The sequence below is a fragment of the Gimesia maris genome, assembly GCF_008298035.1.
Taxonomy (GTDB): Bacteria; Planctomycetota; Planctomycetia; order Planctomycetales; family Planctomycetaceae; genus Gimesia; species Gimesia maris.
In genome coordinates this window covers 4,318,841-4,376,511 of record NZ_CP042910.1, presented here as the reverse complement: position 1 = coordinate 4,376,511, position 57,671 = coordinate 4,318,841, and the positions used below count along the sequence as shown (strand labels likewise).

At 48.3% G+C, this 57,671-nt stretch carries 41 protein-coding genes (1 of these 41 cut by a window edge); 20 read left to right on the top strand and 21 right to left on the bottom strand.

The annotated features are described in order from the left end of the window. The 6 genes in view from GmarT_RS16020 to GmarT_RS15995 are tightly spaced (at most 36 nt apart) and all read right to left on the bottom strand, a layout consistent with a single transcriptional unit that may run on beyond the window. Window positions 1-573 carry the 5' end (the start) of a glycosyltransferase gene (locus GmarT_RS16020; RefSeq protein WP_002648012.1) on the bottom strand. Its footprint begins 729 nt before the window's first position, so 573 of the gene's 1,302 nt are visible here — the first part of the coding sequence; its start codon is at window positions 571-573; its stop codon lies off the left edge, out of view. Continuing rightward, window positions 573-1,832: a GNAT family N-acetyltransferase gene (locus tag GmarT_RS16015; protein WP_002648013.1), complete on the bottom strand. Its 1,260-nt coding sequence runs from the start codon at window positions 1,830-1,832 to the stop codon at window positions 573-575. Before GmarT_RS16015 ends, GmarT_RS16020 begins: the two co-directional genes overlap by 1 nt. Window positions 1,833-1,837: 5 nt before the next feature. Further along, on the bottom strand, window positions 1,838-2,986 hold the full coding sequence (locus tag GmarT_RS16010) for a glycosyltransferase (protein WP_002648014.1): 1,149 nt from the start codon (window positions 2,984-2,986) through the stop codon (window positions 1,838-1,840). A gap of 26 nt (window positions 2,987-3,012) precedes the next feature. Next, window positions 3,013-4,185, bottom strand: coding sequence for a GNAT family N-acetyltransferase (locus GmarT_RS16005; protein ID WP_002648015.1), 1,173 nt, complete (start codon window positions 4,183-4,185; stop codon window positions 3,013-3,015). 34 nt (window positions 4,186-4,219) lie between these two features. Further along, entirely contained in the window at window positions 4,220-5,728 is a 1,509-nt protein-coding gene (locus GmarT_RS16000) for an oligosaccharide flippase family protein (protein WP_002648016.1), read from the bottom strand. Between the two features lie 36 nt (window positions 5,729-5,764). Beyond that, window positions 5,765-7,243: an O-antigen ligase family protein gene (locus GmarT_RS15995; RefSeq protein ID WP_002648017.1), complete on the bottom strand. Its 1,479-nt coding sequence runs from the start codon at window positions 7,241-7,243 to the stop codon at window positions 5,765-5,767. 332 nt (window positions 7,244-7,575) lie between these two features. On the opposite strand from GmarT_RS15995, the gene GmarT_RS15990 reads away from it, so the two are divergent. Further along, window positions 7,576-9,354, top strand: a complete 1,779-nt coding sequence (locus GmarT_RS15990) for an ABC-F family ATP-binding cassette domain-containing protein (RefSeq protein WP_002648018.1) — start codon at window positions 7,576-7,578, stop codon at window positions 9,352-9,354. Between the two features lie 12 nt (window positions 9,355-9,366). Here the strand turns inward: GmarT_RS15990 and GmarT_RS15985 are convergent, their stop codons facing one another. Genes GmarT_RS15985 through GmarT_RS15975 form a run of 3 tightly spaced genes read right to left on the bottom strand, consistent with a single transcriptional unit; the run spans window position 9,367 to window position 14,107 of the window. Beyond that, complete coding sequence (locus GmarT_RS15985; protein ID WP_002648019.1) at window positions 9,367-10,845, bottom strand: Gfo/Idh/MocA family protein; 1,479 nt, start codon at window positions 10,843-10,845, stop codon at window positions 9,367-9,369. Window positions 10,846-10,882: 37 nt separating this feature from the next. Further along, window positions 10,883-12,877 (bottom strand): sulfatase-like hydrolase/transferase, encoded by a 1,995-nt coding sequence (locus GmarT_RS15980; protein ID WP_002648020.1) that lies wholly within the window; start codon window positions 12,875-12,877, stop codon window positions 10,883-10,885. 48 nt (window positions 12,878-12,925) lie between these two features. Then, entirely contained in the window at window positions 12,926-14,107 is a 1,182-nt protein-coding gene (locus GmarT_RS15975; protein WP_002648021.1) for a sialidase family protein, read from the bottom strand. A 286-nt stretch (window positions 14,108-14,393) separates the two neighbouring features. Between GmarT_RS15975 and GmarT_RS15970 the strand changes: the two genes are divergently transcribed. From GmarT_RS15970 to GmarT_RS15960, 3 genes are all read left to right on the top strand, one after another. After that, window positions 14,394-14,672 (top strand): GlsB/YeaQ/YmgE family stress response membrane protein, encoded by a 279-nt coding sequence (locus GmarT_RS15970; protein ID WP_002648022.1) that lies wholly within the window; start codon window positions 14,394-14,396, stop codon window positions 14,670-14,672. A gap of 139 nt (window positions 14,673-14,811) precedes the next feature. Further along, window positions 14,812-16,602, top strand: coding sequence for an ATP-binding cassette domain-containing protein (locus GmarT_RS15965; RefSeq protein WP_002648023.1), 1,791 nt, complete (start codon window positions 14,812-14,814; stop codon window positions 16,600-16,602). A gap of 25 nt (window positions 16,603-16,627) precedes the next feature. Further along, complete coding sequence (locus tag GmarT_RS15960) at window positions 16,628-16,969, top strand: translation initiation factor (RefSeq protein WP_002648024.1); 342 nt, start codon at window positions 16,628-16,630, stop codon at window positions 16,967-16,969. Between the two features lie 13 nt (window positions 16,970-16,982). Here the strand turns inward: GmarT_RS15960 and GmarT_RS15955 are convergent, their stop codons facing one another. Then, window positions 16,983-18,485 (bottom strand): M81 family metallopeptidase, encoded by a 1,503-nt coding sequence (locus tag GmarT_RS15955; protein WP_002648025.1) that lies wholly within the window; start codon window positions 18,483-18,485, stop codon window positions 16,983-16,985. A gap of 189 nt (window positions 18,486-18,674) precedes the next feature. Here GmarT_RS15955 and GmarT_RS15950 point away from each other — a divergent pair, with 189 nt between their 5' ends. Further along, complete coding sequence (locus tag GmarT_RS15950; RefSeq protein ID WP_063825446.1) at window positions 18,675-19,847, top strand: FAD-dependent oxidoreductase; 1,173 nt, start codon at window positions 18,675-18,677, stop codon at window positions 19,845-19,847. Window positions 19,848-19,868: 21 nt separating this feature from the next. Here GmarT_RS15950 and GmarT_RS15945 read toward each other — a convergent pair whose 3' ends face one another. Then, window positions 19,869-20,606, bottom strand: coding sequence for a magnesium transporter CorA family protein (locus GmarT_RS15945; protein ID WP_044239276.1), 738 nt, complete (start codon window positions 20,604-20,606; stop codon window positions 19,869-19,871). Window positions 20,607-20,813: 207 nt separating this feature from the next. Between GmarT_RS15945 and GmarT_RS15940 the strand changes: the two genes are divergently transcribed. Further along, window positions 20,814-22,091 (top strand): efflux RND transporter periplasmic adaptor subunit, encoded by a 1,278-nt coding sequence (locus GmarT_RS15940; protein ID WP_149302963.1) that lies wholly within the window; start codon window positions 20,814-20,816, stop codon window positions 22,089-22,091. 73 nt (window positions 22,092-22,164) lie between these two features. Further along, the gene (locus GmarT_RS15935; RefSeq protein WP_002648029.1) at window positions 22,165-25,320 is read left to right on the top strand and encodes an efflux RND transporter permease subunit; all 3,156 of its coding nucleotides are present in this window, start codon (window positions 22,165-22,167) and stop codon (window positions 25,318-25,320) included. A gap of 14 nt (window positions 25,321-25,334) precedes the next feature. On the opposite strand, the gene rlmB is transcribed toward GmarT_RS15935, so the two are convergent. Continuing rightward, window positions 25,335-26,120, bottom strand: a complete 786-nt coding sequence (rlmB, locus tag GmarT_RS15930; protein ID WP_002648030.1) for a 23S rRNA (guanosine(2251)-2'-O)-methyltransferase RlmB — start codon at window positions 26,118-26,120, stop codon at window positions 25,335-25,337. Window positions 26,121-26,330: 210 nt separating this feature from the next. Between rlmB and map the strand changes: the two genes are divergently transcribed. The 4 genes from map (at window position 26,331) to GmarT_RS15910 (ending at window position 32,152) form a co-directional block, all read left to right on the top strand. Further along, a complete protein-coding gene (gene map, locus GmarT_RS15925; protein WP_002648031.1) occupies window positions 26,331-27,122 on the top strand; it encodes a type I methionyl aminopeptidase in 792 nt (263 codons plus the stop codon). A gap of 224 nt (window positions 27,123-27,346) precedes the next feature. After that, a complete protein-coding gene (locus GmarT_RS15920; RefSeq protein ID WP_002648032.1) occupies window positions 27,347-29,533 on the top strand; it encodes a Kelch repeat-containing protein in 2,187 nt (728 codons plus the stop codon). A gap of 42 nt (window positions 29,534-29,575) precedes the next feature. Then, entirely contained in the window at window positions 29,576-30,466 is an 891-nt protein-coding gene (locus tag GmarT_RS15915; RefSeq protein ID WP_002648033.1) for an acetamidase/formamidase family protein, read from the top strand. A 72-nt stretch (window positions 30,467-30,538) separates the two neighbouring features. Continuing rightward, window positions 30,539-32,152: a N,N-dimethylformamidase beta subunit family domain-containing protein gene (locus GmarT_RS15910; protein ID WP_002648034.1), complete on the top strand. Its 1,614-nt coding sequence runs from the start codon at window positions 30,539-30,541 to the stop codon at window positions 32,150-32,152. Between the two features lie 11 nt (window positions 32,153-32,163). On the opposite strand, the gene GmarT_RS15905 is transcribed toward GmarT_RS15910, so the two are convergent. Both GmarT_RS15905 and GmarT_RS15900 read right to left on the bottom strand, forming a co-directional pair. Next, window positions 32,164-33,633, bottom strand: a complete 1,470-nt coding sequence (locus GmarT_RS15905) for a DUF1501 domain-containing protein (RefSeq protein ID WP_002648035.1) — start codon at window positions 33,631-33,633, stop codon at window positions 32,164-32,166. 42 nt (window positions 33,634-33,675) lie between these two features. After that, the gene (locus GmarT_RS15900; RefSeq protein WP_002648036.1) at window positions 33,676-37,194 is read right to left on the bottom strand and encodes a PSD1 and planctomycete cytochrome C domain-containing protein; all 3,519 of its coding nucleotides are present in this window, start codon (window positions 37,192-37,194) and stop codon (window positions 33,676-33,678) included. 222 nt (window positions 37,195-37,416) lie between these two features. Between GmarT_RS15900 and GmarT_RS15895 the strand changes: the two genes are divergently transcribed. The 4 genes from GmarT_RS15895 to GmarT_RS15880 all read left to right on the top strand — a co-directional run bounded on the left by GmarT_RS15895 (window position 37,417) and on the right by GmarT_RS15880 (window position 41,841). Beyond that, window positions 37,417-38,823, top strand: coding sequence for an SBBP repeat-containing protein (locus GmarT_RS15895; protein WP_002648037.1), 1,407 nt, complete (start codon window positions 37,417-37,419; stop codon window positions 38,821-38,823). 1 nt (window position 38,824) lies between these two features. Beyond that, window positions 38,825-39,886: a hypothetical protein gene (locus GmarT_RS15890; RefSeq protein ID WP_044239282.1), complete on the top strand. Its 1,062-nt coding sequence runs from the start codon at window positions 38,825-38,827 to the stop codon at window positions 39,884-39,886. 471 nt (window positions 39,887-40,357) lie between these two features. Next, window positions 40,358-41,302 carry a DUF1559 domain-containing protein gene (locus GmarT_RS15885; RefSeq protein ID WP_002648039.1) on the top strand — a complete coding sequence of 315 codons (945 nt, stop codon included), beginning with the start codon at window positions 40,358-40,360 and terminating at the stop codon, window positions 41,300-41,302. Between the two features lie 98 nt (window positions 41,303-41,400). Further along, window positions 41,401-41,841, top strand: a complete 441-nt coding sequence (locus GmarT_RS15880; RefSeq protein ID WP_002648040.1) for a hypothetical protein — start codon at window positions 41,401-41,403, stop codon at window positions 41,839-41,841. 86 nt (window positions 41,842-41,927) lie between these two features. Here GmarT_RS15880 and GmarT_RS15875 read toward each other — a convergent pair whose 3' ends face one another. From GmarT_RS15875 to rffA, 7 genes are all read right to left on the bottom strand, one after another. After that, entirely contained in the window at window positions 41,928-42,290 is a 363-nt protein-coding gene (locus GmarT_RS15875) for an EamA family transporter (RefSeq protein WP_002648041.1), read from the bottom strand. A 105-nt stretch (window positions 42,291-42,395) separates the two neighbouring features. Further along, window positions 42,396-43,304 carry a glycoside hydrolase family protein gene (locus tag GmarT_RS15870; protein WP_002648042.1) on the bottom strand — a complete coding sequence of 303 codons (909 nt, stop codon included), beginning with the start codon at window positions 43,302-43,304 and terminating at the stop codon, window positions 42,396-42,398. A 7-nt stretch (window positions 43,305-43,311) separates the two neighbouring features. Continuing rightward, window positions 43,312-43,974, bottom strand: coding sequence for an acetyltransferase (locus GmarT_RS15865; RefSeq protein WP_002648043.1), 663 nt, complete (start codon window positions 43,972-43,974; stop codon window positions 43,312-43,314). A gap of 34 nt (window positions 43,975-44,008) precedes the next feature. Further along, window positions 44,009-44,635, bottom strand: a complete 627-nt coding sequence (locus GmarT_RS15860) for a class I SAM-dependent methyltransferase (protein WP_002648044.1) — start codon at window positions 44,633-44,635, stop codon at window positions 44,009-44,011. Beyond that, complete coding sequence (locus GmarT_RS15855) at window positions 44,632-45,582, bottom strand: glycosyltransferase family 2 protein (protein ID WP_044239325.1); 951 nt, start codon at window positions 45,580-45,582, stop codon at window positions 44,632-44,634. The genes GmarT_RS15860 and GmarT_RS15855 overlap by 4 nt, the downstream gene beginning before the upstream one ends. Further along, window positions 45,582-46,277 (bottom strand): WbqC family protein, encoded by a 696-nt coding sequence (locus GmarT_RS15850; RefSeq protein ID WP_002648046.1) that lies wholly within the window; start codon window positions 46,275-46,277, stop codon window positions 45,582-45,584. Before GmarT_RS15850 ends, GmarT_RS15855 begins: the two co-directional genes overlap by 1 nt. Window positions 46,278-46,316: 39 nt before the next feature. After that, window positions 46,317-47,519, bottom strand: a complete 1,203-nt coding sequence (gene rffA / locus GmarT_RS15845) for a dTDP-4-amino-4,6-dideoxygalactose transaminase (protein ID WP_002648047.1) — start codon at window positions 47,517-47,519, stop codon at window positions 46,317-46,319. 1,036 nt (window positions 47,520-48,555) lie between these two features. On the opposite strand from rffA, the gene GmarT_RS15840 reads away from it, so the two are divergent. The 5 genes from GmarT_RS15840 (at window position 48,556) to GmarT_RS15820 (ending at window position 57,601) form a co-directional block, all read left to right on the top strand. After that, window positions 48,556-50,205, top strand: coding sequence for a glycosyltransferase family 39 protein (locus GmarT_RS15840; protein ID WP_002648048.1), 1,650 nt, complete (start codon window positions 48,556-48,558; stop codon window positions 50,203-50,205). 93 nt (window positions 50,206-50,298) lie between these two features. Further along, the gene (locus tag GmarT_RS15835; RefSeq protein ID WP_149302959.1) at window positions 50,299-51,948 is read left to right on the top strand and encodes a glycosyltransferase; all 1,650 of its coding nucleotides are present in this window, start codon (window positions 50,299-50,301) and stop codon (window positions 51,946-51,948) included. Window positions 51,949-52,159: 211 nt separating this feature from the next. Then, window positions 52,160-54,640: a tetratricopeptide repeat protein gene (locus tag GmarT_RS15830; protein ID WP_044235884.1), complete on the top strand. Its 2,481-nt coding sequence runs from the start codon at window positions 52,160-52,162 to the stop codon at window positions 54,638-54,640. A 554-nt stretch (window positions 54,641-55,194) separates the two neighbouring features. Then, entirely contained in the window at window positions 55,195-56,100 is a 906-nt protein-coding gene (locus GmarT_RS15825) for a YybH family protein (RefSeq protein WP_157158881.1), read from the top strand. Between the two features lie 67 nt (window positions 56,101-56,167). Then, window positions 56,168-57,601 carry a hypothetical protein gene (locus GmarT_RS15820; RefSeq protein ID WP_187782295.1) on the top strand — a complete coding sequence of 478 codons (1,434 nt, stop codon included), beginning with the start codon at window positions 56,168-56,170 and terminating at the stop codon, window positions 57,599-57,601. Window positions 57,602-57,671 lie beyond the last annotated feature (70 nt).

Here is a 57,671-nt window from a genome sequence, read left to right as displayed (position 1 = left end):
GATATCATTGCTGACAGTAATTACGCCATCTGCCTGCTGGAGCACGTTTTGAATGACACGTTTTCGATTCCGATTTTGTGTGAGCAGCAGCACATCACTGCCTCCGGTCATAACGACGACGGGAATTCCATGTTCTTGAGCCGCTTTGACGGCAACTTCTCCATCAGGGTGTAACCAGTAGGACAGGATGATGTCAGGCTGGAAACGGGAGATGGTTCGCTGCAGGCACTGGTGGAGAGACCATGACAGAAACTGTCCATAATGCTGGTGAAGTATCTTCGGAGGGTAGTAGAATCGCGGATATTCCACGCTGAGCTGGCTCAAGTATTCAACGGGCATCCAGTTCCGATCCATCCGTGATTTGTTTTTGAGTCTATGCGAAATCTCATCAATCCAGGAGACCGGTGTGATGACATGTACGCGGTGTGTCTGCGACAGGGATTCAATCATCGATTTGTTGAACGTACCTTTCCCGGGATGCAACGGGTTAGGAAACACGTTTGAAAGAAACAGGATTTTCATGGCAGGCCTGACCTCAGTAGTTAATTCTTCGTGGTGTTTTCGCTTTTTCATCAGCGGCTGCCCAGCTTTCGATACCGTACCAGATGACGCAACGCGGTATACAAGCCGGTCCTTTTCAGGACCTTTCTGGACAACTGGTCAATCCAGCAGGATGCTTTCAGATAACTGAGTAGACTTTTATTTCTTAAAGATGATGGAAACAGCAATACGGAGCGACTCTGCGTTATTTCAGAGCTGTAGCGTTGCTTGTATTCCGCATCACCGATTCCAAAATCGAAAGTGCGAGGAGTGTCATACGTAATCAGGTCCTCAAGGATCAGCAGCAGTAAGGTTTCCCCGGGGGAGATACTGGCATAGTCCAGATCAAATCCAAATTCCCGATCATGGTAAATTCCTTGGTGTTGAATACCGATTTTGAATGCGACTGGCTGGTCCTGATCCATCAGAAGATAGGAACGTAATGAGTCGTTGATCGCAAAAAACAGCAGTTCTTCGATTTCTTTTGCACTGTTTTTTACTCGCAGCCCCAGACGCTGAGTCTGCCAGGTATTCTTTGATATTTGGTGTGCTGCATCAAGGAAATCAGCGACCTGGTCCGGACGCGTAATACGGACCAGTTTCAAATGAGAATTATCTCGTATTAATTTGCGATGTTTTCGTCGCGATTTGGAACGAAACTGGTTCCAGTAATCCAGTGGGATTTCCGGAAACTGAATCAGACAGCGTGATTGAAAACCTGTATGGGAATAGGTTAAGCAATGAGAAGACAGTTGAATCAGTGATTGATTGAGTGGTTCATCAATCAGAATATCTTCTAACAGCAGATATCTGCCTGCAGTTTGACCACAGAATGATAGAGTCGCTTCCAGGATGAAATTCTGAAAGCCGTGATCGTACTGATAGTCTTTCGCAATCAGAAATCGTTTGCCAGACAGGAAGTAGCCGTGTAATTGTCTGGCAGGACCGAGCCCCCGCAGTTTTTTAGTACTGATTGATTTCGGGAGAAGAATTCCTGCTGCCACAGGTTTGTTTCCCTGTCGACACAAAATCAGGTGGCCGTTTACTGCAGACTGATTCTTCTGCAGCAGGGAAGAAATGCTTAGAATGTGATCGGGGTGCTGTTCGAGATCGGAATGGGGATCGTTCTGAAACAATTCCCTCCAGTTCTGATACGGTTCAGATACGGTTGTGAACTGTTCGGGATTCAGAGGATAGCTGCGAATCTGCAGTGATTCAAATCCATTCTGATCCTGTTCTGGCTGAATGGTCCAGCAGGCAGTATCTTTTTTCGGAATAAAGTTTGTCTGCATAACAATTAACTTTTAAAGGAAGGTTTTAAAATATCGAGATACAGGTTTTCATAATCTTTGATCATGGTCCGGATATTAAAGTGCTGTTCCACTCGCGCACGAGCGCGTAAACCGATTTCAGCCCACTGACACTGATTCTGGCACATTTGAATCATCGCCGAAGCCAGAAAACCGGGGTTTGCGGAAGGGACCAGTAATCCTGTTGCCGGTTGTTGTACGATTTCAGGATTTCCACCCACCTGTGTCGCAACGATAGGCAAACCGACGGACATGGCTTCCAGGAGGGTGAGAGAAATTCCTTCTGTCAGTGATGAGGAGACATAGAAACCCGCTTGTGTGAGTAATTGAGGGACATCACTGCGTTCTCCCAGAAATTCAACGTGCGAATTTAGATGCAACTCTGTAGTGAGATATTCGAGTCTGGTTCGTTCGGGGCCGTCCCCCACGATGAGGAGTCGAAATTCCGGAATCTCCTGCACGACCTGCTGAACAGCATGCAGCATGGTCACAATATCTTTTTCGGGTGAGAGACGTGAAACGGTAATCGCGGTCAGTTTCTGTGCAGAGCCGGTAAAAACAAACCGGTCGACATCGATACCGTTCCAGATACGGGTTACTTTAGTGTCGTCCAGCCAGCCGATTTTCTTACAACGTTGCCCGGTATCATCCGAAACAGGAACAACGCGGTCAGCAAATCGACTGGCCATGGCAAATTGCATGCGCTCACTGAACGTCTCTCCAAACCGTCTGCCGTGCCGGGTTTGAATTGTCACCGGGATCCGGGAACGATAAGCAGCCAGGCTGCCATAAAAGTGCGGGTAGGCATTGTGAGTATGCAACAGGTCATAGTTCCTCTGGTTCAGGAAGTCAGATAACTGCCTGATCTTTGCAAGTTTTCCGCGCGCCGTCAGCGGGAACTGGAAGACCGGACAGCCGATCTGTTGAATTTCTTCGGCAGGGGCACCGGTTTCACCCAGCGCAACGAATTCCAGTTCAAACTGTTCCCTGTTGTGGTAACGGGCAAAATCAACCAGCAGACGTTCCAGGCCCCCCGTGCAGAGCGTCAGACTCAAGTGGCAGACGCGCAGCCGTTTTCCTGCAGACGAATTCTGATTCGCGACGTTCTCTGCGTTAATTGCTTCGATTGTACTCATCGTGCTTTATCCATTGAGTCAAATTATTACTGATCTGATTTGCGAATCAGGTTCATGGTCTGTTTGATTTTTCGTAATGCATTGAGTGCGGTAAACTTCCAGCGGGGACGCTGAATCTGAGCCCAGGTCAGGTAGCTGTGGTGTGTACTCATTTTCTGTTTGTGGTGACTGTTGCCTGCGAGAAAGTCGTATGCGTCGAACCCGCGCTGGAAACATTCTTCGATACACAGGTAATCAGTGATCACTCCCGGGCTGAGTTTGCCCTGATATTCCGCAGAGCCTCCCTGGTAGCAGAGCACACGATTGCGATCGATCAGAACCTGGACACATCCAATGACTGCGTCGTCAATCTTGACGCGAAAAAGTCCCATTTGTCCGGTGGGAATCAGTTTCTGGATTAATGCCTCATGAAATCGGGTAAATCGTTCGCTGGCATACGAGCCGGGCTGACCTTCTTTCTGCCAGCGGGTCTGATGCAGCGTGACTAAATCAGAGAAGATGGATTCCGCCTGTTCAATCGTTTCTGCCCATTCGGTCGTCAGATTTCCATAGGTCTTCATATTCTTGCGCAGGTTTTTGCGGGTGGAATAGCCGAAACCGGAAATCACTTCCCGTTCTTCATCGCGAATCAATTGCAGGTCGAAATAACGGCTTTCAATTTTGCGAACCGAGATCTCTGGAAATGAGAGATCCCAGTTTTCGAGCTCGATACTGTCAAAACCGTCAAAATTAAGGGAATCCCAGGTCGGGTGATCGGACAGTAATTCAAGCAGCGCCTTCATGAACGCGGACTGGTCGGCGGGTTGAATCAACAGTGAATTGTATTCCACACAGACACTGTCAGCCGCCGGTTCACCAGCGGTTCCCAGGTGCAGGGTTTTGATGGGAAGCGGGCCGTCAAACTGTTCTACACCTTCTGTTAAGAGGCAGATACCACAGGGGATCTGATCCCGAGAGGCAACCACAAAAGAATACGGCACTAAATCGCCATATTGCTCAATCCAGGTTGAAGTCCAGACTGAGGAACACATCAGAGGAACATCTTCAAATTGTGCTTCCAGCGTTTGCCAGATCTGCAGACAGTCCTGTGTCTGGTCTCTTTCACGCAAATGCAACGACAGGATACCGGAAGAAACAGAACCGGTACGGTTATCAGAATTCTGATTGATCTCTTGATTCGAACAGTGAAGGGTAGTCATTATATTATTCATCATTTTGTAGATAGTAAAAGAGTCAGGATTTGATCGATTCAGGAACAGACCGATGCAACAATACGGTTCCTTTTTCAAAAACCAGCCAGGTGCCCAGCAGAAAGACACCGCCTCCGGCGGCAACTCCTACGAGAATGGCCCAGGAATTACGGATTTCAAAAAAGTGAGGCAAGAAGTATGAGTAGCCTAACAGCGCCAGTAAGGGGGCCAGGGTCGGCGCAATGGCCGTTCGCAGCAGCTGGCTGGTCGTGATATTCAGTTTCTTCATCGCGTAAGGCAGGATGATCCCCAGCTCTGCAACAAAAATGGGAATTGCCGTTCCTAACGCGACGCCGATAAGCCCCAGAGACTGAATCAGGACCAGTGACAGGATCAGGTTGGCAATGGCTTCACTGATATAAATCAGCGATGGGATTTTGACATGTCCCATTCCGTACAGAACTGAGCGAAACGTTGAGACTGGTAAGGCAATGATGCGGGCTCCCAACAAAATCATCAGAATGTTATGGCTTTCCGGGTAACCCGTTCCGATCCAGGTATTGATCAGGGTCGTACCAAAGAAGCAGACGCCGATAAAAAATCCGGTGACAAGCAGAAAGGAAAGTGAGACACCATTCAGAACCAGCTTCTGCAATGCATGATGATCCTCGTTAGCATGCAGTTCTCCCGCGCGGGGCATAAAGACTTTACCGATTTGTGCAATCGGCATATTAATAAATTGTGTGAGTCGCAGAGCGATATAATAGGGGACGATCATGGCCGGGCTGAAAAAGATCCCGATCAGAATCGAATCAGTTGCTTCGATCAGGGTCCAGGCAATGGCATCGATAAATGCGTATCCGCTGAATGAACCGCATTCTTTGAGGATGCTCCAGTCCAGGTACCTGCGTCCAATTCGAAAGGTTTTAACCTGGCGAAACGCAAAATAGCATTGGCCTGCATTTTCAACGACAGTGACCGTAAAGAAAATCAGGGCAATGGTCAGCAGCCCCCATTCTGCTTTGAGGAACATCAAGGTCAGCGCCAGTCGCAGAAGCGCACCGGTCAAGTTGACTCCTCGTTCAATGTCGAACCGCTGGATGCCCATCAAAATACCACCAAACACACTGCCTGCCAGACCAACAAAGACATTCAGCCCCAGAATCAGAATGACCATTCTGATTTCGTATAGGGAGATTGTGCCCCAGTCACTTAAGTGGGGGGCCAGCCATGCGATGATGCCTGCCGTTAATAAAGCCAGGCTGCCCATGCAAAGATAAATTACAAAAATGACATTGGAAACGTGATTCAGACGGTTCCAATCCTGTTTGGCATGATAGTGTGCCACATAGCGACTGATGGTCTGACCAAATCCCAGGTAGAGGAGACCGGAATACCCGGCGATGGCATTAATGAAGATCCAGCTACCGTATTGCGCGTCCCCCAGGATGTGCAGGACATAGGGCATCAGGAATACGCCGATCATCAGGCTCACTCCATGATTGAGCCATGTCGCACATAAATTCGTTTTGATTGATCGACGCTGAGTCATCGTTTTACTTTCAGTGTGTTACCACTGCATTAAGTATTAATTGGCAAAAATACGTACAAAAATGAGGAACGCAATGAACAATCCCATGCTCACTCCGATCAGATAAATCACATGTTGCTTATTCCAGTAGACCAGTGGAGTCGGTCTGGCCAGACTGGCACCCGCGAGATTCAGATACGCAGCACAGACTCCGACCACCATATATGTCGGGACGACATAGCAGCGGGATAATGACATCATTCCCCCACACCAGGCAGCCAGGATCGCGGAGACATAGGGTAAGAGGCGTTCCAGTTCCCGGTTACGAAATATGGGTCTACCGTGGCTCTTACTTTGGAACTGTGCCAGGCGATACAATCCCAGCGCGGCAAAGAAGAAGCAGCCTATAAAAAATGTTCCCCCAAACAGCCCCAGTTCGGTAAATGCATGCACGAACGAATTGTGGGCGGCTAACCCGGCCAGGTCGGAATACTGGCCTTCACCGATTCCAAACAGCAGATCGGGAGATTTGAGAGCGGTCAGACCTTCTCTCCACAGCAGAATGCGATCGTGTCCGGTTCCGGAATTCAGGTCAATGTTTCCCTGTCGACCGGCGAGAACGGTGACCCCCGCCATGCCAACCACAGCGCATGCAATGGCAGCTTTTTTACCGTATTTAGGTAAGACAAAAACCATGCCTGCAATTCCGAGTGTCAACAGTCCTCCGCGGGAACGGGTATAAATCAGGCCGATTCCCAGGATGATCATGCCGACGATCCACAAAAAACGGAGCGGACTTGCCGCGGGATCATTAAAAAAGTACCAGCAGAGAACCCCGGTTGTGACAATCAAAACGGACAGGTCATTGGGATCCTGGAAGATACCCGTACCGCGCATGCGGAATACGCGTATCACTTCTCCCGCATCGGAAACGCCGTCACGGTCGCTGACATGTTTGATAAATTCAAAATCAAGAATACCCGCGTAATCAATCACGCACAGCAAAATCATGACGGACGACGAGATCGCAATCGTTTTCAGGAGTCCTTTTAAACGTTGAGGAGAGTCGATGATGCTGATCAGCAACAGGTAATACATCAACGTTTTCAGGAACATGACAGTTGATGTGCGGATGCCATAAAAATACATGTGTGATGCATGTGACAAGGCGACCGCGACCAGAACTCCGAAGACACACAGCGTGATTGGCTGCCGCTTTAACATCGGGAGTCTGACAGTTCGCTTGATTTGATCAAGGGATAAGAAAAATGATGACAGGATCAAAACTTCATAAATGGGCAGATTGGCCAGAGCCGGAATCAGCTCGGCTGGTCTCAGGAACAGGGTGATATTCACCAGCAGAAACAGAGTATAAGCGTTTTTCGAAGCCGAGGAACCGCCCATAATCGAAAGCGGAACGGGTTGCCGTCGTCTCTGCGAACCGTTTCGTGAGGGCGCAGTCTGCCCCTGTGCAGTTTCTGGTGCTGAAACTGCTTGTCGAACAGGAACAGGATGAGAATACGCTTCATTCGCCATAAATAATCAATGTGGCAGAAGTTGTCGAAGTCATGATTTCGGGTCATTTCCGGAATTGACCCTTGAATCGTCTTACAATGCGTGTTGATGCATTTTTAAAACGATAGTTCAGGAATGGGGATCGAGTGGCTGGAAATGAGTGTTTCCCGTTCATTCTCGACCAGAAAAATTGTCATAACCGGTATGAAGCGTGATTGGGTTATGTGACGAGTCGATTCGAGTTGAGAGGGCAGCACGGATGATCAATTGAATTGATTGCGCCTTCCCGTTATCTTCTGTCCTCGTGTATACGCTTAACATTGAGGTTTTCGGTTCCAGTATTGAGAAGAGTGATGGCGACCCTGATTGAAATATCAAATGTGACAAAGAGTTATGGTGCTCAGGAGCTTCTGAAAGAAGCCTCGATTGCGCTCGCGGATGAGCAGAAAATTGGGTTCATCGGCCGAAATGGTGCCGGGAAATCTACTTTGTTGAGAATCCTGCTGGAAGAAGAATCGGTCGACAGTGGACAAATTATTCGGCATCCCAATCTGCGGGTTGGTTATCTCAGGCAGCATGATCCGTTTCAGGCAGGTGAAAGTGCACTGGATTTCCTGATGCGCGACAGTGGTCAGCCCGACTGGCGCTGTGGTGCAGTCGCCGGTGAATTCGAATTGAAAGGCCGCTTTCTGAACGGTCCTGTCAAAGAGCTTTCCGGTGGCTGGCAGACCCGTGTCAAACTGGCGGCTTTATTACTGCATGAGCCGAATTTTCTGATGTTGGACGAACCAACCAACTTCCTCGACCTCCGCACGCAGCTCCTGCTGGAAGATTTTCTGAAAGATTACCGGGGTGCGGTGCTGGTGGTTTCTCACGATCGAACTTTCCTCAAGGCAATCTGCAACCAGACTCTGGAACTCAAACGAGGGAAACTGACCCTGTTTAACGGGAATGTGGATCAGTACCTGGAGAACCAGGAGATTCTAAAAGAGCGTGATGAACGCACGAATGCGACGGTTCTGGCGAAACGCCGTCAACTGGAAACATTCATCGCAAAAAATAAAGCAGGCGCGAATACCGCTTCACAAGCGCGCAGTAAAGAAAAACAGCTGGCACGGCTGACTCTGACCGAGATCGAGGGGGCAGAATCGACAGTCAACATCATCATCCCACAGACTGAGAAACGACAGGGCATTGCCTTAATTTGCGATGACCTGGCAATCGGTTATCCCAAGAATCGCGTTGCGGACAATATTAACCTGGAGATTGAGCATGGTACCCGGGCGGCGATTGTCGGTGATAACGGCCAGGGAAAAACCACCTTCCTGCGCTCCATTACCGGTTCACTCAAGCCTATAGACGGAAGTTTGAAATGGGGCTATCACTGTAATGTCGCCTGCTATGCACAACATGTTTATACGTCATTGCCTCCTGAGCAGACAATCCGTGACTACCTCGAATTAGAGTCGGCTCCCGGTACCACGAACCAGCAGATTCTGGCGGTCGCAGGCAGCTTCCTGTTCAAGGAACAGGCACTGGATAAAGCCATTAAAGTTCTCAGTGGGGGAGAACGGGCGCGTTTGTGTCTGGCGGGAATTCTGCTGGGTAACTACTCCATCTTGATTCTGGACGAACCGGGTAACCATCTCGATGTCGAAACAGTGGAAGCCTTAGGAAACGCACTGGTGAAATTTCAGGGAACGGTGATTTTTACCAGCCATGATCGCCATTTCATGAGTAAAGTCGCCACCGATGTCATTGAGGTCGTAAATGGTACCGTAAAGAGCTATGAAGGCGATTACGATGCCTATCTTTATCGTGTTAAGAAAGAAGTGGCTGAGGGGCATCGTGAGCAGAATCAGGCTTCGATTGCCAAACAGGAAGAGAAAAACGCAGCCCCCCGTGAAAAAGGTTTAGGCGGCAAAATCAAAAATGCACGGAAAGAACTCTCTGCCATTGAACGCAAAATTGCCCAACTCGACGAGCAGCGGAACGAGATCAACAAGAAATTCCTGAAAGCAACAAGCCCGGAACAGGCACAGGAACTCCATGACGAAATGCAGCCCCTGGTCGAAGAGATCGGAGAACTGGAAATTCGCTGGATGGAGCTTTATGAATTTCTGGAACAGTAAGCGAGCTGATTATCAGGTGTTTTCAGGCGGTTTGCCATCAATCCAGGGGCCAGCCAGTTTTTGATATTTAGGAGGAATGAGAATGCTCCCCCTGTCACCTGCGTGCCAGCCTGCAACGTGTCGAGGCTTACTGCGTTCTTTCGACATGGTTTCCCAGTTGTCTGCCCAACTGGAGTCGCCATTGTTGATTTTGAGTGAATCACGTTCGACCTGAAAGACTTTCCCTTCACGGTAACTCTGTACGGCCAGAGTAACCATCATCACGGCTGCTGCACCCAGTTCTGGTGAGTTATTGACCATAGTTGGGTCACCAGCTTTAATGGCAGCCAGGAAGTTCTCAAAGTGCAGCAATGTCTGATCGGGGACCTGTTCTGAAATAACTTCTTCCCGTTTGAGCTGACTGTCCAGAGTGACCTGTTTTCGTTCGGGAATAAACTCATAAGCCTGCCGTTGTCCAAACACATTTTTGTCAAAGACAACGGTTCCGTGATGGCCGCGTATCAGATGTCGAATCGGAACTTCGCTGGAGACCATCGTGCTGCTGATCAGTCCCTGTACTCCTTCATGGAAGTCAGCAATGATGGAAGCCACATCTGTCACTTCTCGATCATCATACTCAAGGAAGATTCCGCCGCCTCCAACGACACGTCCCGGGTACATCAGTCCGGTGGCCTTCAACAGCGAGGTAATACGATGGACAAACAGGTCGGAAAGCATTCCGTAGCCGAACGGCCAGTAGCAGCGCCATTGTCCGTATGTAGCGCGGTCGAAAGGCAGGTCCGGAGCCAGACCTTCTTCGACACCCAGCCAGCGTTTCCAGTCGACAGTCTGGGGAGTCATTTCTTTGGTAATCACATTATGGCGAGACATCCCCCCCAGGGAATTGCGAAACCATTCCGCCTGAAACTGGACAATTTTTCCGAGTTTTCCTTCATCGACCAGGGCGCGGACTTCATTCCAGATGGGCATACTGGTGGCCTGCACGCCGACCTGCACGACCAGCCCGGATTGTTTCCAGGCAGCGACGACATCCATAGCTTCCGAGATGTGATGCGTCATCGGCTTTTCACAATAGACGTGTTTGCCGGCTTTTAATGCATACAGAACCTGTTTTGCATGCCAGTGGTCGGGAGTCGCAATACAGACGGCATCAATCTCTTTATCATTCAGCAGGTCACGGTAGTCTTTGTAGGTTTTTGGGGTGTGCCCTGTTTCTTTCTTGATATAGTTCACTGCCTGATCGCGGTGTACTGAATAGACGTCGTTAATTCCGGTGATATCGAGATTCGCCCCTTTTTCGTTGCGAAGTTTTACCAGAGTTTTGACGTGCGAACCGAATCCCCGGCGTCCCGGTCCAATAATACCGATACGGAGACGCTCATTTGACTGATGTGCTTGCGCGGGCGCGAGGGATGCAAACTGACTGGCGGCGATGGAGGCTGCCGCTGACTGTTTGAGAAAAGAACGACGGCTTTCAGGTTTCTCACTCATGATTTCCCCCCTCCCCCCTGAGAATTTCAAACGAGGCTTAAAATTCTTTGATGCGAATATTCTGATACTCCACGTGGCTGCCATGCCCGAGCAGTCCAATATGACCACGCTGATTTTTCAGTCCTGGATGTTTGGCAAGCACCTGTTCGTCTTTGATCTCAGACAAATCTGTCTGCAGCACAGGTATGTCATTTACGATGACGGTGATTTTTGATCCGCGACAGATGATTTCTTCGTGATTCCATTCGCCGACCGGTTTCAATGCGCCGCGTTTTGCCGGGATGACATCATAAACCGAACCGTGGTATTGAGTCGGTTTCAGTTTTTTCGGATAGCCTTTATTGTCGAGTACCTGGATCTCCATACCTTCATAGGCAGGTTTCTGGTCTACCAGTGGACAGCGGATCGCAATCCCATTGTTGGCAGCCTTGGTCAGCTTGAAATCAAACTTCAGACTGAAGTCGGAATATTCTTTTTCGGTAAACAGGAAGCCGCCTCCATCGGCAGGGCAGACCAGTTTTCCTGCTTCGACATGATATCCCTCTCGATTGGCACGTTTGAGTGTCCAGCCGGATAAGTCATGGCCATTGAACAGCGGCTTGTAATCAGCTGTCTGTTCAACAGACTCCGAGGTGCAGGAAATCGGCAGGGTGTACTGTTTGAGCCACAGGTCGTCAGTCTGTTTTAGCTGTTCCAGGAGTTTTTCAGAGAGTTCCTTCCGCAATTCCTGGTATTCCGGCTGGCAGGCCATGTTGATCACCTCATCCAGATCCTGTTTGAGATCGTATAGCTCGACTTCATCCCGAAACAGGAATTTGTGGACACTGCGCTGGCCAAGCACAGGTTCCTGAAGCCTCAGAGTTTCATTCCAGGTCGCCCGTGAGAGGGTGTCGATGGGTAACGGGTATTTCGAACGCCATTCCAGATTCCAGATCAGTTTATAATCGCGGGTGCGCAGGGTCCGCATGGGATAATACATGGTCACTTCATGAAATACATGACTCAGGCAAATCTCATCCCAGCCGGACGTATGTTGTTTGCCTGTCGTCGGCAGGATACTGCGACCATGTAGTTTGTACTTTGGTCCCCTGGTGTTCGTCCAGTCCAGTACAGTCGGAGTAATATCCAGCAGAGAAACCATCGCGTCGGAGACCACTCCCCGTTCTGATTCTAGCCGGCCGGGATCACGGACGATGAAGGGAATTCGCACGCCGGGATCATAATGATTTGCCATCGCGCCTGGTTCAGAGGAGCCATGATCGCTGGTGAAAATGACGAGTGTATTGTCTGCCTGGCCTGAAGCATCCAGCGCTTTCAACACGCGGCCGATGCCTTCATCGAGATAGCTGATCTGCTGATAATAACCGGCTAAACCTGCACGAACTTCAGGGCGATCGGGCAGGTACGAGGGGACCGGAATCTGCTGCGGATCATAGTTCAAAAGCGACATTCCGGATTCTTTAACCTTCACACCCCATTCCGGTTGAGTGCGCGAAGTGGGGTGCGGATCGTGATATCCCAACACCAGAAAAAAGGGTTTGTCACTTTCCTGGTTCATAAAATCAGTTGCCATGTCTGCCATCGCTTTGACCTGGTAGCCACTGACTTTGGGTTGAAAATCAATGGTAGTGTCTTCCGGGTAAAGGTGGTATTTCCCGATCATCCCCGTACGGTACTGGTTTTTAGCCAGTAGTGCAAAAACCGTTTCGACTTTCGGTTTCAGACGAAAGTTATGGTCCCCGTGAGGATGACCATACTGCCCGTTGGCGTGTACGTGCAGGCCGGTGTAGAAGACACCGCGCGAGGGACCGCAGGAAGCTGTGGTTGCGAATGCATTTTGATAACGGGTGCCTTCCCGCGCCAGCTGATCGATGTGGGGTGTTTTGATAACGGGATTTCCATAGCAGCCACAATCGTTCCAGTTCTGATTGTCAGAAAAGAGGATCAGTACATTTTTCTGTTCTGCCGCCTCGAGTGGTGTATTCAGAAGCAGGCTGAAACCGATGGCAAAATAACACAAAAAATACTGCATATTTCAGTTCCTCTGGTAAAATCAGCTCGCTTTGAAAAACAGGCGCTTTTATTTTGAGGTTCCCGTTGCCTGATTGACCAGCACACGCAGACGCGCTTTGTCGGAGACGGGCTTACCCGCCAGTACATCTTCTTCTGTAAAGGTCGCCATCAGGATTTTCTTATCTCGCGTCCGTGCGAAATCATAGATGATGTAAATCGTACCATCGTCGCTTTGAACTCCATCCGGGTAAGAGACACCGGATCGCTCATCCAGAAGTAAGCCTCCCTGCCAGGTTTTTCCGTCGTCTTGAGAGAGAAACGCGGTCAAGTCACGGCGGCTCTTTTTGTCTGCCGGGTTATGTCGGACCATCAACAGGTTGCCCGATTTCAGACGGCGAATGAAAAACCGGGCATTCACATGCGGAATGTCAGAAGCTTTGCCCTTCGACCAGGTCTTTCCCCCGTCAGCGGAAATGGACTCACCAATCCCATAGCGGGTTCTGACCAGAGTCCAGAGACTGTTGTCTTTTCGTTCCACAATCATATGCTCGTCGAATGTTCGTTCGGGTACATCCGTTTGTCCCAGCAATTGAAAGGTTTTACCCTGGTCTTTTGAAATGAAAATATTTCCGCCCCGTTCTTCGGGCAGATCAAAACGGTGCTCGATGGATTCTTTGGCGGGCTGCTTCCAGATTGCGACTGGTAACAGCCAGTCTCCGTTTGAAAGAACGGTGGGTTTATTCATCATGATGCCGTTACAGAGGCGGCGGGGTTCTGTCCATTTCGGGTTTTCCTGATCGGAATCGTCAGTTGTAACTGCCCAGACACCACTGCGACCATCCCACCAGCGATAGGATTGCGCCCAGAAAACCCACATGCGACCGCTGGGATCATGCCAGATCGCCGGGTCATAAGCGCGAACCGGACCGGGCGGATCAATGACGAGTTTGGGACCCGACCAGGTTTTGCCGTCATCACCACTGGTGACAAGTACAACATAGTTGAGTTCGCCTTCACCTGTTCCGCCGGCGTACCAGAGCGCCCACAGACGACCGTTGGCAGCACGGGACAAGCCGGGAATTCCCTGGAACATCCGGGTATCGTCCGCGTATTCTTTTCCGGGCGATGTGTTGATGGGAGGCGCAACAAGGGCCGGATCGGTCTGATCCGATTTTTCCTCAGCCTGAATGAATGCGGTGATCAGCAGCAGTGTGATCAGAAATGAAACAGGGCGAAGCAATGAACGCACGGTGAGTCCTCTCAGTTGCAGGATAAAGCAGGATAGTCACATTTATGAGTCTCTTTTGTCTGTCATCATGCTAACAGAATGTCATACCGGGAGCGAGTATTTCAGATCAACAAACAGAAATATGAAATGAATTGCCAATGCGTCTTCAAGTTGTGAATTCTGCTCTGAAATCTGCGTCTGGACAGGCTATTCATTCTGACCTAAAGTATGCTTACCAGAGGTCGTCATTTTCGCGGGATATTGAAATCAGTCATAATTTAGTAATCAGAAGCAGTTGAGGAACACCATGGACCTGACCGAATTGATCATTTTACTGGTAGTGGCGGGGCTATGCGGCAGTATTGCCAGAGGACTGGCGGGTAGTACACGTGGCGGTTGCCTGGTTTCGATCGCGCTCGGTTTTATCGGCGCATTGCTGGGGAGTAAATTAGCGATGCTGCTGGGCCTGCCTGAGATCTTTTCACTCAACCTGGGGGGCAGAAACTATCCGGTTGTCTGGTCTATTATTGGCGCGGCCTTGTTTTGTGCGATTCTGGGGCTGTTATCCGGGCGCCGCCGTCTGTGATCCCCAATGGCAGCACCTGATGCCCTCTCGCAGGTATTGCAGAATTCAGCTGAGTTGAACATACTATGCCGGTGTCCCCGAGATACCCGACTTTCCAAGTCGGGTTTTTTTGTATCAGTCTGATTGGAAGTATTGCTGTATGTCTCTGTTGAGTATGAATCAAGTCTCCTTTACGTGGAGTGGGCATCCACTGCTGGATGAAATCAGCCTGGAAATTTATGAAGGTGAGCGGATTGGTCTGCTCGGCCGAAATGGGGCGGGAAAATCCACACTCATGAAAATGATTGCGGGCGAACTGGATCCCGATGATGGACAAATTAAGCGGGATAAAGATGTAAGAATTGCCCGCTTGATTCAGGAGGTTCCCACAGGTTGTTCAGACCGGATTCATGATTTTGTGACCGAGGCTGCGACCCCGTTTTTTGAACATGAATGGGAAGCAGAACATGCCGTGGAGCGGATCCTCTCCCGGATGGAGCTCAATGGTGAAACCAGATTCGATGCACTTTCTTCCGGAATGAAACGCCGTGTGCTGCTGGCAGCATCAATTGTGCAGTCGCCTGACATTCTCCTGTTGGATGAACCGACCAACCATCTTGATATTCCGGCGATCAAGTGGCTGGAACAGTTTCTGCAGTCCTATAATGGAACACTGTTGTTCGTGACACACGACCGGGTATTCCTGCAGGCGCTGGCAACGCGAATCATCGAAATTGATCGCGGGAAAATCTATGACTGGACCTGTGATTACGACACCTTCCTCAAACGTAAAGAGGCATTTCTGGACGCAGAAGAAAAACAGAATGCGCTGTTTGACAAAAAACTGGCTGAAGAGGAAGTCTGGATCCGACAGGGGATCAAAGCACGTCGTACGCGAAATGAAGGGCGTGTCCGGGCATTAAAAAAAATGCGAGAAGAACGCCGACAGCGACAAAGTCGAGTCGGAAATGTCAACATGCAGGTTGCAACCGCCGATCGCTCCGGCCAACTGGTGATCGAGGCAAAGAATGTGACATTCTCGTATGGCGATGAACCGGTGATACAAAATCTGTCTACCCTGATCTCACGCGGCGACAAGATCGGAATCATCGGTCGTAATGGTGCCGGTAAAACGACCCTGCTGAAACTGCTGCTGGGAGAACTGAAGCCGGATACGGGGAGCATTCGACAAGGAACCAATCTGGAGATTCTCTACTTCGATCAGTTACGCGAGCAGATCGAAGAAGAAAAAACAGTGATCGAAAATGTCGGCGAAGGGCAGCAGACGCTTACGATCAACGGGCAGCCCAGGAATATTTATGGTTACCTGCAGGACTTTCTGTTTTCACCCGAACGGGCGCGTCGACCGGCCCGCTATCTTTCGGGAGGAGAACGAAATCGCCTGTTACTGGCGAAGTTGTTCACAAAGCCGACCAATCTGATGGTTCTGGACGAACCAACGAACGACCTGGATGCAGAGACACTGGAACTTCTGGAAGAGCTCATCTGCAATCATCCGGGGACATTGCTACTGGTGAGCCACGACCGTGCCTTTTTGAACAATGTGGTTACCGCGACGCTGGTATTTGAAGAGGGGGGAGAAGTCAAGGAATATGTGGGCGGTTACGATGACTATTTGCTGCAGTCTCAGAAAGATGAGCAAGCGGCAAATGAAAAAAAGGAATCACAGGTCAAAGCAGAGCCCCAGATAGAGAAGCCCAAAGTAGTCAAGCTGAGTTTCAAAGAAGAACGGGAACTGAAAGAGATTCCGCAAAATATTGAGCAACTGGAACAGGAGCAGGTCGAGCTTCAGGAGAAGATGGCTTCTCCGGAGTTCTTCAAACAGTCGGCCGAAGTAATTGCTGATGCAACTTCACGTTTGTCAGCGATTCAACAGGATCTGGAGCACCTGCTGGAACGCTGGGAAGAACTGGAATCGCGGGTTTCATAAGTAGATTCTGTTTGAAAGGATACTCATGCGCTTATTTGAAGGAACTCCCTTTGACCGGCCGCCCCGTTGTGAAAAATGTGAGCAACTGGAAGAAGAATGTACCTGTCCTCCCGAGCCTGCGTTTCGCATTCCTCCGGAACAACAGACCGCAAAGCTGTCGACGGAAAAACGCAAAAAAGGCAAACGCGTTACCGTCGTCCGCGGTCTGCCCGCAGAGGGGAATGATCTGCCTGAACTGCTAAAACAACTGAAAGACCGGTGTGGTGCCGGCGGCGCCCTGAAAGAAGATGAACTCGAAATTCAAGGCGACCAGTTGGTCCGTGTGCGTGAAGCACTGCAGCAACTCGGGTTTAAGGTCAAAGGATGAAAGGCGATCGAGTTTACACTTCCGGTGCGCTGTCGTAAGGGATGTCGACCGGATAAAAGTCCCGCTCTCTTCGCTGGTGGTCGAGCTTTGCGAAATCGTGTGTGTGGATGGCTTTCGCTTCCACGTTGAAAATGGAACCGGCAAACGGTTCAAAACTGGCTCGGAAATGAGCCGACGATTTCACGGAAATGTATTTCATCGATTCACAGTCAATTCCCAGTGTTTTGGAGAAGGCAGGGCCGAAAGGTTGTTCCCGGGCTGTCACGACGACCACCGAAACGCCTTCCTGCTGAATCCAGGCCGAAGGTCCCATATTTCCAGTCAAACCTGCATACATGGGACCATCGTATTTAAATTTACCTTCCGAGAGTGCTTTAACTTCCGCTTTCATTTTCACTGGGAGACCCTGGATCGGGTCTGATTTGCCGCCGACCTCGGTTTCAATTTCCCCACCCACACCGGCTTTGTGGGCCAGCGCGACAACATCAGGATCGACGATATACAGGATTAACGCTTTGTCGAGTTTCTGATCCAGAAAAGTCTGCAAGATCTCGGTAGAGTCGCCGGCTGTTCCGCCACCCGTATTGTCGGCGTGATCAGCCAGGATGATCGGGTATTTGCCGATCTCCTCTCCCTGTTTGATTGCTTCTTTGACTGAGAACGGCAGTTTGTACCAGCGACGACGGCGTTCCCAGATCCAGTCAAAAAATTCTTCAGCCGTTTTGTCTGCAAGTTCCTGATCATTGTCCGCGACGACAATCACTGATGGACCTACATCGGGAACATCAGCCCACGGGAAACCGGTTGAAACCGTCACACCCAGAATACCGGGGCGCGTTTCGATTTCGTGTGCATAGTCCATGACTTCTTTCATAGGCATATGCGCGGTCACCTGGCAGGCGGTGCTCCAGAACAGGGGGATCTGCCGGAGTGTCATGACCGGTTTCACTTCACCATTGATGATTTTTACAATCAGATCAGCGGCTTCCTGCCCTCGTTCATTCATGTCGATATGCGGATAGGTGTCGTAGCCTAAAATCGCGGTGGCCTGCTCAACGCGGAGCTGAGAATGATTGCCATGCATATCGGGGGTGACCAGGATCGGTCGGTCCGGGCCGATGTATTCCCTGACTTTGGAAATGAAGTGTCCGTCGCCATCTTCAATGCCGTCAATGACCATCGCACCATGCAGATCAAGCAGAACGCCATCGACGGGACCGTTGTTTATTTCCTCTGTTTTCAGACGCTCCAGAAATTCTGCCAGTAGATCGTCATAGGTTTTTCGTTCGATCAGGCCACTGGGAAAAGCAAAAGTCCAGAGCAGAGGGATCAATTCAAAACCATGTTTTTTTGCACCATCAATGAAGCCGCCTATACAGACATTTGCTCCCGGAAAGGTTTCCATGATTTCCTGGCCACGAAATAACCCCCGATCATTGATGAAATCGTCAAGTGTGGTGGGAAGGGAGGAATACGTACTGGTTTCATGCAGTACACCGCCGGTGGCAATTCTCATGGTTGCAGCTCCTGGAAAGTCAGTTCTTGGATGAGCACAGCTTCAGTAAAGATAAATTATCGGCAGTAGAATAGAAAGCGTCACCTGCCTGTTAAAGTTCGGCTTCTCAGAAAGTCCGAGATTCGCTATGTAGAACATTCCCTACTGCCAGTCTGTCACGAAACCAGTCAATTCAATGTAGAAAAAATAATGAAAATAGCGATTACCGGAGGTGGCATAGCGGGAATGGCTGCAGGATTTCTGCTTGCACAGGCAGGGCATGCAGTGACCATCTTCGAGCAGGCTGAAAAATGCAGACCAGTTGGGGCAGGGATTCTGATTCAACCCATTGGTCAGACAGTCCTCAAACATCTGGGGATTTATGATCAGATCGAACAGCAGTCTGCACGTCTGGATTATATCGAAGCCATCAAACATACAGGCAGCAGACTGGTTTTTCTGGAGTACCATCGCCTGCGAAGTCAACTGTTTGGCCTGGGCGTTCACCGCGGACTGCTGTTCAGCGCGCTCTTGGAATTGAGCAGAAACGCTGGTGTCGAAATCAGAGAGAATTCACGAATCTCCGGTTACAGGTACCTTTCTGATGGTGTCGTCCTGGAAATGGGGACAGAAGAACGAAGTGAGAGTTACGATTGTATTGTGGCGACAGACGGTGCTCGCTCGATATTACGCAGTGTTTCTGGGATAGATCATCGATGTGTTGATTACGAATACGGTGCACTATGGAAAACAGGTTCCTGTACTGCGGTCACGGACAGGCTGTTACAAATCGTTGAAGGAACCAGGAAACTGATGGGGCTGCTGCCGATTGGAAATGACCAGTGTAGTTTTTTCTGGGGTTTGACGGCTGATCAGTTCGCGCAGTATCAGCGTCAGGGAATCGAAGTCTGGAAACAGGATGTCAGGCAACTCTGTCCCCCGGCAGAAGAAATGCTGTCTCAGATTGATGACTTTACAGACTTGACATTTACCACGTATCGCGATGTTTCCATGAAATCCTGCCGGGCAGATCGAATTGTCTTTCTTGGTGATGCAGCCCATCCCACGAGCCCACATCTGGGGCAGGGAGCCAACCTGGCTCTCGAAGATGTCTGGGAGTTTTCAGAATGCCTGAAAGGTTCGCCAGATTTTGCAACGGCGTGCCGTCAGTATGAATCTCAACGCAGGAGTAAAATTCAATATTATCAACGGGTCACGCGCTGGCTGACTCCCTTCTTTCAATCGGATAGCTGGTTGAAAGGCAGGGGACGGGATCTGTTTCTGCCTCTGATGTGTCAGACTCCCGTTCTAAGGGAACAGATGTTGAAAACATTATGTGGCTTCAAAGCCGGCTGGACCCGCAGTAGAATCGAATTACCATAAGCCACTTGACCATGAGGCAGATTATTTGGGACCTCGTTTGAGAAAAATATGAATGACGAATCCTAAAGCCAGACCGGTGGCGACCATAATCCAGAAGGGCCAGGGGGTCTGATATTTTTCATAACCATGCTGGAAGTTTGAACCAAATATGGCACTCAGCGTGGCTATGGGAAAGAAATAGGCTATCAACAGATTCAGGCGATGGGATGACAATTCAATGCGGGCGGAAACTTTGGCCTGATCTTCTGCCTGCTTGGCGACTACATAGTCCAGGGCATTTTTCGCATCTTCGATCAGCAGTTCCGCAGTACGTTCAAGGCGGTATGAGCTGTCACGATAATCAATGATCAGCTTGTCTTTCGGGATGGCCTCCCGCGCAATCTGCAGAGACTGAGTCATATGGCACAGCGCTCGATATACGGGCCCCAGATGATTCAACACTTCCAGGTATTCCAGCGAATTGACTGCCTCATCTACCTTATCGTCAAACTCTTCCAGCAACTGCTGAAATTCCTCCAGATGCTGGTTGAGTGCATCCGGGCCACCTTTAAATTCCGATGCATGCCAGGTGCCATCAGGTTCGCGCCAGAAAAATCGTCCTTTCCGGTTCATGTCGTCCGGATGGGGTGGGGCATGTAAAATGATCAGTGCATGCCCTTCTGCAATCATGGTACGTTGACGACCAACCTGTTTTCCCATGCGGTCTCTAAATTCTGCTGGTACATTCCAGGTGGACGGCAATAGTGAAGATTCATGCATCTTTACGATCCAGTCTCTTTTTCGGGGAAATGACAATTGCAATTCAGGTGTTTTTATTAGTAGTATGCCTGTTAATCCAGTCCTTGTGAATTGGTAGCTGCTAAGATTCGTCGATTCTTCAAGACATGCAGGTCTTGTTCGAGATTTAAAGGGAGAACTGTGAACCTATTGCCCACTCGCTTGTTTGATCTGAGAATTCCCTGTTGTTTGTTTCCCCTGATTCTTTTGTTTGGATGTAATTCTACGCCTCCACCTCCCCAGATGAAGCCCCCGGCGGTGACGGTGGCGGAACCTGTGCAGAAGACTGTGATTTTTAATCAGGACTTCACGGGAACGCTGGCGTCCATCGCATCAGTTGATATTCGGGCACGCGCCGATGGAATTCTGGAAAAAGTTCTGTTCACTCCTTCCGAGGAAGTGAAGGAAGGTCAGTTACTGTTTGAAATACAACGCAATCAATATCAGGCAACACTGGATAAAGCCCAGGCAGCGCTGGAAGCAGCCAATGCTCAATTAATCGACGCTACGGCAACTCTGGAACGTAATTTGATATTGTTAAAAAAACAGGCTGTTACTCCCCAGGATGTCGATGATGCGAGAGCGGACAAGGAACGGGCGCAGGCGGCAGTGGATGGTGCCAAAGCAGATATCGAACAGGCAAAAATCAACCTGGGATATACCAGCATCAGCGCACCGATCAGTGGTTCCGTCAGTCGCAACCTGGTCGATGCCGGTAACCTGGTAGGGTCTGGAGAGAATACACTTCTGACAACGATTGTAACTATGGATCCGATTTATGTGTATTTCGATGTGAGCGAACGAATTCTGCTGAATGCTTTAAAAAACGGCCGAGACCCCGGCGGGCCGAATCCCATTAAGGTTTACGTCGGTTTGTCTAATGAAGAGGGCTACCCACACGAAGGAATCGTTGATTTCTGGGACAACAAGGTCGATCCCGGAACAGGGACGATTCAATTACGGGCAAAGCTCCCGAATCCTGAAGTCCCAGGACCTGTTGCACAGGATTCTGATCAAACGAAAGCTGCCGGGCAGCAGAATAAGGAGACTGTCCCGGGGAATGATTCTGAAAAAAACAAAGACGAAAATCTACGCAGGTTACTTTATCCCGGTGTCTACGTTCGTGTGCGTGTTCCTGGAAATCCCATCCCGGGAGCAGTTCTGGTCCATGACGTAGCGATCGGTACCGATCTGGCAGGTAAATATTTGCTGGTTGTTGGTGAGAAAAACATGGTCGAGAAACGGCCCGTTGAAATCGGTCAGATGGAAGATAACATGCGGGTGATTCTGAAAGGAATCGAGCCGGGTGAGAAGTATATCTATGAAGGCCTGCAACGTGCACGACCAGGTCGTCCCGTTACGATTACCAACAATTCTGCGGCTTCCGAATCAGCTCAACAGAAGCCCGTAAAAACAGACGCGAAAGCCGGCGATACTCAGCCTGACCCGAAATCCAGCTCCAGATAAAGAATTTGCAGTACGCGAAGTGATTTTATCTGGGTTGTATTTCTGATCTCTAAAAATAACGAAACGGACGACGATGTTTTCCCGGTTTTTTATCTATCATCCGATTTTTGCCAGCGTGGTTTCGATTGTCATTGCCATTGTTGGGGCACTTGCATTGCCTCTGCTGCCGGTGGAATTATTTCCTGATATTACCCCGCCGACTGTCGCGGTGACGGCCACTTATCGGGGGGCTGATGCGGAAGTAGTCGCAGACACAGTCGCGACTCCCATTGAAGAGCAGGTCAACGGGGTGGAGAACATGTTATACATGTCTTCCAGCAGTACCAGTGACGGAAATATGACCTTAACCGTGACGTTCGATGTGGGGACCGATCTGGATATGGCCAACGTACTGGTTCAGAACCGGGTGGCGATTGCCAATCCATCCCTGCCTGAAGATGTAAAACGCGAGGGAGTTACCACTCAGAAAAAGTCCACGAACATGACACTGGTGGTCGCGTTGAATTCACCTGATGAAACGTTCGATGGACTCTATTTGAGCAATTACGCGACGATCAATATTAATGATGAATTAGCGCGTATCAGCGGGGTCAGTGACGTAAACGTCGTGAATGCTCTTGATTTCGGGATGCGAATCTGGATGGATCCCAACCAGATGGATACGCGGAATATCACGACGACCGACGTGGTTGACGCCTTGCGTCAACAGAACGTTCAGGTGGCCGCTGGTCAAATCGGGCAGGAACCCAGTCCCAAAGATCAGGACTTTCAGCTGACAGTGACAACATTAGGCCGTCTGTCCAGTGCAGATGAATTTGAAGATATCATTGTCAAGACTGGCCAGGAAGGACAGATCACGCGCATCAAAGATATCGGCCGCGTGGAACTCGGTGCACAGAGTTATTCCGGTTACTCTCAACTGGATGGTAAACCTGCGGCGCTGATCGCTATCTACCAGCTACCCGGTGCCAATGCACTGGATGTCGCAGAACAGTCCCGGAAAGTCCTCGAACGTCTTTCCAAAGATTTCCCCAAGGGACTGGAATATTCAGTTCCTTACGACTCGACTGAATTTGTGACAGCATCGATTGATGAAGTGGTAAAAACACTCATTGTGGCGCTGGTGCTGGTATTTATCGTGATCTTTGTCTTTCTACAGGATTTCAGAGCCACATTGATCCCCGCGGTTACGATTCCAGTGTCATTGCTGGGGACCATGGCGGTGATGCTGGCGATGGGATATACGATCAATACGCTTTCACTGTTTGGTATCGTGCTGGTGATCGGGATCGTGGTGGATGATGCGATCGTGGTTGTCGAAAACGTGACGCGTATCCTGGATACCGAAAAGTGCTCACCGAAAAAAGCAACAGAAATTGCGATGATGGAAATTACCGGGCCGGTGATCGCGACGACACTGGTGCTGCTGGCGGTATTCGTGCCGACCATGGTCCTGCCGGGAATTACCGGTCGCCTGTATCGGCAGTTTGCTCTAACGATTTCGATTGCCACCCTGTTTTCTTCAGTTTGTGCACTCACCCTGAGCCCGGCAATGTGTGGATTCATGTTACGAGAGACCCAGGAACGTCGGGGGTTTTTCTTCCGAGGATTTAACTGGTGCTTTGATCGTTCGCAGAATTTCTACATGAGATTTGTGAAATCCTTTGTGCGACACGCATTTATCATGATCATTCCACTGGTAGCAATCTTTGCTGCTACCGGGGTGGGGTTTGTATCCGTGCCCGGAGGCTTCCTGCCGAATGAGGATCAGGGCTATATCTTCATTAATACACAGTTGCCGGATGGAGCGTCTCTGAATCGAACACGGGAAGTGCAAAATCGAATTAATAAAATATCGGCTGATCTGCCATCAGCGACGCATGTGATCACGATGGGCGGGTTTTCGATTCTGAATAATTCGAATGCATCCAATTACTCAACGACAATCATCGCTTTGGAAGACTGGAGTAAACGCCAGGCTCCCGATCTGCATGTGTTCGCTCTGGTCAAAAAGCTGCACGTGGAACTGGCTCAAATAAAGGAATCCATTTCCTTCCCGTTTATTCCGCCTGCCATTCAGGGGCTGGGGAATGCAGGAGGCTTCCAGATACAGATTCAGGATAAGAATTCCGCTGGAATGGATGTTTTACAGATGTCCGTTACCGATTTGATGGATCGTGGCAATGCGGATCCCGTCGTGACAGGTCTCAATACCAATTTCAGTGCGACCGTCCCCCAGATCTATCTGGATATTGACCGGGAAAAAGCGATCAAAATGGGAGTACCGCTGGATGCTGTTTTTAATACGCTTCAGGCTGATCTGGGATCGACCTATGTAAACGATTTCAACATCTTCAATCGTGTCTTCAAAGTCATGGTTCAGGCAGATGAAAATTATCGCAGTAAGGTCTCAGACATAGGCCAGTTAAAAGTCAGGGATAAAAGAGGCACGATGGTGCCTCTCAATACGCTGGTCAAAGTTGATGATTCCGCAGGACCACAGGAAGTCGATCATTACAATCTGTACCCAACGGCCTCCATCACTGGTAATCCTGCACCTGGATACAGCTCTGGTCAGGCCATTACCCGGATGGAGCAACTGTGTGACGAGATTCTGCCTGAGGGATTTGGATATGAATGGACAGGCATCGCCTACCAGCAGATTGAAGCAGGTAACATGGCGCCATTCATCTTCGCGATGGCGATTGTATTTGTGTATCTGTTTTTATGTGCCCAGTATGAAAGCTGGACGATTCCGCTTTCGGTAATTCTCTCCGTACCACTGGGGATCTTTGGTGCGATCTTCGCCACGATGTTGCGCGGGTTGGATAATAATATCTACACCCAGGTGGGCTTTGTGTTATTGATCGCACTGGCGAGTAAAAATGCGATTCTGATTGTGGAATTTGCCAAACTGCAGCGTGAGGCTGGGAAATCCATTCCCGATGCAGCAATTGAAGCCTGTCACCTGCGATTCCGTCCGATTCTGATGACTGCTTTCAGTGCGATTTTGGGTGCCATCCCACTGGCGATTGCCTCGGGCGCCGGTGCCGCCAGTCGACAGGCACTGGGAACCGCTGTGGTGGCTGGTCTAACTGCGGCCACACTGTTTGGAGTGTTTATGGTCCCCGTCATGTATGTCATCATTCAGAAAATGAGTGAGTGGTTCATGGGGCCACAAAACATTCCTGCCGAAGAAGGAACTGCGGAAGTACCACCAGCGGGTTAAACTTTGAGTTGCACTCAACTGAAATTGCGCTGACGACTTGCTTCGTACAGCAAAATACTGGCAGAAACCGCGACATTCAGGGATTCCGTCTTACCCTGTTGCGGGATACGAACCAGGTGCGTACACTCCGCCTGTAGCTCGGGACTGATTCCGGTTCCTTCGTTACCTACAATGACTGCCGTCGGCTGCTGAAAATTATAATCGTTTAACTTCTCTGAAGCCTGCATGGCGGTTCCCACAATGTTGATCCCGTTTTGCTTCCAGTCACGGCAGAGGGAAACCAGGTCCGTTGCCTGTACCAGTGGAACATGATTCACTGCACCCGCCGATGTGCGACAGACCAGGCTGGTGACTTCACATTGCTCATGCGTTCCTGAAAAAATTCCGTCCGCACCCATGATCTCGGCAGAGCGGATGATTGCTCCGAAATTGAACGGATCCTGAATTCGATCCAGGATCAGAAAGAGGGGGGAAGTGATTTCCTGTTGATTGAATAATTCAATCGATGTATAAGGAAACGGTGCCATTTTAGCGATCATTCCCTGGTGATCACTGGCACGACATTTTTGTGTGAGTTCTTTATCAGTTGAAATGAAAACAGGAATGGTTGATCGTGCAGCCTGTTGTTCCAACTGCTCGATTTCTTCTGATTTTAAATGATCAGACAGGTGCAGTTCATACATCGGCCAGAAACCAGCGAACAAGGTTTCCCGCACGGCGTTGCGACCCCAGATCCAGCACTTCTGATGATTTCCCAGCAGTGGCTTGTTTTTCTTTAACTTAGAGGGCTTTCCAACCATAGGAATTCTTTTTCAATTTGTTTATTCTATGAATCACCGTGAACCTGATTATCCCGGCGTGAGTTGCCGATAGAGTCAATTTAGTATTGAATTGAACATATTAAAATGACGATGGCCCTTACAATTCCAATGAATGTTTGAAAACTCTCGCTAAAATCTGTACTAATTACCGATCATTTATTACTGACATCTGACATAGAGGCGGTTATTTTGTCCGGAAACCCAATCATCTATAAATCATACGAATGGGAACGATTAAGAATCGCATCCCGGTTTAATGCCAGTCTGATGGATCATCTGCGTCCTTATGTCAAACCTGGTATCACCACGGATGAGATCAATACAATCGTGCATGAGTACACTGTATCTCATGGTCACACACCGGCTACACTGGGTTATATGGGCTTCCCGAAGAGCTGCTGTATCAGTATCAATGAAGTGGTCTGCCATGGCATTCCCGATGATACGGTTCTTAAAGAAGGTGATATTGTCAATGTCGATATTACCAGCATCGTCGATGGCTGGTATGGCGATCAGTCGGAAACGTTTCTGGTAGGAAACGTTTCTGATGAAGCACGTAAACTGGTGCAGGTTACCTTTGATTCACTGTTTCTGGCGATCAATACAATCCAACCCGAATCCAGTGTGATTGAAATTGGTGAAGCCATCTACAATTATGCCACTGAACTGGGTTACGGAGTCGTCCGCCAATACCAGGGACATGGCATTGGACGTGAATTCCATACTGACCCGGGAATTCCCCATTATCCGGTCTCAGGTTCTGAACGTGATCTGCTACTGCCGGGAATGTGTTTTACCATCGAGCCGATGCTAAATGCCGGCACCTGGAAAACAGTTGAAGATCGCAATGATGGCTGGACTGTACGCACAAAAGACGACAAACTTTCTGCGCAGTTTGAACATACGATTCTGATGACCGAACAGGGACCGGAAATCTTAACGCTGACCCAGAACGGTCCTCAACCAGGTCATCAGTTTTAAGCGACGGTCCTCAGCCACGCAGCATCAGAATATTGGATTGATGTTATGCTGCGCTCTCTGGTTGCAGGCAGAAATATTTCTCGAACTCAATAATGGGAAGCGACGCTCGCTTGCAACCTGGCAAAGCGGATGGGTATCGTAGATGTAACAGATTACTTCTGTAGCACTTAAGATTCTTCTGACCGCTTACTCTCCCACCAGAAAAGCCTGAATCTGGAGCCATTATGATTCGTCCGACTTGCCTGTTCCTGTTTTTATTACTTCTGTTAACTAATATCAGTTTTGCAGACGAACCCAAACTGGACTGGGTCCAGGTCACCGAAAAAGCAGGGTGGCAACCGCGTGATTCCCAGGGAGAACTGGTTTACAAAGATCAGCTTTGGATTTTTGGTGGCTGGTTCAATTCGTATGAAGCACCGCCTCGCGATGTCTGGAATTCTGCTGACGGAAAAAACTGGAAGCTGGTCACCAAAGAATCGCCGTGGATTCACAGCGATCTGCCAATGACGGTTGTCTTTAAAGACAAAATGTGGCTGATGGGGGGCTGGTATAATGGCCGTCTAAAAGGGCATTCTGCAGGCAATCAGGTCTGGTCTTCAGTCGATGGCAAGAACTGGGAACTGGTAACACCGCATGCAGAGTGGACGCCTCGTCTGGCTGCTGGGCTGGTCGTTTTTAAAGATCGACTATGGTTACTGGGGGGGACGGAAAACTATTATTTTGGTGATGAGAAAAGTCTCAAAAATGATGTCTGGAGTTCGGCGGATGGAAAAACCTGGAAACAGGAAACAACAGACGCAGGCTGGTCTCCCCGCGCGTATCATCAGGCAGCTGTTTTAAATGGCAAAATGTATGTGTTAGGGGGGGGGAATTATACCCCGGAGTATCATGCGACCAATGATGTCTGGAGTTCAGAAGATGGGGTGCACTGGAAACAGGAAACAGCGCATGCACCCTGGCATGAACGCCTCTGGTTCTCCACGGTGGTCTATCGAGATCGACTCTGGGTGATTGGGGGCTGGTCAAACAATCCGGCTGCCAATAAAAATGATGCCTGGTATTCTCAGGATGGAAAAGACTGGAAGCAGTTAAAGTCGGATCATGTCTGGAAAGCACGCCACGAACATTCTGCGTTTGTATTTCAGGATAAAATCTGGCTGGCGGGAGGCCATGCGCAACCTCTGAACAGCGAAGTCTGGACGCTGGATATTCCTGAAGACTGGTTTGAGAAAACTGAGGAAACTCAGAAAACGACTTCGACCCAGCCTGCATTTCCCAGGACGATCGCAAAACTCAAAACGGGAAAGCCTGCAAAAATTGTCTGTTTTGGTGATAGTGTCACGGGAGTTTACTATCACACGGGGAGCCGTCGTGCCTATACCGACATGCTGGGAATCGCATTAGAAAAAAACTTTCCCGAAGCAAAGCTGAAAATGATCAACGCGGGGATCAGCGGTCATACCACAGTCAATGCGTTGGCGCGGATTGAGCGGGATGTATTAAAACAGCAGCCGGATCTGGTCACTGTCATGTTTGGATTGAATGACATGACACGCGTTCCCCTGGAAGAATACCGTGAGAATCTCAAATCAATCGTGAAGCAATGTCGTGATGCCGGCGCGGAAGTGTTGTTGTGTACGCCCAACTCTGTCATCTCCACATCGGGACGACCGGCAGAGAAACTGGTGCAGTACTGTGATGTCGTCCGCGCAGTCTGTGACGAATTGCAGGTCCCGCTATGTGATAACTATCAAAAGCTGAATGCGCTAAGAGAACAGGATGCATTAAGCTGGCGATTGATGATGAGCGATGAAATTCATCCGAATATGGCGGGCCACAAAAAATTAGCCGAACTGATGGCGGAATCCATTTCCGGGGAACCCGTTTCGCTTGCGGATGTTGCTCCGTTAGCGCAGGCATTACCGCGAGTGAAATCGCTGGTCGAAGCGAAAAAAACAGTCAAGGTGATCGCCATGCCTCCTCTGGATCAACTGATTCAAGCCGCGTTTAAAAAAGTGGCACCTGAGGTGAAACTGGAAGTTTCAACCTGGCAAACGGCAGGCAAGTCGCGTCGGCAGATCGAAGCCGATGCTAAAGCTCTGGTGCGTCCCAGTAAACCGGATCTGGTTCTGCTGACCATTCCGCCGACTGCGAAAGCAGGCAATCAGGAAGAGTTGATTCACAGCCTGATGTGGACGATGAACTATTCGCTGAATTTTGGAGCAGGGGGCTGGGATTGTGTCGTGTTTCATCCCGATGTTTTCGATGCCGGTCATATTGATACGGAAACGGACCGGATGACAAGGAAACTCGTGCGCGGGCAGGATTTGACTCTCGTGGAACGAACTGGAGGGCAGACCGGTTCACCTGAGGAAATTGTGATCCAATGGCTGAAATCTCAACTCGACTGAAGCAGTTTCAGGGTTCTCTCGGTCCGTACACAGGAATTTCAAATGCAACAGATATCCCTCGGTTTCCTGAATTATGAATTCAGCCGCTTTCAGGAACCTCGTATCAGTATCGAATCGGGTGAAACAATCCGGGTGGAATCAGAGGATGCGCTCTCCGGCCAGATTCGCAAAGCGGGGGACCTGCGTGATAAAACCAGGGTCCCGTTCAGTAATCCGCTGACCGGCCCGATCTTTATTAATCAGGCGGAACCCGGCGACACACTGGCGATCAAAATCGAAGCGATCGAATCCCGGGATGGGCAATGTGCCACTTATACCGGCAACCCGAAACAGCTCTGTCAGTGGCTGGGGACTGACGTTCTGGACGGCGCGCATGTCTGCCCCATTCGTGACGGGTATGTCTACTGGAGTGATCAGATTAAAATACCCTATCAACCCATGCTGGGCTGCATCGGCACGACGCCTGCTTATGGCATGCCCAGTACAATGCCGGCTGGAACGCATGGCGGTAATATGGATATCAGGGAAGTGACAGAAGGAAACACACTCTATCTTCCTGTATTTGTCCCCGGCGCGCTGCTCTATCTGGGAGATGCGCACGCCGCGATGGGCCAGGGAGAGCTGTCCGCGACCGGACTGGAGATGGCGGCACAAACGACACTGACAATTGAACTGATCAAGCAGAAAACGATCGCCGGGCCCCGCATTGAATCACCGAATGAACTGATGACCGTCTCCAGCGGCACACCGATGGAGCGGGCGACAGCAGACGCATTCGCGCAACTGATCTTATGGCTGGAAGCGGACTATGGCTGGAATCGCTGGCGGGCCTATGATCTGCTCACGCATGTCGCTGAGATCTCGATGGGCTACTATGAAGGGGGCGGGTTAGCAGTCAAAATCGCTAAAGAATATGTCGCACATCCGTCTTGAGACTACCTGAAATCAGATTTGATCCGAAACGGTACGCCTCGCAGATGCTTTTTTACTTTCGCAGGAAAACTCATGTTAATTGGATATGTCAGCGACGAGGATTATCGCGCGTTATATGATGTGGCTGTAGAGTTTCAGTCTGAATGTCAGTTGATCAGTACTCGTTCCACTGCATCGGGGGCGGTTATTGCGGATTTAGCACCGGGTAATTACGAGGTCATATTACAGCATCGTGATTATTGCGCGAAACGGGTGGAACTCAAGGTAGAGCCGGGACAGGTCCACCACTTCCGGTTGCTCTCAACGAAACTGTTCGGGTTTGCCTGGCCTCGCTGTATTCAGAGTGGAGAAGCTTCTGAATTCCGGGTGCATTCCACTTCAGAATATCAGTTGGAACTCTGGCGATACGGAAAAGAGAAAGAGTATATCCGGCGGATCGGTACGTTTGATGATCATGCACCGCTGGCGAATTTACAGATCACGCCGGACGGCGATTATACGCAGAAGGGCGTGGACTGGAATAATGTCGGTTATCGCACTGTCACACAGAGACAAACTGTGACAGCGTCTGACAGGTCTGGCCTGTACATGTTTCATCTCAGTAATCAGTCCGGTCAGCAGTTCACGTTTCCCTGGGTAGTTTCTCCCCGAACCCCACAGTCAAAGATTGCGATCCTCGCCAGTGATTTAACCTGGAACGCTTATAATAATTTCGGCGGACGCAGTAACTATCTGAATCCCGAGGGACTACCGGATACGCCTGTCGTCAACAGTCGACAGGAATTACGCCGGTATCTGAAACCCTCTTTCGGCGCTTATTATGTTGAGGATTATCCTCCCTTATCACTCGAACGCCCTCAACCTTATCTGCACATCGACCTGGAAGAACAGCTCCGCGATCCTATTTACAGCCGGATGGGGTGCGGGATGCTGCATTCCGAATGGCGGCTGCTGGGCTGGATGGAAGAGCAGGGACTCAACTACGACTATTACAGCGAGACGCAGTTTCATTTCGATCAGCTGCCCCTGAGTGAATATCAGGTTCTGATTCTCAGCTCGCATCCGGAATACTGGTCAAAACAGATGTACGAGCGATTGAAGTCCTGGGTATTCGAATCGGGCGGCCGATTGATTTATCTGGGAGGGAACGGTTTGAACTGTGAAGTGGAATTTCTGGACGAGGAGCGGATCGTCTATCACAATACCGACTGTACGAGCTGGTGCGGTGTTGCCATGGATCCGCCGATTCCGGAAAAAGATTCCACGTATGAGAGCCGTTTTCATGCGCGGCAGGAATCCGAAGCGAATCTGCTGGGGGTGGTCTTTTCCTTTGCCGGCATTATGACAGGGGCTCCCTATCGCGTGGTTGATGAGCGGCACTGGTGTTTCGACGGAACGAAGTTGAAAAACGATGACCTGTTTGGGACAGAGAGTCAGCACATGCGGATTCCCGGCGGCGCTTCGGGACATGAGACCGACAAGATCTCGCCCAGTTCTCCAGCGGATGTGCAACTGTTGGCACAAGGTACAAATCCCGATGAAGGAGGTGCAGATATGATTCATTACCAGACTGCATCAGGTGGAGAGGTCTTTTCCGTCGGTTCGATCTGCTGGATCACTTCGATGCTGGTGGACGAGAATATTTCAAAAATATCCCGTAATGTGATCGATCGGTTTATCAGCTGACTGGTCGCATCTCAGGCGATAATATCCAGGATCGGTTGGCCATGATCGATTTCCAGTCGTTTGCGACCAGGGATATCCAGTCGATGCGGATCAAGGCCTAGCAGGTGATACAGGGTGGCATGAATGTCGGTGACGTAGTGCGGTGATTCGACCGCATGAAAGCCAAGCTCATCTGTGGCGCCGTGTACGTAACCCTGTTTGATACCTGCGCCGGCAAACCAGACCGTGAATCCATGGGGGTGATGATCTCGACCACTGGGCATCTTTGTGTTTCCACGTGATTCCACAGCCGGTGTACGTCCAAACTCGGTACAGAAAACGACGACAGTGTCTTCCCACATCCCGCGACGTTTAAGGTCTTTTAAGAGTCCGGCAATCGGTTTGTCAACGCGTTTACAGGAACGGGTGTGGTTTTCTTTGAGGTTCTGATGCGAATCCCATTCACCGTACCCGCTCAAATAAACCTGTGTAAAACGCACGCCCCGTTCCGCCAGGCGTCGCGCTGCCAGCAGGCGACGTCCATAAACAGAGGTCTCTTTTTCATCAATGCCATACAGTTGTTGTGTCTCCTGAGTTTCTTCTGTCAGCTCCAATGCTTCAGGTACGGAGTTCTGCATACGAAACGCCAGTTCGTAGGAATTGATGCGGGCGCGTAGTTTTTCATCGGTCGGATATTCTACTGCAGCCAACTGATTGAGCTCGTTGATCAGCTGATATTGATTCGCTTGCTCCTGTTGTAGAATCGATTCCGGACGCGTACCGAAAGGGAGTGGGTTTTTCGGATCGAGTGAGAGTTCTACACCCATATATTTGGGCCCGAGATAATCCGGATTGAAGTTTTCTTTCACGCGAGTGTCAGTGTACGAACCGAGAAAAACATATTCGGGTAAATTCTTGTTGAGGCTGCCCAGTCCATAACTGAGCCATGAACCGACGACCGGCTCTTTCTGATCCAGTTTGTGACGTCCATGGTGGATCTGAAATTCAGCCGCATGGTCGTTGTCTGTTGTGTACATGGATCTCACAAAAGAGATGTCATCGACACACGTCGACAGGTGCGGCCACCAGTCGGTGATTTCAATTCCGGATTCTCCCTGTTTTCTGAATCCAACCTGCATCGGCATGATCTGGGAATGTTCGCGTTTTACCTGCACTACCGAGCGGGCGCGTGCCTGATAGCGCGGGTCTTTAAAGGGATCGGGATATATCGTGTCTGAAAAGGTTTTACCAGCATATTTATTCAGTTCCGGTTTCGGGTCAAACGTTTCCATCTGGCTGTAACCGCCTGACAGGAAAACCCAGATGACTGATTTTGCTTTTGGAGTAAAATGTGGTCCTCCAGTGGGGGCAGAATTGGTTTCCGCCCGTATTTCCTGCCCGAGCAGACTGCTTAATGCCATACCCGTAGCCCCAAAACCCAGATCCGCCAGAAAAGTGCGGCGCTGAATCTGCCTGCATTGTGGTGTGATGAAGTGTTTCATAAGACTGTTCCTGTGATTTGCTGTCGTAGATCGTTCTGGAAATCAACGGATCGTGACAAAATCGTTATGACTGAATAATGCGTGGACCAGACTCTCTCGCGCACGGGCTTCGGGGGATGCCGCTGGTTGAGAATAATCGCGTTTTGTAACGGGAGATGCGGCGTTTGGTGTTTGAGCGGAATAGAGAGATTTCTGGCGTGACAAAAATGCAGCTGCCACTGCCTGCTCCTGTTCACTGGCGGGGCGAGATAAGATCAGTTTGAATGCCCGTTTGATAAACTCAGTCTGCCGCTGGCCTCCCGGTAGTGTGGAGGTTGTTTGAGACCAGATTTGCTCGGCGATCATTCGGCCTTTTTGCACGGCAAGAGTACTATTGGTTAACGCCAGTGCCTGTTGAGGCATGACGGTGGTTGTCCGTTGATAACAGTCTGTTGCACTGGCACCGTCAAACAGTTCCAGAAATTCCATTTTGGCCTCGCCATGATGCGAATAATACAGACTGCGACGGTTAGTGCTCAGACCCTGATCCTGTTCGAGTTCCTGGCCATACATAGTCGGGTCAAGGTCGCCGGCAAGATAAAAGATGCTGTCCCGTACGACTTCTGCTTCCATACGGTTCGTGGGAAATTTCCAGAGCAGGTGATTGTCCCTGTCTTGCATAAGGTTAGGATGTTCTGCCGGCACGCCTTTCGAACTACGTTGATAAGTCTTACTGGTAAGAATGACTTGATGTAGATGCTTGATGCTCCAGTTATGATCCATGAACTCGGCCGCCAGCCAGTTGATCAATTCGGGATGAGTCGGTTCTGCTCCACTGCGGCCAAAATTATAAACTGATTTGACCAGGGGCTTGCCAAAGTGCCTCATCCAGATGTGATTCACGGCAACCCGCGCGGTTAACGGGTTTTCGCGGCTGGTAATCCAGCGGGCGAGTGCAGTCCGTTTTCCGGTACTCTGTTCGGGGAAAATCCGGCTGAGTGCCGTGTATTTGGTTGAAGTTGCTTCGATGGGTTTTTGTGCGGCAGTCAGTTGCGCTCGACTCTGGGTGACCTGTGTTTGCGCGGATGTAAGCTTCTTCACTCGTTCCTGGTCTGAATCCGGTAGTAATTTAGCCTGCAGTAATGCGGGTTCGGCTGATTTCAGGTTTGATTCTGCCCGGCAGAGTTTGGCCTGCCATTCAGTTTGACAGGCAGCCTGTTCCAGTGATTCAACATGGTCAGATTTCTCAATATAGCGAGCGATTGCAGCGCGCACTCTTGCAGCGTACTCCGTTTTTTCGGCTTCAGCTGCTTGTCGTCTGAATTGTAAATCGGTCTGAGTTGCTTTGGTAAGATCACATTTCAGTTGAATGGCCTTAACCTGCTGTTGCCATTTTTGATCCGCTTCCGTCAGTGGAGACTTCAGGATGATCTGTGATGTGGCAGGACCGGTACTGAAACGCGTGAGTTGCCAGTTCGCGATTCCGGGGAGATCCTCTCCTGACTGATAATCCGGGAATTCGAAATCACAGCGCAGCAATTCCTGTCCACTCAGATTCTCAATGAGAATCTGATCAAACTCCGCAATGCTTCCCTGGTGTGCATCAAGGAAGAGTCCTCGATTCGCCTGGACCGCCGGATTCCAGCCATTCAGTGCGATTGGCGTCTGATTGAGAATCGTGCTTGACCTTTCCGGTCCGTGGATCGATAGCTGCGCAATGTCCTGATCTGGTTTCAGATGAAGACTAATATTAAATTCAATGTTACCGGAATCACTTTTATAGGAACCAATGGTCGTAGGATTCGTTGTGCCCGGGACATACGAAATGATATTACCCGCTTCAAACGCGACGTAGAGACTGGTTTTGCCACCGGTTAAATTGTTGGACAACTGAAAATTAACATGGGCATCCTTCAAAATACGAAGCTGAAACTGAATCCGAATATCGGAATCGAAGTTCTTCCAGTCAGTGATTTCATAAGAGAGTATCCGGCGTCCCTGTTCGGCATTGAGTTGCAGGGCCTGCTGGTTAATCTCTGATGAAGCCGTTTGCGTCGGATCGTTTTTTCCGGCAGCGATTTTTTCTGGCCTGGCTGTCAGTATATTCGCCAGCACAGACTCGTGCTGCATCAACTCCTGTTCCAATTGTGTTTTCTGCTGTTCCCAGTTTTTGAGAGCACTCTGGTAAGCGGCCTCGCGTTTCCGGGTCTCTTCCTGAATGACAAACGGTTTCAGGCCCGGGTACCAGGCGGTGGCAGGGAGTGATACCGGCTTGAAGTCTAGCTTGTCTCCCCCCAGAAAAGCGATGGCGGAGGCTTCGACTGGCGGCTTGTCTTTGACCACATTCTGTTCCAGCCCACCCATATAAAACTTTGCTTTCGCATCCAGGTGTCTGTCGTAGATACGAACCATGCCCGTGCGAACGGGGCCATTACGAACACTGAGTTTATATTCAGGGAAAATTCCTGGGTCAGCTTCACCCGGCACGCGATCATGGCGGAGATCGATCGGTTCGAAAAACGAGCGGAAGGCAAAGTATTCATTTTGCGTGATGGGATCATACTTATGATCGTGGCATTCGCAGCAGTTCATGGTCAGCCCCAGAAATGCCTTGCCGGTATGTTCGACATTATCTTTCAGCCAGGTGTGATAATTCCAGCGGTAGAAATTGCGCACAATAAAGCCGGTGGCAACCAGATTCTCACGATCATTGGGAGCAATCTCATCCGCCGCCAGCATTTCGAGAACCATGCGGTCATAGCCTTTATCCTCGTTGATGGATCGGATAATCCAGTCGCGCCAGCGCCATGTCAGCGAGTAACTGTTGGTCATATCTTTGGCGCCACGGCGTCCGTACCAGTCACTATAACGCCAGACATCCATCCAGTGACGTCCCCAGCGTTCTCCATATTGTGGTCGCGCGAGCAGATCGGCGATTACCCGGTTCCAGGCATCCGGTCGTGCGTCACTGAGATAAGCGTCCAGTTCTGCGGGTGTGGGGGGAAGCCCGATCAGGTCGAGATAGACTCTCCGCAACAAAGTTGCCTTCTCTGCCTGGGGTTGTGGGATCACCTTCGCCTGTTCAAGTCGCGAAAGAACAAAGGCATCAATCGGGTTTGTTGATTTCGTTTTGACTTGAGGCACATCTGGACGGAGTACCGGTTGAAAGGCCCAGTGCTCTGCAGGATCGGCTTCAGGCTGATCGCCGCTGGGATACTTTGCCCCCTGGGCAATCCAGTTTTTAATCAGTTGGATCTCATCTGGTTTGAGTCGTCGTCCCTGTCCTTCGGGGGGCATCTGAATGTCCGCATCCGGAGTCAATACCTGATACAGCAGGCTTTCGTGTGGCTTACCGGAGACTATCGCCGGGCCGATTTCTCCTCCCTTGAGAATCAACTTGCCTGCATCCAGTCTTAATGAAGATTCCTGTTTCAAACTGCCATGACAGGCAAAGCAGTGTGACTTCAGGAGTGGCTTGATCTGTGTCTGGTAATCGATTTCAGCTGGAGCCGATCCTGCAGAGAGCGGATTCTGGATGATGGTCAGCAGGATCAGTGAGACTGCAGTCGCTGAGTATTGCATATATCGACTCCCTATTCTGTATGAACAGATTACATATCACGACTCACTTATGTTTAGAATAAATTCTCTTTCCTGTTGTCACAAGGTGGTTTATGCTAGATTGTTAAATATGCTAAGAAAATAAAATTGCCAGTCTGCTTCTATTTCTGGTGAAAAATTAATGTCATGATAAGATGATTGTCCCTGCCTTGTCTGGATGTACTGTTTCAAAGAAAGTCTGTTATGAAGTCATTCTCTTCCCGATCTCACCTGCTTCTGTTTCTTTTTCTATCGAGTCTGTCAGGGCCTGTTTCTTTTTCCAATCAGGCGTTCTCGGGAGAAAAGCAGGGGGCAACTTCGGAACGAAAGGTCCTTTGGGTACAACAGGCAGGGGGAAAGAAACACGACAAAATCCGTGGCATGGCTGTTGATCAGCAGGGGAACTGTTATGTAACGGGAGAATTTACAGAGACCGCTCAATTTGCAGATCAGACAGTCACCAGCCTGGGGAATATGGATTTTGTGCTCGCCAAATATGATCCTGCAGGCAAACTGCTCTGGATACAGACCGCCGGAGGCAAAGACATTGATCGGGGGTATGGCGTTGCCGTTGATCAGGCGGGGAACTCCTATGTCACAGGACATTTTCAAAGTCCTGAGTTTCAGATCGGCGACAAAATTCTGAAGAACCAGGGGGACTACGATTATTTCATCGCCAAATATGATCCGCAGGGAAAACTGCTCTGGGCCGAGAGTGCCGGCGGAACGGGCTATGATTACGGACATGGAATCGCTGTAACACCTGAAGGGGACTGTTATGTGGCGGGATCCTTTTCCGGGGATGTCACATTTGGTACAGCGCAAACGGGAAACAAAAAAGGGCGATCGTTGTTTGTAGCCCGCTACGATGCAGATGGAATGTTGATCTGGAGCCAACTGGCGGGCAATGCTCGCAGTCAGAGTGGACATCAGATTGCCGTCGATACCAGCGGAAACTGTTATGTCTGCGGTTATACTACGGGACTGCTGGAACTGGATGGTCAACAGGTGGGGGTCGACACGAGTGTGCAGGAAATTTTTCTGGCTAAACTGTCCCCGGCGGGAAAGCTGATCTGGTCAGCAAATTCAGGCGGACAGGCAAACGGTTTGAGTACAGGAGTTGCCGTCGATCATCAGGGCAACTGTTATCTGACGGGTATGTTTAAAAATAAAGCGACTTTTGGCAAAACGACTCTGACTAGTAAGGGCGGCCATGATATATTCGTTGCACGGATCAATGCCGATGGTTCTCCCGCCTGGGCCTATACCGGGGGCGGAGAAAAAATTGATTACGGCCTGGGCATTGCAGCAGATCAGGCAGGTAACTGTTATGTCACCGGAGAATTTTCAGACAACGTGCACTTCCTGGGAAAACATTATCCGAACCTGGGAGGTCGTGATCTGTTTATCGCCCGTTTTTCTCCCGATGGAAAGCCTGAATGGCTGGAAATTATGGGCGGTGATAAAAGCGATTTGAGTTATGCGATCGCTGTTGACAAAAATCAAAACTGCTTTGTTTCCGGTGCTTTCTCTCCGACCACTCAATATCAGGGTCATGATTTGAAAAGCCAGGGTAGTAACGATATTTTTCTGATCAAGTTGAGCCAGTAATATGCGATTTCGAGTTCTGCTAATCGTCAGTATGCTTTCCTCGTCTGCTGTCCTGTGCGATGCGCAAACCGCCATTGAAGCACCTGAGGTCAAACCGGCCCGGCAGGCGGGATATCCCCTGGCGACAACTCGACGTACGGCGATAAATGTGCTGCCATTTCATCGTGAACTGGATGCCGTCAAACTCCAGAAATGGCTGGAGATTAGTTCTCGCTGTACGATGGCGGAATTTGAGCTGTTTTTGTCTCCCCTGACAGCGGACGAGCAAAAACTGCTTGAAGTGATTGAAAGTAAACCGGCGCCGATTGTGAATCGACTGCATTTTGAAAACCTGAGAGACGTTTTAAAACAAAAAGCGCTGGTCTCTTTGCAGGTGGAAGAAGAAGTTAAAAAAGATGATTTATCGCATACGACTCCGGCTGTGGAAAATCTGCTGTATGGTGCATTCGATGCCGTTTTTGCGAGCGTCGGTCCGCCGAATGGTTCTCCCCGCTATGGTGATGTGGTCATTCATCTGAAAGACTCCGTACGAGAACATGGGTGGGCCACTCCTTTCAGTGGCATGCATTTCATGTATGCCATTCAGCATAAAGATGCGCGAAAGATGCAGGATATGCTGGCTGCTGGAAAGTCACTCCCGGACTCGCCCTATAATCCTCTCCATCTGGGGTTTAATGACCGGCTGCATTTTTCTCACTATGTTGTCACTGAGAAATACTGGAATCAGATATTGGCTTTTCAGGCGATTCTGGTTTATCGCAATCTGGACAACTCTCCCGCGAGCGCGGAAGTCAGACAGCGGTTTGCTGCATTGTTGAGAGAAGAAAATCCTCAAAAGTTCTGGAATCTGTTTATTCCACCCCGTGTGAAGAATGCGACTGCAGCGCAGGAAAACGAGAATATTCCTTTTGGCTATCTGGAAGGGAAGTTCGATGATCAGATCTCGATCGATTTCTTCACATCCATTCAGGTCCCCGCATCAAAACTGGCGGAAGTCAAGTCCTGGCCTGAAGCGCAGCCATATCTGCATCTCATTCAGGCAAAGTCAGCAGATGTACCCTGAACATGTTCAAGCAGATCAACAGAAGCAATACTGTATCGCATGTATTAAGAATATAACCTGTCTTCTGTGACTTGCCGTTTCAGTAATACATAAACGATCAGATAGTGGAATCAACAACGACCTGTCTTTCAGCAGGCCCTGCCTGATTTCCATGCAGGTTACCCTGTCGCTATACGCCTTCCGCGAGTGAAGTATGAGATCAGAATGAGACCTCGGTACGCATTGTTCATCGATTTCGCCTTGGATTCGTGGTTTTTTGATTGTTCAAAAATATTAGTTGAGTGAAGCAGAAAAAAAATATTTCATTGGTGCATGATTTGCGAATGAGCGTTGTGGAGAAAGTTGTAACTTAAAAAAGGTGATCGCTGCTGTCCTTTTATATTTAATTCAGGCAGGGATGATTCGAAATGCTGCTTTCTCTTCACGTTATTTTCATATTAGTTATCTACTGTTCAATGGAGTATGGTCATTATGCAATTTCGAGAAAGACGAAGTCGCGGTTTTACGCTGATCGAGCTATTAGTGGTGATTGCGATTATCGCAATTTTAATTGCTCTGTTATTACCAGCTGTTCAACAGGCGCGAGAAGCTGCCCGTCGCAGTTCCTGTAAAAACAATCTGAAGCAGATTGGTCTCGCATTACATAATTATCATGATGCCCATCGAGTTTTTCCACCGGCGGCGATTGCACCGGGAAGCTGTTACTGTGAACGTGTACTGGATATGCCAGCCGGTTCCTCTCCACTGTTGATGAATCATTCGTTTTATCAGCTGCTGCTACCGTATCTCGATCTGGCAAATCTCTATAACCAGTACGATTTTACGCTGTCAACTTCAACCCATGTCGCACGCTCTGATGGAAGTTATTGTGGTTCCGTGGGACCGACGTTTGCCGGCTCGGGGCAGTTGACGGTTGCCAAAAATAACTTTCCCGTTTTTCTGTGTCCTTCTGATCCCAATCCTACCAAATATGGTGACTACCAGAAATCGAGTTACGGGCATGTAGGCTACACAACTGAGTACAGCCTGGTCTCTTCGTATGGAAATAATACAAGTAGTCTCAAAGGGACTCTGGGCTTCAACGGTTCTGCCAGAATTGCTGATATCAAGGATGGGACCAGTAATACGATGATGATCATGGAAGCCTCTATGCTGCTGACCAGTGCTTCGTATGGACCCTTCTGGAATTCCTACCGGCATACGAATGTGTTGCTGCCCGTTTCTTATGGAATCAATAAAAACCATCCGGGTTACGATAAACCTTACGCCTGGGGAGCCGGTAGTCATCATGAAGGAGGCTGCCAAATGCTGATGGTCGACGGAGGAGTTCGCTTCTTAAGTGAAAACGTAGACCGTCTTGCGGTCGTCCAGGCTTTGGTCTCCATTAAAGGCGGGGAAGTTTTACCAGAGTTTTAAGTCCGACTGTTGTATTAAAATCTGACTGTATCCGTCGAACGCACCACGTCACCTCGTCGGTGCGTTTGACATTTCATATCAGCGCCGAAAGTCAACCCATGCCCTCGATTCCTTTTCAGTTTCCTTTTGTTTCTCGATACCTTTGCCTGCTGATGCTGTCCTTGATCCTGGCGGGGTGTTCCGGAAAAAGTGACGATTTACCCGAACTGGCAGAAGTGACCGGGCAGGTCACTCTGGATGGAAACCCTTTACCGGACGCGATCATCGATTTTTATCCCCAGGGCGCTCAGCAGAAAAAACAGTCACGTGCTTCCACTGCTGCCACAGATGGAGAGGGGAAGTACTCGCTGATGTACAACAATAATACGGCAGGCGCAATCCTCGGCGATCACCTGGTTCGTATCAGCAAGACAGAAGGGGGCGCGGAAGTAGCCGGTCCTGAGATGCTGCCTAAAAAGTACAATGAGACTTCCACCCTCAAAGCGACTGTGACTAAAGACGGTCCCAATACGATCAACTTCGAGTTGACGAGTAAGTGAACGACTTAACCGAACTGCTTCGGAAATCGAGTCGGGTTCTATTCTTCATAGCCTGTAAAATGGCAGTATCCTCAGCAGACTCTTATTCAACCCTGACTGCTCACAATAATTCCCAGGACGATCAGAATCAGCCCGACACTTTTAGCGAGTGTAACCGGTTCTTTAAAAAAGAGTGCGCTGAGAAACATCACCAGCACAAATGCCAGGCTCATAAACGGATAAGCATAGCTCAGAGGTAGCTTGGTCATGGCAGCCATCCAGCTTAGAGCTGCAAGGAAAGCACATGCAAAACTGCTTAAGACCCAGGGATTGAGTAATAGTTTGACTATGAAGTGAACCTTATCAATACTGTTTTGGGGAAATGCTCCCGCAAGTCCAACCTGCCATTTAATGATGATTTGGCCGTAGACTGTAAAGAGGATGGTGAGCAGGATATAGAGATGGCTCATATAGATCAACTAACTGGATTAACAGGAAAGTGAGAGTAAAAATTAAATAGCAAATGATTCAGTCAGTGTTGTATTATTATTGCGAAACTTAAAAGTTAGAGATCATCAATCACTCTCTAAAACAGCTAAACCAAAGCCCGTTTTGCCATAGGCATTTCCATTATAAAGCATATACCGGTTGCTCTTGTGATCGAAAACATGCGGATATTCTATCATTTCCGAGTCCCAGCCTGTTTTTGATACATCAATACCGACTTCCTCATCGAGTCGAGTCCAGTTGATTCCATCATCTGATTCTGCGTATCCAATTCGGTAAGAAATTCCTCTGTATGAATACCACATTTTATAAATGCCGTTGTCGTTGATGACACAAGGTCTTGCTAAAGCATATTCATCTGCAGATTTAAAAGTAATTGCAATAATTCCATCACGGCGCCAGTTGATTCCATTTTCTGATTCAGCATATTTAATACAAAATTTGAATGCGCAGTCGTTGTCTTGGTCCCATTCTAAATTAGATCCATACCACATTTTCCAGATTCCATTCTCGTGTAGAATCCAAGGGTATGAGATAGACAGGGGATCCACAGAATTTCGATCAATGATAGGAGCGGGCGAGTATTTGGTGAAAATACATCCTGTTGAATCACTGATTGCAAGTCCAATACTATTTCGCCATGGTACAGTCACTCCCAGATTCCAACCAAGATAGTAAAGGTATTTTATTTTATCGACTGTAACCAGCCCTGTGACAGTAACACCACTGTCATCAAAATAACCTGGGTCGCCTGGGGAGAGGATTGGAGTTTTTGAGATGTTTAAAATTTTATCTGGTTGATTTATATTGAAATCAATATGGTAAATACTTGATTTGTTATTTTTGTCTCTACAACTGGAGTAGACTCTGTATAACGAATCAGATAACTGGTCTGCCACTGGATTTGCTGCATGTGAAACCATCCAGTCATAATGATGATCGGGAGCGAAGACCTGCCCTAATTTCTTCCATTTCATAATTGATTCATAATCCCTTTAAACGGTAGCTGGGGATTTTTGACAATTCGGCTTTGGGCGCTTTATAGACCCCACTTTCCTGCGTATCAGCCATGATTGTCGCTCCGCCGCCAATCACGCATTTCTCGGCGATGTTTATATGATCGCGTAGTGTCGCATTTACGCCAATAAAGCAGTTTTGTCCGATGTTTACGCCTCCTGAAATAACAACATGCGAAGTGATAAAGCAGTTATCACCTATGGTGGAATGGTGGCCGATATGATTTCCACTCCAGAGAGTTACATTGTTTCCAATTCTGACATACGGCTGGATGGTATTGTCTTCGAGAATGAAACAATTTTCTCCAATGGAAAGATCCGGCCAGGTCGTTGCTTTAGAACTCACGTAACTTGTTAATCGATAGCCTTTCGCTTTTGCTTTAGCGCATTTGTCAGCGCGAACAGAATTTATGCCTGCATAACTGACTGCGACAAACATATCATATTCTTCCGGAGGATAGCGTCTTTCGATTTCTTCAAATGGAAAGACGGGGAGACCACAAAACTCTGAATCGGTGAGGAATTCCTGATCAACAGTAAAGGCTTTAATATTGTATGTACTGTCATGTGTGAAATAGAAATGTGCAACCTGGGCGATATCTCCCGCGCCAAAAATAATAATCGGTTTCATATTTCTGTTCCTTTTGATTCTCGAAAATGAATTATTATGTTCTTACTATGACCGTGAATTCATATAAATCGTAGTCATGCAAAATCGCTACATTTCTGGAAAAATTGGTTTTACAGTAATCAAACAGAAAGCACGGATCTCCGTAATACAAATCCGGACGCATCTTTTCCTCATCCGAATACTTTGTAAGAATGTTGAATGCAAACCCAAGGCGACTGAGGTTCGAAATATCCTCTAAAGTCGCAAGTAGATATGATTCCCAGTCACTCGTACTGGTATCCTGCTTTACGTTGAATATGCCACTGGCAACCGTATAATCTGATTCAGGCACCTTTGAGATCTGATCAGTAAAACTGATATGGTTGTTAACTATGCCAAATTTATTTCTGGCCTGGTTCAGCATAAGATCTGATATGTCATAACCGTAATACTGAAAAGAATAGTTCTGATTAATCAGGTACTCAGCAAGGGCTCCATAACCACAACCAAAATCGTTTATACTAAATTGCGAATGGTGGTTACAGATTTTGAGCAACTGGTCAAATCGTAGAAATTGTGATTCCTGCGAATTCCAGTCGACTCCCTGGGGAGAGATACCATGTGTTTTTATTTTCTGGCTGTAATATTGCTCCACGGATGCAGTGATATTTTTGAAATTCATGGATTATCATTGACCTCATCGCTGATAATTGCTGATTCATAGATGTCTTTAATGATCGTGTAAGGCCGTTGCTTTGTTTCAGAGAAAATCTTTGCCAGATAGATACCAATGATTCCGAGACAAAAAATTGTTAAGCCTCCTAAAAACCAGATTGAAACGATCAGTGAGGGCCATCCCGCCAGAAGCTCGTTAAAAAATGCTCTGCGGATGACTAATATCACAGCAGCGATACCTGCCAGGGATGAAATCAATATTCCCAGATAGAAAACAAAGATTAAGGGGGTGTTACTGAAGGATGTGATGGAATTCACCAGAATTGAAATCTTGCTGAAAATATTATAGCTGGAATTTCCTTTGAAGTGCTTCGTGACCACAATGGGCTGTTGTGAAAATCCTGTGATTGCCCAGAGACCTGCCAGAAATATTTCTCTGTCTTTATGTTCGATGAGTGCTTTAACGTATCGTTGGCTCATCAACCTGGCAGTAATCAGGTTCAGCGGGACAGGGTAACTCGAGATTAAATTGAAAAATCGGTAGAACAAATTCCCAGAGATCTGTTCTATAAAGTTCCCTTTTCTTGATTTTTGGACTCCATATACCACATCAACATCTGATTCATGAAACTGTTTATGAAATTCACCGAGTAATTCCGGTTCTTCTTCTAAATCTGAATCGATTAAAAATACCAGTTCCCCTCTGGCATGCATCAAACCGGTCATCATTGATTTATGATGTCCGAAATTTCGTGAAAGATCGATGACTCTGACATGTTGGTCATGTTGAAAAAGATTGAGAGCACGCTCCAGCGAATCGTCAGGTGAGCCGTCGTTAACAAAGATTATTTCATAGTCATTCGTCAGTTCTTGCGCCTGTATCGAAATTCTCTCATAAAATTCGATGAGATACGGGGAGGAATTATAGAGTGTTGTAACAATAGATAGTTGCATCATTGTCTGAAACTTTTCATGAATTTATATGCGTCCTTACCTTCATTAAATATTAAGTCGAGAATACTGACTCCATGTTCAAAGGGAGGGTAAAGCTGAGTATATTCAGGGTAATCCGTGTAGCTGAAATATTTGACCTGGATGTTTTCTCTCTCGAATAAGTTTCGAATAATATAGTCTTCTGCAGCAGGGCCAGAAAGATATTCTGTGGCTCCAGCCTGTTTGCATATCTCGACCAATCTTTCCGTTTTTCCGGAGACACTTTTATATTCTTTCGACCAGGATATTTGAGTCGAAATTCCCAAGAGGCGACAGATTTCAATCAGGAAATGATAGTTTATCATACTTAGACTGGTCTCTGACTGACCGAGATAGAGGTTCTGAAACAGGTCTTTAAATTCGTTGAAGAATCTACTTCGAGAGTAATTGTGGGTTATCGTTTTCCAGTGTTGTTCTCGCCAGGCATTGTCTCTGGTTTCTGTTTCAGAAATCTTTTGATAGTAATTTCCTTTGACTTTCACAGGGATTGTGAGCCAGAGTAGTCCCGTTGGCGATTTGATTTTATTCCGATTCCGCCAGTCTCTTTTAGTAAACTGCATGTCATCAAATAGAACGAACTCATCTACTGAATTAATTAAATCAAAGTATCCTTTCCATGGAATATAATTTGATTGAAGGATTGCAATCTTTTTCATGATTTATGGACTAATAAGAAAATCTCTAAATTGAAGCACTTATTCGACATTTCGAATATCAGCTACCTGAAATACCTGTTTTTCAGAGTTGACCTTTTGCAATGATAATTGCAGAAATTTATGAATTTCATCAACAACTCGCTGTTGCTCTTCGGTGGTGATCTCATAGAAAAAGGGAAGGCGTAAGAGGCAGTCTGCCGCCTGCTCTGTGACTGGCAGATCGCCGTGCTGGTAACCCCAGGTTTTTCCCATGGGGGAACTGTGCAGAGGAACAAAGTGAAAGACGGCGTGAATCTGTAGTTGCTTCAGGTGATTCAACAGGCCATCACGCAGAGTTTTGTTCGGGAGCAGGATGTAGAACATGTGATGATTGCTGAGACAGTCTTCGGGAACACAGGGGAGACGGAGTTGCTGATTTTTCTCCAGAGGCAGAAGACTATGCTGATAGTAATCAAAAATCTCTTTACGACGCTGATTGATTTCGTCAAACATTTCGAGTTGCGCATAAAGAAAGGCACAGTTGAGCTCGCTGAGGACGAATGAAGAACCAATATCACACCAGGTATATTTATCGACCTGTCCCTGGAAGAAGGCCTGCCGATTGGTGCCTTTGTCTCTGATGATGTGTGCCCGGTCAATCAGTTCTTCCGAATTCAGACAGAGAGCGCCGCCTTCCCCACAAATGAAGTTTTTCGTTTCATGAAAACTAAAACACCCTAACTGTCCCAGTGAACCCAGGTATTTCTGATTATATTGGGCGTTGACGCCCTGGGCGGCATCTTCAATGACTTTGAGATCATATTTTTCTGCAAGTGTTAAGATCAGGTCCATCTCACAACTGACACCTGCGTAATGGACGGGGACAATGGCTTTAGTTTTTTCGGTAATGGCCAATTCTACCAGACGTGCATCCAGATTCAGCGTGTCTGGTCTGATGTCTACAAACACGGGGACGGCACCGACTCTGACAAATGCATTCGCTGTCGACACAAACGTATAAGACGGCATTATGACTTCATCACCCGGTTGAATATCCAGCAGCATGGCGGACAGTTCCAGAGCCGCTGTACAGGAAGGGGTAAGCAGTATTTTCTTGATCCCGAAACGCTCTTCCATGATGCTTGTGCACCGTCGTGCAAACTCGCCATCACCGGAGATATTGCCGAGGGTGACGGCTTGCGCAATATAATGGAGTTCTTTCCCTGCAATAAACGGTCTATTGAACGGGATTAACGAGTTCATACAAAGTGTATCCGTTTGTTAACATCTGTAATGATGGCCTTACGAACCTGAGCGGGTCGCTGTATCAGGGGGCAGGATAATCTCTCTGAACTGCTCTAAAGCAGCAAGAATGGTACCAGAGAGAGAATCCGCGGGTATAAAAAGAAGTCTCTTATGCTACTGGTGACCGCTCTTAGCATGTCTTAACGCGAAGTGTAACTGGCAGCGTTCTATGGTGCTGCTATTTCTGTTTTATCTAACGCATCAGAGTTCTGTGGCGCCTGTCCAAAGATCGTCATGATGATCAGCAGTGTGAAGAATCGAGCAGCTTCGTGCAAAGTCTTGTCGTGACTGAAAAACAGGTCAACCAGGTCCAGATCCGTAACACGCGTTCGACAAAGTCACTATTTGATCGATAAAGACAGAGTCAGCCGATTATTGGCGACTCGCTCACTGGATTGATCTGGATTAAGAACGCGATAGCGATTCGCGGCGGTAAATATTAAAAACAATCGCTGAATTGTGCTTAAGTTATTTGATAATCAAACGATATGGTCCACGTGAGCTGGTCAGTGCGTCAGTTTGAGATTTTTCACGTCGCTGTCAGGTATTTTCTATCTGGTACTGATTTGACTTCGCGTTAAACCGTTTTTGAGTAATAACATAGCCTTAATATACCCTGAAATGCAGTAGTGGGTATAATAAATGCTTTACACAAAGTGGGTTGGTGTGGCAGAATCTAGTGAATGCGAGATCTGCCTTTGTTGTCTCGGAACTGATCGGTGCGAGATCGTACTTCCTAACAGCTTTACCGAAAGAACTGGGAAGCGAAACAGTGCCAAAAATCAATGCCACATAGCCTCTTATCCAAACGAGAAGATTCAGGAATGTGGGCCGGGACAGGTCTGGGTTTCAAGGTCTGATCAGAAGCTATCGTATCACTCGGTATCAGGCATGTATCCAGATCTTAAGCCAGGTCTGAGGTAGAAGTCAGACTGAATTTTAACTGCATTCAGAAGTGTCGAATTAATTGCTTGTAAGAGGGTCATGTAAGGAAATGGACATCGTTGTTGATGAAAGTATGACCGCTACCGATGCGAGCAAGTCTGTTACGGAACAGCAGCCGAATTCCAGTGAAAGAAATGTCAAATCTTCGTGGACGGTCTGGTTTCTGGTGACTGGAATTATAATCACAGGTCTCGTTTTCCGATTGATGCTGTTGGATGCATTTTTTCTTGACTTTGACGAGTCGATGCATTTTCAGGCAGCCCGGGAAGTAACACTGTATGATGCATGGGTTGCCAGTCGGGTTCATACTCACCCTCCACTGATATTTCTCTTCTATCATTACTGGATTGCTTTAGGCGATTCGGAAATGATACTCAGGTTGCCGTCGCTGTTATTCAGTCTTTCTGCGTTGTTCCTGGGGTTTCTGTGGATGCGAGAAATTCTGGGAGAGCGACCAGCATTAGCAGGACTTGCCTTTCTGGCTTTTTCAATGCCCATGATCCATCTTGGTGCATTAATGCGTGGATACACGCTGTTACTTACTTTTATTTTTGCAGCCCTGTATTTACAGGAGCGATTTTATCAAACAGGTTCATTGCGTGCGCTGGCAGGGAACTGCTGTTGTCTGATCCTGGCCATGCTGACTCACTACAGCGCCGCCTGGTTGATTCTGGCCCTGGGCTTAATGGGGATATTACGAATCGCGACAGGTACATTCACGAAGCGGATGTTTGCAGGCTGGGTGACCTCACAGTTCGCGTTACTTGGAGTCTGTCTGGCCCTTTACTTTGGGCATGTGCGCCAGTTTGTGAGAAGTGATACGCAGACAGCTCTGTGGGACTTCTGGCTGATTGACAGTGCGTTTGATCCAACCACCACCAATCCCGCTTATCTGGCGATGATGCGGGTTGTGGAATTTATTCAATACCTATCAGGTCCATTGTGGATTTTTATGACCGGTCTGGTAGTGACTGGTATTGTCATGTTGTTCAAGAAAGGGGCACAGGAAAATCTTTCAAAAAGGATCGCGATCGAGCGAGGAATGCTGGTTCTCCTGCCATTATTGGTAGCAATGCTGCTGTTTCATTTACGCATCTATCCCGTCGGACACACACGGCATTCGATATGGCTTGTGCCATTTGTGGCCTTGGGTCTGGCGGCAGGTACATGGCCGTTATTGAAATGTCCTGGTACTTTTCGAACGATTATTGCTGTGCTGTTCGTCTCCTTATGGATTTATACCTATGCCTATCCGAACGTTTGGAAGCTCAAAACCACGCAAACACCCCAAATGGCACGTAAGATGATTTCCATAATAGAGGAGACGGTGCCCGAAGGTGAGACGATCCTCATGGATGACAGCACACGAAATGTTCTGGAATACTATCTGGTAGGTCGAAGGGTGATGCACGGAAAATCTCTGGGAAGTGGATATATCGAGTACGAAATGGGGGGATACCGGATCATCACAATTCCTAAATTTCATTTTTATATGTACGACATCAAGGCAGCGTGGCCGAGCTTTCAACAGGTATTTGGCGCAGCCTCTACGAAACCACTCTGGGTGGTCTATATTGGATTTGAAACTCCAGCGAATGAAGTTTCAAAAATATTCAAACGATTTCCACCCGGAAAATTAATCAAACAAGTCAAGTATCTGGATAATCAGATTTTGCAGGTTCAGTTTCAGGGACCTTGAAACAAGGTCACTCGTGATTCAGCAGACTGAACTTTCAGATTTGCTGGATTTTATTAACGTTCAGAGTCTTGATACAGGTTCAATCGAAAGCCCATGTCACAAATTCAAGCATCACATAAATTTCTGGTATATGTTGTCGCCTATGAAGCGGAACAGCATTTGTACGATTTATTTGAGCGAATTCCTTACGAACTGTTCAATCGATCTGATTTCCATTTTCTGGTAAGTGATGATGCGTCTTCAGATAACGGTCCAATTGTGTTGAAAGAATGGTTGGAAGCACATGAAATCCACAACGTGACCATATTGAAAAATCGAGTCAATCAGGGATATGGCGGGAATCAGAAAATAGGTTTTCGTGTGGCCATTGATAACGGCTACAGTTGTTTGATTCTGCTGCATGGGGATGGTCAGTATTCTCCGGAATTGTTACCAGAGTTTGCGCGTGTCTGGAGTGAAAGTGAACCGGATGTGATTCTGGGGTCGCGTATGCATTCAGTGCAAAGTGCTCGCAAAGGTGGGATGCCCTACTATAAAGTTCTGGGCAACCGGATTCTGACAACTTATCAGAACCGCATGACTGGTTGGGAGTTGAGTGAATACCATACGGGTTATCGCGCTTATGCAACAAAATTTCTGGACAGTGTTCCCTTCGAAATCAATACCAATGAATTTCACTTTGACACAGAGATACTGCTGCAGGCAGCGCATGTGAATGCCAGTGTCAAGGAAATAAATATTCCAACATTTTATGGCGAAGAAGTCTGTCGCGTCTCCGGGTTCAAGTATGCGTGGAATGTATTTACCGCAACGCTGCAGTATAAAATGCATCAGCTAGGCATGTTGTGCTCTTTAAAATTACGGAATCTGTCACCTGGCCGGTATCGCGATAAGACCCAGGCTGACTACTCTTCACATGCACTGGCGTTACAGATTTTGGAGGAGAGGCAGTCAAAACAGGTTCTGGATATCGGCTGTGGTCCAGGTCATATTGCTGCCCGCTGTGAACAGGCAGGCATGCAGGTGACCGGGATTGATTGTGCTACACCACTACCCGGTACAATGTCCGATTTCCATATCGCAAATCTGGAACAGGACGAACTGCCCGTTTCAATTTGTAATTACGATACTGTGCTGCTGATGGACGTGATTGAGCACCTGGCAGATCCGGAAGAATTTTTACTGGGGATTCGAAATCAGGCTCATGATCGATTATCTGATGATACTGATAACGAAGCTGCTGAACCAGATCTTTCACAGATCGGCTCTGAGTATGATACCGGGTTCGATATTGAGCAGTCCGAAAGCAGAGAATTAGAGACGTCATTCCCTGTCTTTATCATTTCCACTCCCAACATCGCGTTTGCTGCTGTGCGAATGAATCTATTGCTCGGGCGATTTAACTATGCAGAACGGGGAATACTTGACATTACGCATAAAAGACTGTTTACGCGAAAATCTTTGCTGCAGATGTTAAGCGATTGTGGTTATGAGATTGAACGGGTTCGTGGAGTAGGAGTGCCATTTGCAGCTGTGATGGCAGGGCGAACCGGTAAATATCTCGGCTGGATTGCTGATCTTGGTGCAAAAATCTGGCCATCACTTTTTGCATTTCAATTGCTGGTTGAATGCCGTCCTCGTCCGGGAGTTAAGGACGTCCTGCGAAATGCGATTCGAATTCATGATCTGTCGCAGGTGGGGCACAACGAATCCGTTGAAACAGCAAAAACTGAAAATCAATAATCCCTTGTCTGATTTAGTGTTGAAAATATTGATTTCTGGATTTGATGATCCGACTGATCGCTAATCAGAATTTCTATATCTTATCTCCGTCTGTAATGGTTGAATCATGAAATGGGAGCGCTTTACAAAACAGATTCTTTCGCAAAAGCTGATTATGGCAATCGTAATTGTATTTGCCATACTTTGCAGTGCGCGTCTGACAGAAACATTAATGTATAATCCCGATAGTGCTGACTACGTGATTATGGCCCGGGGACTGATCAATGATTTTGAATACCGGCAAATATACTCCCCGGAAGAGCCTTACTTTACGTTACGCCCACCCGGGCTGTCACTCCTCCTGATTCCCGCTGCTTTAATTGCGCCTTACGATGTGATTATGGCAAAAGTAACCGTATTGATTACCGCTGTCTGTATGCTCGTTTTGTTCTACGGGCTGATGTGCCGATTGGAAATCTCGATTGCAGAATCGTCTCTCGAACAGACAGATCGCATCCATTGGCCTCAACTTCTGCTTACGTTCATCTTTGCTACGAATCCGTATGTACTGCTGTATTCCACGCTGATGATGTCCGAAGTACCATTTATCGCGTGTACCCTGGCGATTTTATACCTGATTGCCCGTGATTCTGAGATGATATCAAAGCGAAATCTGTTTCTGCTCACATGCCTGCTGATGTTTCTGCCGTTACTCAGGACCATTGGCATCAGTCTGGTGGTAGCGCTGGGGATCTGGTCCGTCACCAACCGCAAACGCTGGCCCTGTCTAATCAGTGTATTCTGTTCCCTGGCAGTAACAGGGGCCTGGATGATCCGCAACAGTGCCCATCAATCAGTAAGTTATTCCTCCGTGTTGGCCAATGAATTCGAAAAGGTTGGAGTCCTGGGAATGCTGGTAAGCATGGTCAATCGTGTATTGGCTCACTTCGTGGGACTATGTCAGAAATTATTCCCCGGAATGCCAGGAGAATTTCCGGAATACGAACGTCTGGTATTGAATGAGAACTATGTACTTCCGGGTTCACAGTTATTGTATTTACTGGCGAGTCTGATTCTCATTTCTCTAGCTGTGTATGGAATGTTGAAGAGATGGGACAGAGGGGGGGCAGTCAGTTTTTACTATCTGCTGCTTACTTTCATGATGCTTGCGGTCTGGCCGTGGTTACAGTTGCGGTTTACATTACCTCTAATACCTGTTCTCCTGGCATTCCTGCCATCTGGAATGAAGGCATTGGGATCCAGTGCAAAACCGTTCGCTGTTCAAGGAAAACGAGTACTGGCTGGGGCTCTGGTTTTTGGGTGTGTCATTATGGGAATTACACAGATCAGAACTGATCTGAGGCTGATTTATGCGAATCAGAAAATGATATCAATGGGTGAGTCGTTTTATGAGACGGAGTTCCCCGGGGCCAATTTTTCTAATTTCGTGGCAGCCGGTAACTGGATTCAGAAAAATTCAGAACCGACCGACCGGGTTATGACCAGACGAGCTGATGCAGCTATCAGTGCACATCGCTATCAGCAGGCAGCGTATCTGGAGAAGTTGAGTATAGAACAGCTTCATCAGCAGATTCAATCTTTCTCAGCGAAATACCTCGTGTGTTATAGCCGAAACTACGTCGGCGCATTTAAATGGTATTTACTTGATTCTGATCCGGTTTATCGGCTGACCCCCGTTTATTCACAGCGGGGGGTGATGGTGATAGAAGTGCAGCCAAATTATGAAGGAACAGTCCGTCATCAATACTGGCGTGCAGAGGAATCAATGGAAATTGCCCGACGGGCATATGAGAAAAACCCCGATCAACTCTCCTGCCAGATCGGTTATCTTGAACAATTACAGGCGGTGCAGAAATTTGATGAAGCAATCCAACTGATTCAGGAACTTCAGAAAAAACAGATTGAGGATATCCGTGTTGTTTGCCTGCTGGGTTGGTCCTATGTTGGGGTGAAGGAGTACGAATCGGCATTGGTAGAATTTAAAAGAGCTTCGTTAATGCCTAATTCAAAACTGCATCGAAACAATATCCAGCGGGGCTATGACCATGCTCAGAATATGTTGAAACAGAAAGCCGGTCCAGATGAAATAGAGGAAGAGAATGGGCCCGCGAAAATGCTTCTGATCGCTGAGAATTACTGGAGACTGGCGCGTTATGAGCATGCGATGAAATATGTGCAGAAAGTGCTTGATTCGCAGGACGCAACGAAACAGGACAGGGATACTGCTCGTGTATTAGAGGCACGCCTGCATTTGCTGAATGGTCATCCTGAACAGGCTCTGGCAGCGTTAAAAAACATCAGTGATCCCGAAAATGAAGCGACAGTGACTTTGCAGACACTGATTGAACAGGAACAGTATTTCAACAAATTCTTTAAAGGGCAGAGCAGGTCAGAAGAGTTTCAGAATCAACAGCTGGATTCTGAAACTCGAGATTCCATACTGAAACTGGCCGCAATATATGAATCAGAGGGAGTTCCCGGGAAGGCGCTCAGGCTGCTGGAACGAGCACATGCACTGGATCCAGACCAGGTAGAAATCCGAAAGCAACTCGCAAAATATCAGTTGTTCTATAATATGCTATCCCAGGCAGAAGAGAACTATCTGGTCCTGCAGCAACAGTCTCCCGATGATCAGGATGTCCAGGACAGCCTCAGTAAAATCGAGCAGCTCAAAATTACTCCACGTTTCTGATCAAATTGGATCGCAATATTCCAATCATTTAAAAACATCAGAAAATCGATCTGGATTTGCAGGCAGCACCCGCAACTGAGTCATCGTCCGGAGCAGGGAAGTCCCAATCGCTGAAGCCTGCACTTTACTCAGTCTCATGCATGAAACAGCAGTGATGTGATTCAGAGAATTTCAACTCTGATATTTTGATAAAACCCGCGTTTTGCAGGAAATCAATTCTGGCGAAACTGTTTCAATTATGCGAAACTGAAACAATCGGGGCAATTTCAATTCTTCTCTCAATGCTGAGTTCTCTCTTCTGTTTCCGGAGCCATTCCATTACAGGCTGATTTACATCATTGTGAGGGGAATGGTGCGACTGCTTTCAGACTGTCCCATAGTCGTATGGGGATGTTTCAGACTTTACATAATCAAAGATTACTGTAACGTTTTGTGTGTCATTTAGGAGAAGATTCGCACTGGAGATGAATGCTACCCGCTAAAGTTGTTCGGCAATGAGTTCCGGGAATCATCCCGCGGATTTCTATAAGAAAACTGTAGAATATGGAGATACGATGATGCGTCAAATGAAATTACTGTTGCTGTGTTTGTTCTGGGGAGGTGTGACAGTTTCTGCTGCAGAGACTGATTCCGATACTCCCACTCCCTCTGCAGACGAGACTGCGGTTCGCGCAGCCATTGATTCTTACAAAACCGCCTTTGACAAAGGGGATGCCAAAGCTGTTGCCGCTCACTGGACTTCTACTGGCGAATTTGTGACTCCAGGAGGCGAAACTTTAACCGGACATGATGCCCTGGAAAAAAGCTTTACTGAGTATTTCAAAGCAACTCCCAATGTAAAGATTGAGCTGGATAGTGTAGGAATTCAGTTTATTTCTCCCGGTGTTGCCATTGAGGAAGGGGTTGCCCGCGTCGTGGCTCCAGAGCAGGAACCGGATGTAACAGAATACACGGCGGTGCATGTGAAAACCCCTGCAGGATGGAAGCTGGATAGTGTCAAAGAAACGAAAGTCATTGTACCTCAAACACATTATGAACAGCTGAAGTCCCTGGAGTGGATGATTGGTACGTGGGTTGATACCAGCGATGACTCGACAATAGAAACCGTCTGCCGCTGGACGAAAAACAAAAATTTCATCACGCGTTCATTCAAAGTCCATATTGAAGATCGAGTGGAGATGGAAGGAACCCAGGTCATTGGCTGGGATCCGGATAAACAGACGATTCGTTCCTGGTTATTCGATTCAGAAGGTGGTTTCGGGGTTGGCATGTGGACACAAAAGGAAAACCAGTGGACGATACGCACACTGCAGGTACTGGCAAACGGTGAAAAAGCCTCTGGAATCAATATTATAACTAAGGTGGATGATAATACGTTTAAATTCCGTTCCCTCGGGCGTGAAGTCGATGGGGTCCTGCTTCCCGGAGTCGAAGAAATTACTGTGGTGCGTCAGCCGTAAAGAAAAAGAATGCGACAGTACGCGTCATAGCGATCAATCTTATATGTTTTTAAAAGGTGAGACTAATATGAAAACTCCCTGCATTGCAATACTTGTGGGAATGCTTTCCCTCTCTCTGATATCTGAAGATATTTACGCCCGTGGCGGCCGCGGAGGCGGTGGAGGCGCTCGAGGTGGTGGAGGTGGCGGCCGTAGTTTTAGCGGCGGTGGAGGCGGTGGTCGCAGCCCTTCGATGAGCAGACCCTCCGTATCCAGACCAACCAGTCGGCCCAGTGGGGGAAATCGACCGAATTTCAATAACCGACCCTCTGGTGGAAACCGTCCGAATCTCAACAATCGTCCCAGTGGCAATAACCGCCCCAACGCTGGAAACAGGCCAAGTGGCGGTAATCGTCCGAATATTGGGAATCGGCCGGGGAGTGGTAATCGACCCGATTTTGGAAGTCGACCCAGCCAGGGGCAGCTTCAGGACTTCCTCCATCTACCAGGTAATGGCAACTCAGGTAACCGTCCCGGTAGCGGCAATCGTCCTGAGATCGGTAATGGTTCTAATATTGTGAACCGACCCGGCAGTGGAAATCGACCGGAGATTGGGAATCGGCCTGGAAACGGAAATCGACCGGATATCGTTAACCGTCCCGGGAATGGCAATCGACCTGGAAATGGTAACCGACCCGATATCGTTAATCGTCCCGGTAGTGGAGATCGTAATAATATCAATATCGGAAATAATCGAGGTCCCGGTAAAAATAATATTTCGATCAATCAGATCAACAAAAATAATGTCCGGGTTGGTAATAATGTTAGAAATAACTGGAATGGACGACACGTGAATGCGTTCAACCGTTCGTGGTGGTCGAATCGTCCCGGCTGGAACAGCCCTGCCTGGCGCTACCAGCATGGCTGGGGGCGTTATCCTGCAGGTTACTGGTGGCGACCTGTGACTGCGGTTGCTTTAACAGGCTGGTTCACAGGCTGGTGGAACACCCCTTCCTACTATGATTATGGTGAAAATATTTACTACCAGGATAACTCGGTCTATTATGGAGATCAGCCAGTCGCGACTGCAGATGAATATTATCAGCAGGCAGTGGCTCTGGCAGACTCGGTTCCGAAAGATACTTCAGATACTTCAGATACTTCAGAAGATCAGACAGAGTGGATGCCTCTGGGAGTGTATGCTATCACAAATGCGGATTCCGAAGATACCAATATGGTTTTGCAGTTGGCCGTCAATAAGGAAGGCGTGATTGCCGGCACCTTCTATAATGATATCACACAGGTGTCTCACCCCGTAGAGGGAATGGTTGAGAAGGAGAATCAAAGGGCATCCTGGCGTTTCTCAGACGGTTCCAATCCCGACCTGGTGATGGAGACAGGGATCTACAATCTGACGAAAGATCAGACTGATGTTCTGGTCCACTTTAATGCAGAAAAGACACAGACCTGGATGCTTGTGCGTCTGCCAGAGCCGGAAGGCGATGGTGATAAAACTAACTGATTGAGTTTTATCGACTGCATCAAAGGATAGATACGGATGATCTGAGCTGTTTCAGATCATCCGTTTTTTA

What these genes read in the sequence shown, in the direction of transcription:
- GmarT_RS16015 (WP_002648013.1), bottom strand. Translation starts at nt 1,832, where the DNA reads ATGCAGACAAACTTTATTCCGAAAAAAGATACTGCCTGCTGGACCATT.
- GmarT_RS16010 (WP_002648014.1), bottom strand. Translation starts at nt 2,986, where the DNA reads ATGAGTACAATCGAAGCAATTAACGCAGAGAACGTCGCGAATCAGAAT.
- GmarT_RS16005 (WP_002648015.1), bottom strand. Translation starts at nt 4,185, where the DNA reads ATGACTACCCTTCACTGTTCGAATCAAGAGATCAATCAGAATTCTGAT.
- GmarT_RS16000 (WP_002648016.1), bottom strand. Translation starts at nt 5,728, where the DNA reads ATGACTCAGCGTCGATCAATCAAAACGAATTTATGTGCGACATGGCTC.
- GmarT_RS15995 (WP_002648017.1), bottom strand. Translation starts at nt 7,243, where the DNA reads ATGGCGAATGAAGCGTATTCTCATCCTGTTCCTGTTCGACAAGCAGTT.
- GmarT_RS15990 (WP_002648018.1), top strand. Translation starts at nt 7,576, where the DNA reads ATGGCGACCCTGATTGAAATATCAAATGTGACAAAGAGTTATGGTGCT.
- GmarT_RS15985 (WP_002648019.1), bottom strand. Translation starts at nt 10,845, where the DNA reads ATGAGTGAGAAACCTGAAAGCCGTCGTTCTTTTCTCAAACAGTCAGCG.
- GmarT_RS15980 (WP_002648020.1), bottom strand. Translation starts at nt 12,877, where the DNA reads ATGCAGTATTTTTTGTGTTATTTTGCCATCGGTTTCAGCCTGCTTCTG.
- GmarT_RS15970 (WP_002648022.1), top strand. Translation starts at nt 14,394, where the DNA reads ATGGACCTGACCGAATTGATCATTTTACTGGTAGTGGCGGGGCTATGC.
- GmarT_RS15965 (WP_002648023.1), top strand. Translation starts at nt 14,812, where the DNA reads ATGTCTCTGTTGAGTATGAATCAAGTCTCCTTTACGTGGAGTGGGCAT.
- GmarT_RS15960 (WP_002648024.1), top strand. Translation starts at nt 16,628, where the DNA reads ATGCGCTTATTTGAAGGAACTCCCTTTGACCGGCCGCCCCGTTGTGAA.
- GmarT_RS15955 (WP_002648025.1), bottom strand. Translation starts at nt 18,485, where the DNA reads ATGAGAATTGCCACCGGCGGTGTACTGCATGAAACCAGTACGTATTCC.
- GmarT_RS15950 (WP_063825446.1), top strand. Translation starts at nt 18,675, where the DNA reads ATGAAAATAGCGATTACCGGAGGTGGCATAGCGGGAATGGCTGCAGGA.
- GmarT_RS15945 (WP_044239276.1), bottom strand. Translation starts at nt 20,606, where the DNA reads ATGCATGAATCTTCACTATTGCCGTCCACCTGGAATGTACCAGCAGAA.
- GmarT_RS15935 (WP_002648029.1), top strand. Translation starts at nt 22,165, where the DNA reads ATGTTTTCCCGGTTTTTTATCTATCATCCGATTTTTGCCAGCGTGGTT.
- rlmB (WP_002648030.1), bottom strand. Translation starts at nt 26,120, where the DNA reads ATGGTTGGAAAGCCCTCTAAGTTAAAGAAAAACAAGCCACTGCTGGGA.
- GmarT_RS15920 (WP_002648032.1), top strand. Translation starts at nt 27,347, where the DNA reads ATGATTCGTCCGACTTGCCTGTTCCTGTTTTTATTACTTCTGTTAACT.
- GmarT_RS15915 (WP_002648033.1), top strand. Translation starts at nt 29,576, where the DNA reads ATGCAACAGATATCCCTCGGTTTCCTGAATTATGAATTCAGCCGCTTT.
- GmarT_RS15910 (WP_002648034.1), top strand. Translation starts at nt 30,539, where the DNA reads ATGTTAATTGGATATGTCAGCGACGAGGATTATCGCGCGTTATATGAT.
- GmarT_RS15905 (WP_002648035.1), bottom strand. Translation starts at nt 33,633, where the DNA reads ATGAAACACTTCATCACACCACAATGCAGGCAGATTCAGCGCCGCACT.
- GmarT_RS15900 (WP_002648036.1), bottom strand. Translation starts at nt 37,194, where the DNA reads ATGCAATACTCAGCGACTGCAGTCTCACTGATCCTGCTGACCATCATC.
- GmarT_RS15895 (WP_002648037.1), top strand. Translation starts at nt 37,417, where the DNA reads ATGAAGTCATTCTCTTCCCGATCTCACCTGCTTCTGTTTCTTTTTCTA.
- GmarT_RS15890 (WP_044239282.1), top strand. Translation starts at nt 38,825, where the DNA reads ATGCGATTTCGAGTTCTGCTAATCGTCAGTATGCTTTCCTCGTCTGCT.
- GmarT_RS15885 (WP_002648039.1), top strand. Translation starts at nt 40,358, where the DNA reads ATGCAATTTCGAGAAAGACGAAGTCGCGGTTTTACGCTGATCGAGCTA.
- GmarT_RS15880 (WP_002648040.1), top strand. Translation starts at nt 41,401, where the DNA reads ATGCCCTCGATTCCTTTTCAGTTTCCTTTTGTTTCTCGATACCTTTGC.
- GmarT_RS15875 (WP_002648041.1), bottom strand. Translation starts at nt 42,290, where the DNA reads ATGAGCCATCTCTATATCCTGCTCACCATCCTCTTTACAGTCTACGGC.
- GmarT_RS15870 (WP_002648042.1), bottom strand. Translation starts at nt 43,304, where the DNA reads ATGAAATGGAAGAAATTAGGGCAGGTCTTCGCTCCCGATCATCATTAT.
- GmarT_RS15865 (WP_002648043.1), bottom strand. Translation starts at nt 43,974, where the DNA reads ATGAAACCGATTATTATTTTTGGCGCGGGAGATATCGCCCAGGTTGCA.
- GmarT_RS15860 (WP_002648044.1), bottom strand. Translation starts at nt 44,635, where the DNA reads ATGAATTTCAAAAATATCACTGCATCCGTGGAGCAATATTACAGCCAG.
- GmarT_RS15855 (WP_044239325.1), bottom strand. Translation starts at nt 45,582, where the DNA reads ATGCAACTATCTATTGTTACAACACTCTATAATTCCTCCCCGTATCTC.
- GmarT_RS15850 (WP_002648046.1), bottom strand. Translation starts at nt 46,277, where the DNA reads ATGAAAAAGATTGCAATCCTTCAATCAAATTATATTCCATGGAAAGGA.
- rffA (WP_002648047.1), bottom strand. Translation starts at nt 47,519, where the DNA reads ATGAACTCGTTAATCCCGTTCAATAGACCGTTTATTGCAGGGAAAGAA.
- GmarT_RS15840 (WP_002648048.1), top strand. Translation starts at nt 48,556, where the DNA reads ATGGACATCGTTGTTGATGAAAGTATGACCGCTACCGATGCGAGCAAG.
- GmarT_RS15835 (WP_149302959.1), top strand. Translation starts at nt 50,299, where the DNA reads ATGTCACAAATTCAAGCATCACATAAATTTCTGGTATATGTTGTCGCC.
- GmarT_RS15830 (WP_044235884.1), top strand. Translation starts at nt 52,160, where the DNA reads ATGTATAATCCCGATAGTGCTGACTACGTGATTATGGCCCGGGGACTG.
- GmarT_RS15825 (WP_157158881.1), top strand. Translation starts at nt 55,195, where the DNA reads ATGATGCGTCAAATGAAATTACTGTTGCTGTGTTTGTTCTGGGGAGGT.
- GmarT_RS15820 (WP_187782295.1), top strand. Translation starts at nt 56,168, where the DNA reads ATGAAAACTCCCTGCATTGCAATACTTGTGGGAATGCTTTCCCTCTCT.